General features: G+C 68.2%; 52 protein-coding genes (2 of these 52 cut by a window edge). 16 read left to right on the top strand and 36 right to left on the bottom strand.

Annotated features, from left to right (window positions below):
• Positions 1-860: the beginning of a long-chain-acyl-CoA synthetase FadD6 gene (fadD6, locus tag AC5Y7E_RS20870; protein ID WP_499950596.1), read on the bottom strand. 919 nt of this gene lie to the left of the window's left edge; only the first 860 of its 1,779 coding nucleotides appear in the window; its start codon is at positions 858-860; its stop codon lies off the left edge, out of view.
• A 74-nt stretch (positions 861-934) separates the two neighbouring features.
• Complete coding sequence (gene log, locus AC5Y7E_RS20865; protein WP_499921536.1) at positions 935-1,498, bottom strand: cytokinin riboside 5'-monophosphate phosphoribohydrolase; 564 nt, start codon at positions 1,496-1,498, stop codon at positions 935-937.
• Between the two features lie 88 nt (positions 1,499-1,586).
• Between log and AC5Y7E_RS20860 the strand changes: the two genes are divergently transcribed.
• Positions 1,587-3,713, top strand: coding sequence for an AAA family ATPase (locus tag AC5Y7E_RS20860; RefSeq protein ID WP_499950595.1), 2,127 nt, complete (start codon positions 1,587-1,589; stop codon positions 3,711-3,713).
• Here AC5Y7E_RS20860 and dapE read toward each other — a convergent pair.
• Genes dapE through AC5Y7E_RS20845 form a run of 3 tightly spaced genes read right to left on the bottom strand, consistent with a single transcriptional unit; the run spans position 3,710 to position 6,793 of the window.
• Entirely contained in the window at positions 3,710-4,774 is a 1,065-nt protein-coding gene (dapE, locus tag AC5Y7E_RS20855) for a succinyl-diaminopimelate desuccinylase (RefSeq protein ID WP_499950594.1), read from the bottom strand. The two genes, AC5Y7E_RS20860 and dapE, sit on opposite strands and share 4 nt — an antisense overlap.
• Positions 4,775-4,805: 31 nt before the next feature.
• Positions 4,806-5,948, bottom strand: coding sequence for a PPE family protein (locus AC5Y7E_RS20850; RefSeq protein WP_499921540.1), 1,143 nt, complete (start codon positions 5,946-5,948; stop codon positions 4,806-4,808).
• A gap of 35 nt (positions 5,949-5,983) precedes the next feature.
• Positions 5,984-6,793 carry a PPE family protein, SVP subgroup gene (locus AC5Y7E_RS20845; protein ID WP_499950593.1) on the bottom strand — a complete coding sequence of 270 codons (810 nt, stop codon included), beginning with the start codon at positions 6,791-6,793 and terminating at the stop codon, positions 5,984-5,986.
• Positions 6,794-7,088: 295 nt separating this feature from the next.
• On the opposite strand from AC5Y7E_RS20845, the gene dapD reads away from it, so the two are divergent.
• Positions 7,089-8,042 (top strand): 2,3,4,5-tetrahydropyridine-2,6-dicarboxylate N-succinyltransferase, encoded by a 954-nt coding sequence (dapD, locus tag AC5Y7E_RS20840; RefSeq protein WP_499950592.1) that lies wholly within the window; start codon positions 7,089-7,091, stop codon positions 8,040-8,042.
• An 8-nt stretch (positions 8,043-8,050) separates the two neighbouring features.
• On the opposite strand, the gene AC5Y7E_RS20835 is transcribed toward dapD, so the two are convergent.
• The 4 genes from AC5Y7E_RS20835 to AC5Y7E_RS20820 all read right to left on the bottom strand — a co-directional run bounded on the left by AC5Y7E_RS20835 (position 8,051) and on the right by AC5Y7E_RS20820 (position 13,412).
• Positions 8,051-9,391, bottom strand: coding sequence for an MFS transporter (locus AC5Y7E_RS20835; protein WP_499921544.1), 1,341 nt, complete (start codon positions 9,389-9,391; stop codon positions 8,051-8,053).
• 142 nt (positions 9,392-9,533) lie between these two features.
• On the bottom strand, positions 9,534-10,949 hold the full coding sequence (locus AC5Y7E_RS20830) for an acyl-CoA synthetase (RefSeq protein ID WP_499950591.1): 1,416 nt from the start codon (positions 10,947-10,949) through the stop codon (positions 9,534-9,536).
• Positions 10,950-10,978: 29 nt separating this feature from the next.
• Complete coding sequence (locus tag AC5Y7E_RS20825; protein WP_499950590.1) at positions 10,979-11,884, bottom strand: alpha/beta fold hydrolase; 906 nt, start codon at positions 11,882-11,884, stop codon at positions 10,979-10,981.
• Between the two features lie 67 nt (positions 11,885-11,951).
• Positions 11,952-13,412 (bottom strand): aldehyde dehydrogenase family protein, encoded by a 1,461-nt coding sequence (locus AC5Y7E_RS20820; protein ID WP_499950589.1) that lies wholly within the window; start codon positions 13,410-13,412, stop codon positions 11,952-11,954.
• Between the two features lie 198 nt (positions 13,413-13,610).
• Between AC5Y7E_RS20820 and AC5Y7E_RS20815 the strand changes: the two genes are divergently transcribed.
• The 4 genes from AC5Y7E_RS20815 to AC5Y7E_RS20800 all read left to right on the top strand — a co-directional run bounded on the left by AC5Y7E_RS20815 (position 13,611) and on the right by AC5Y7E_RS20800 (position 16,267).
• Complete coding sequence (locus tag AC5Y7E_RS20815; protein WP_499921549.1) at positions 13,611-14,156, top strand: FAS1-like dehydratase domain-containing protein; 546 nt, start codon at positions 13,611-13,613, stop codon at positions 14,154-14,156.
• The gene (locus tag AC5Y7E_RS20810; RefSeq protein WP_499950588.1) at positions 14,156-14,566 is read left to right on the top strand and encodes a Zn-ribbon domain-containing OB-fold protein; all 411 of its coding nucleotides are present in this window, start codon (positions 14,156-14,158) and stop codon (positions 14,564-14,566) included. The genes AC5Y7E_RS20815 and AC5Y7E_RS20810 overlap by 1 nt, the downstream gene beginning before the upstream one ends.
• Positions 14,567-14,639: 73 nt before the next feature.
• Entirely contained in the window at positions 14,640-15,089 is a 450-nt protein-coding gene (locus AC5Y7E_RS20805) for a MaoC family dehydratase (protein ID WP_499950587.1), read from the top strand.
• Positions 15,086-16,267: a lipid-transfer protein gene (locus tag AC5Y7E_RS20800; RefSeq protein ID WP_499950586.1), complete on the top strand. Its 1,182-nt coding sequence runs from the start codon at positions 15,086-15,088 to the stop codon at positions 16,265-16,267. Before AC5Y7E_RS20805 ends, AC5Y7E_RS20800 begins: the two co-directional genes overlap by 4 nt.
• A 141-nt stretch (positions 16,268-16,408) precedes the next feature.
• Here the strand turns inward: AC5Y7E_RS20800 and AC5Y7E_RS20795 are convergent, their stop codons facing one another.
• Together AC5Y7E_RS20795 and pruA are read right to left on the bottom strand one after the other, a co-directional pair.
• Complete coding sequence (locus AC5Y7E_RS20795; RefSeq protein ID WP_499950585.1) at positions 16,409-17,371, bottom strand: proline dehydrogenase family protein; 963 nt, start codon at positions 17,369-17,371, stop codon at positions 16,409-16,411.
• A complete protein-coding gene (gene pruA, locus AC5Y7E_RS20790) occupies positions 17,371-19,002 on the bottom strand; it encodes an L-glutamate gamma-semialdehyde dehydrogenase (protein ID WP_499950584.1) in 1,632 nt (543 codons plus the stop codon). Before pruA ends, AC5Y7E_RS20795 begins: the two co-directional genes overlap by 1 nt.
• Positions 19,003-19,085: 83 nt before the next feature.
• Here pruA and AC5Y7E_RS20785 point away from each other — a divergent pair, with 83 nt between their 5' ends.
• Positions 19,086-20,681: a PucR family transcriptional regulator gene (locus AC5Y7E_RS20785; RefSeq protein ID WP_499950583.1), complete on the top strand. Its 1,596-nt coding sequence runs from the start codon at positions 19,086-19,088 to the stop codon at positions 20,679-20,681.
• Positions 20,682-20,699: 18 nt separating this feature from the next.
• Here AC5Y7E_RS20785 and AC5Y7E_RS20780 read toward each other — a convergent pair whose 3' ends face one another.
• From AC5Y7E_RS20780 to fdxA, 6 genes are all read right to left on the bottom strand, one after another.
• Positions 20,700-21,029 (bottom strand): DUF6955 family protein, encoded by a 330-nt coding sequence (locus AC5Y7E_RS20780; RefSeq protein ID WP_499921561.1) that lies wholly within the window; start codon positions 21,027-21,029, stop codon positions 20,700-20,702.
• The gene (sat, locus tag AC5Y7E_RS20775; RefSeq protein WP_499950582.1) at positions 21,026-22,285 is read right to left on the bottom strand and encodes a sulfate adenylyltransferase; all 1,260 of its coding nucleotides are present in this window, start codon (positions 22,283-22,285) and stop codon (positions 21,026-21,028) included. The genes AC5Y7E_RS20780 and sat overlap by 4 nt, the downstream gene beginning before the upstream one ends.
• A gap of 60 nt (positions 22,286-22,345) precedes the next feature.
• The gene (gene cysC, locus AC5Y7E_RS20770; RefSeq protein ID WP_499921563.1) at positions 22,346-23,014 is read right to left on the bottom strand and encodes an adenylyl-sulfate kinase; all 669 of its coding nucleotides are present in this window, start codon (positions 23,012-23,014) and stop codon (positions 22,346-22,348) included.
• Positions 23,015-23,269: 255 nt separating this feature from the next.
• Positions 23,270-25,633: an amino acid permease gene (locus AC5Y7E_RS20765; RefSeq protein WP_499950581.1), complete on the bottom strand. Its 2,364-nt coding sequence runs from the start codon at positions 25,631-25,633 to the stop codon at positions 23,270-23,272.
• A gap of 89 nt (positions 25,634-25,722) precedes the next feature.
• The gene (dapC, locus tag AC5Y7E_RS20760; protein WP_499950580.1) at positions 25,723-26,808 is read right to left on the bottom strand and encodes a succinyldiaminopimelate transaminase; all 1,086 of its coding nucleotides are present in this window, start codon (positions 26,806-26,808) and stop codon (positions 25,723-25,725) included.
• 41 nt (positions 26,809-26,849) lie between these two features.
• Complete coding sequence (fdxA, locus tag AC5Y7E_RS20755) at positions 26,850-27,176, bottom strand: ferredoxin (RefSeq protein WP_007773662.1); 327 nt, start codon at positions 27,174-27,176, stop codon at positions 26,850-26,852.
• Positions 27,177-27,551: 375 nt separating this feature from the next.
• Here fdxA and AC5Y7E_RS20750 point away from each other — a divergent pair, with 375 nt between their 5' ends.
• Positions 27,552-27,875: a hemophore-related protein gene (locus tag AC5Y7E_RS20750; protein ID WP_499921566.1), complete on the top strand. Its 324-nt coding sequence runs from the start codon at positions 27,552-27,554 to the stop codon at positions 27,873-27,875.
• Between the two features lie 20 nt (positions 27,876-27,895).
• On the opposite strand, the gene AC5Y7E_RS20745 is transcribed toward AC5Y7E_RS20750, so the two are convergent.
• From AC5Y7E_RS20745 to mshB, 4 genes are all read right to left on the bottom strand, one after another.
• On the bottom strand, positions 27,896-28,660 hold the full coding sequence (locus AC5Y7E_RS20745) for a maleylpyruvate isomerase N-terminal domain-containing protein (RefSeq protein WP_499950579.1): 765 nt from the start codon (positions 28,658-28,660) through the stop codon (positions 27,896-27,898).
• A 39-nt stretch (positions 28,661-28,699) separates the two neighbouring features.
• A complete protein-coding gene (locus tag AC5Y7E_RS20740; protein WP_499950578.1) occupies positions 28,700-31,339 on the bottom strand; it encodes a bifunctional FO biosynthesis protein CofGH in 2,640 nt (879 codons plus the stop codon).
• Positions 31,340-31,435: 96 nt separating this feature from the next.
• Complete coding sequence (locus AC5Y7E_RS20735; RefSeq protein ID WP_499950577.1) at positions 31,436-31,897, bottom strand: hypothetical protein; 462 nt, start codon at positions 31,895-31,897, stop codon at positions 31,436-31,438.
• 92 nt (positions 31,898-31,989) lie between these two features.
• Complete coding sequence (mshB, locus tag AC5Y7E_RS20730) at positions 31,990-32,904, bottom strand: N-acetyl-1-D-myo-inositol-2-amino-2-deoxy-alpha-D-glucopyranoside deacetylase (protein WP_499950576.1); 915 nt, start codon at positions 32,902-32,904, stop codon at positions 31,990-31,992.
• 96 nt (positions 32,905-33,000) lie between these two features.
• Between mshB and AC5Y7E_RS20725 the strand changes: the two genes are divergently transcribed.
• A complete protein-coding gene (locus tag AC5Y7E_RS20725) occupies positions 33,001-33,612 on the top strand; it encodes a TetR/AcrR family transcriptional regulator (RefSeq protein ID WP_499921572.1) in 612 nt (203 codons plus the stop codon).
• A gap of 8 nt (positions 33,613-33,620) precedes the next feature.
• Here the strand turns inward: AC5Y7E_RS20725 and AC5Y7E_RS20720 are convergent, their stop codons facing one another.
• The 7 genes from AC5Y7E_RS20720 to AC5Y7E_RS20690 all read right to left on the bottom strand — a co-directional run bounded on the left by AC5Y7E_RS20720 (position 33,621) and on the right by AC5Y7E_RS20690 (position 45,185).
• Positions 33,621-35,483, bottom strand: coding sequence for an ABC transporter family substrate-binding protein (locus AC5Y7E_RS20720; RefSeq protein WP_499950618.1), 1,863 nt, complete (start codon positions 35,481-35,483; stop codon positions 33,621-33,623).
• Between the two features lie 78 nt (positions 35,484-35,561).
• The gene (gene typA, locus AC5Y7E_RS20715; RefSeq protein ID WP_499950575.1) at positions 35,562-37,451 is read right to left on the bottom strand and encodes a translational GTPase TypA; all 1,890 of its coding nucleotides are present in this window, start codon (positions 37,449-37,451) and stop codon (positions 35,562-35,564) included.
• 152 nt (positions 37,452-37,603) lie between these two features.
• The gene (narI, locus tag AC5Y7E_RS20710) at positions 37,604-38,335 is read right to left on the bottom strand and encodes a respiratory nitrate reductase subunit gamma (protein WP_499921575.1); all 732 of its coding nucleotides are present in this window, start codon (positions 38,333-38,335) and stop codon (positions 37,604-37,606) included.
• On the bottom strand, positions 38,328-38,996 hold the full coding sequence (narJ, locus tag AC5Y7E_RS20705) for a nitrate reductase molybdenum cofactor assembly chaperone (protein ID WP_499921576.1): 669 nt from the start codon (positions 38,994-38,996) through the stop codon (positions 38,328-38,330). Before narJ ends, narI begins: the two co-directional genes overlap by 8 nt.
• Positions 38,993-40,606: a nitrate reductase subunit beta gene (gene narH, locus AC5Y7E_RS20700; RefSeq protein ID WP_499921578.1), complete on the bottom strand. Its 1,614-nt coding sequence runs from the start codon at positions 40,604-40,606 to the stop codon at positions 38,993-38,995. Before narH ends, narJ begins: the two co-directional genes overlap by 4 nt.
• 34 nt (positions 40,607-40,640) lie before the next feature.
• Positions 40,641-44,348: a nitrate reductase subunit alpha gene (locus tag AC5Y7E_RS20695; protein WP_499921579.1), complete on the bottom strand. Its 3,708-nt coding sequence runs from the start codon at positions 44,346-44,348 to the stop codon at positions 40,641-40,643.
• Positions 44,349-44,792: 444 nt separating this feature from the next.
• Positions 44,793-45,185: a (deoxy)nucleoside triphosphate pyrophosphohydrolase gene (locus AC5Y7E_RS20690; protein ID WP_499921580.1), complete on the bottom strand. Its 393-nt coding sequence runs from the start codon at positions 45,183-45,185 to the stop codon at positions 44,793-44,795.
• Between the two features lie 214 nt (positions 45,186-45,399).
• Between AC5Y7E_RS20690 and AC5Y7E_RS20685 the strand changes: the two genes are divergently transcribed.
• On the top strand, positions 45,400-46,173 hold the full coding sequence (locus AC5Y7E_RS20685; protein WP_499921582.1) for a DivIVA domain-containing protein: 774 nt from the start codon (positions 45,400-45,402) through the stop codon (positions 46,171-46,173).
• Between the two features lie 111 nt (positions 46,174-46,284).
• Positions 46,285-46,569, top strand: a complete 285-nt coding sequence (locus AC5Y7E_RS20680) for a 4a-hydroxytetrahydrobiopterin dehydratase (protein WP_499921583.1) — start codon at positions 46,285-46,287, stop codon at positions 46,567-46,569.
• A gap of 121 nt (positions 46,570-46,690) precedes the next feature.
• Here the strand turns inward: AC5Y7E_RS20680 and AC5Y7E_RS20675 are convergent, their stop codons facing one another.
• The gene (locus AC5Y7E_RS20675) at positions 46,691-47,989 is read right to left on the bottom strand and encodes a mannosyltransferase (RefSeq protein WP_499950574.1); all 1,299 of its coding nucleotides are present in this window, start codon (positions 47,987-47,989) and stop codon (positions 46,691-46,693) included.
• Positions 47,990-48,145: 156 nt separating this feature from the next.
• Between AC5Y7E_RS20675 and AC5Y7E_RS20670 the strand changes: the two genes are divergently transcribed.
• Complete coding sequence (locus tag AC5Y7E_RS20670; protein WP_499921587.1) at positions 48,146-48,895, top strand: hypothetical protein; 750 nt, start codon at positions 48,146-48,148, stop codon at positions 48,893-48,895.
• A gap of 26 nt (positions 48,896-48,921) precedes the next feature.
• A complete protein-coding gene (locus tag AC5Y7E_RS20665) occupies positions 48,922-50,031 on the top strand; it encodes an Rv1157c family protein (RefSeq protein WP_499950617.1) in 1,110 nt (369 codons plus the stop codon).
• 82 nt (positions 50,032-50,113) lie between these two features.
• Here AC5Y7E_RS20665 and AC5Y7E_RS20660 read toward each other — a convergent pair whose 3' ends face one another.
• Together AC5Y7E_RS20660 and AC5Y7E_RS20655 are read right to left on the bottom strand one after the other, a co-directional pair.
• The gene (locus AC5Y7E_RS20660) at positions 50,114-50,260 is read right to left on the bottom strand and encodes a hypothetical protein (protein ID WP_003875447.1); all 147 of its coding nucleotides are present in this window, start codon (positions 50,258-50,260) and stop codon (positions 50,114-50,116) included.
• A gap of 29 nt (positions 50,261-50,289) precedes the next feature.
• Positions 50,290-50,862: an HhH-GPD-type base excision DNA repair protein gene (locus AC5Y7E_RS20655; RefSeq protein WP_499950616.1), complete on the bottom strand. Its 573-nt coding sequence runs from the start codon at positions 50,860-50,862 to the stop codon at positions 50,290-50,292.
• Positions 50,863-50,951: 89 nt separating this feature from the next.
• On the opposite strand from AC5Y7E_RS20655, the gene AC5Y7E_RS20650 reads away from it, so the two are divergent.
• Complete coding sequence (locus AC5Y7E_RS20650) at positions 50,952-51,485, top strand: nuclear transport factor 2 family protein (RefSeq protein WP_499950573.1); 534 nt, start codon at positions 50,952-50,954, stop codon at positions 51,483-51,485.
• 61 nt (positions 51,486-51,546) lie between these two features.
• Here the strand turns inward: AC5Y7E_RS20650 and AC5Y7E_RS20645 are convergent, their stop codons facing one another.
• A complete protein-coding gene (locus AC5Y7E_RS20645; protein WP_499918273.1) occupies positions 51,547-51,762 on the bottom strand; it encodes a DUF5302 domain-containing protein in 216 nt (71 codons plus the stop codon).
• A 51-nt stretch (positions 51,763-51,813) separates the two neighbouring features.
• Complete coding sequence (locus AC5Y7E_RS20640; protein WP_499918274.1) at positions 51,814-52,257, bottom strand: PPOX class F420-dependent oxidoreductase; 444 nt, start codon at positions 52,255-52,257, stop codon at positions 51,814-51,816.
• A 65-nt stretch (positions 52,258-52,322) separates the two neighbouring features.
• Here AC5Y7E_RS20640 and AC5Y7E_RS20635 point away from each other — a divergent pair, with 65 nt between their 5' ends.
• Positions 52,323-52,844, top strand: coding sequence for a DUF1697 domain-containing protein (locus AC5Y7E_RS20635; RefSeq protein WP_499950572.1), 522 nt, complete (start codon positions 52,323-52,325; stop codon positions 52,842-52,844).
• Positions 52,845-52,888: 44 nt separating this feature from the next.
• On the opposite strand, the gene AC5Y7E_RS20630 is transcribed toward AC5Y7E_RS20635, so the two are convergent.
• Complete coding sequence (locus tag AC5Y7E_RS20630) at positions 52,889-53,254, bottom strand: Rv1152 family transcriptional regulator (protein ID WP_067352016.1); 366 nt, start codon at positions 53,252-53,254, stop codon at positions 52,889-52,891.
• 37 nt (positions 53,255-53,291) lie between these two features.
• On the opposite strand from AC5Y7E_RS20630, the gene AC5Y7E_RS20625 reads away from it, so the two are divergent.
• Positions 53,292-54,005, top strand: a complete 714-nt coding sequence (locus AC5Y7E_RS20625; protein WP_499950571.1) for an NAD-dependent deacylase — start codon at positions 53,292-53,294, stop codon at positions 54,003-54,005.
• Between the two features lie 12 nt (positions 54,006-54,017).
• Here AC5Y7E_RS20625 and AC5Y7E_RS20620 read toward each other — a convergent pair whose 3' ends face one another.
• Together AC5Y7E_RS20620 and AC5Y7E_RS20615 are read right to left on the bottom strand one after the other, a co-directional pair.
• Positions 54,018-54,647, bottom strand: coding sequence for a class I SAM-dependent methyltransferase (locus AC5Y7E_RS20620; protein ID WP_499918277.1), 630 nt, complete (start codon positions 54,645-54,647; stop codon positions 54,018-54,020).
• Between the two features lie 56 nt (positions 54,648-54,703).
• A protein-coding gene (locus tag AC5Y7E_RS20615; protein ID WP_499950570.1) for an MMPL family transporter crosses the window boundary here: on the bottom strand, positions 54,704-56,886 show its 3' portion. Its footprint extends 139 nt past the window's final position; the window shows 2,183 of its 2,322 coding nt (coding positions 140-2,322); its start codon lies off the right edge, out of view — the gene reads right to left on this strand; its stop codon occupies positions 54,704-54,706.

Below are 56,886 nucleotides of genomic sequence, written 5' to 3'. Positions count from 1 at the left end.
GCCTCGTTGGCGATCACGTCGTCCCAGAACTTCGACGCCGAGAACGACTTGCCCAGCGCCAGCGTCGCCCCCGAATTGATCACCGACGACAACGCCACCGTCAGCGCGTTGTTGTGGTAGAGCGGCAGGCAGCAGTAGAGGGTGTCGGAACTCTTGAGCCGCAACCCGATACCGCCGAAAGCCGCGAGCGCCTTGAGCCACCGCAGGTGCGTCATGACGCTGGCCTTGGGGAATCCCGTTGTGCCCGAAGTGAAGATGTAGAACGCGGTGTCCCTGGCGTGCACGGCCGACGCCGAGGCGGGGTTGGTGGCGGGCGCGCTCAGCGCGAACCGCTCCAAGTCCTCGACGGTCAGCGTCTCGGTGCTGCCCGAGCCGCCGCACTCGGCCACGGCGCTGACCAGATCCGTCTCGGCGATGAGCACCTTGGCGTCCAGCAGGCCGAGGCTGTGCGCGAGCACCTCGCCGCGTTGGTGGTAGTTGAGCATGCCGGCGACCGCGCCGCACTTGACCGCGGCCAGCATGGCCAACACGGTGTTGGGCGAGTTGCGCAGCATGATGGCGACGACATCGCCCTGACCGACGCCGCGCGCGGCCAGCACGGCGGCGTATCGGTTGGCGGCGGCGTTGGCGTCGCGGTAGGTCAGTTGCTGATCGCCCATCCGCAGGAAGATCCGGTCGCCGTAGCGGGCGGCCCGGTCGGCGAACACCGTGCCGATCGACTTCTTGGAGCCCGGCTGGGCCAGCAGCCCGGTCATCGCGCCACGCGCGATCACCGGCAGGTCGGCCAGCACGGCCGGCGCCCGGAATGCGATGTCGGTCAGTTTGACCGCCGTGCGCGCTCCACCGTCACGATCGGACACGTGATCCCCTCGATTCGTTTCCAAAGGCAAGCTCGGCGGACAGCCTAGTAGGGGTGGCAAACCCGTCGGCGGCCTCAGCCCGGTGCGCAGGCTTGCAGCGCCGCACTCACCTTGTCGACCAGCACCAACCGGTCCATCGCCGCCTGGGAGACGTAGCCGCTGTCCAGCAAACCGCACAACCAGGTCCACAGCCCTTCGTAGTGGCCGAAGGGATCCAGCAGCACGATGGGTTTGTCGTGCAGACCGAGGAAGGCCGTCGTCCATGCGTCGAGCAACTCGTCGAGGGTGCCGATGCCACCGGGCAGCGCGATGAACGCGTCGGCGCGGTCTTCCATGGCCTGCTTGCGTTCGTGCATGGTGTCGCTGACGATCAGCTCGTCGGATTCCACGTCGGCGATCTCGCGGCGCATCAAGACCTTCGGGATGACGCCGACGGTTCGGCCGCCCCGGGCGCGCGCCGCGCTCGCCACCGCGCCCATCGCCGACACCCGGCCCCCGCCCCACACCAGCGTCCAGCCGCGCTCGGCGATCGCCTCACCGAGTTCCGCTGCGACTGAGAGCAATTCGGGATGTTCGGGGCCTGATGCGCAGTACACGCACACCGACCACTCGGCTGATGCATCGCGTTGGCCGGGCATATCCGCCAAAGGTAGACCAACCGCATCCGGGCCGTCATATCTGGGGCTTTCGCCTTGCCGCCCGGCTCTCGCACCATAAAATTCGGCGGTGCCGATTCGATGGAACGTCCCCCGACATGCGACGGCCTCAGAGCGGCTGGATGCGGCTCTGGCCGACGGGGCCCGGGGGGCGGTGGTGCTGGGGCCCGACGGCGTCGGCAAATCCACCATGGCCCGGGTGGCCGCCGAGCGTTTCGCGGATCGGCACCCGAACACGCTCGTCCGTTGGGTCACCGGCACCCCGACCGAACGCGCGGTCCCGTTCGGGGCGTTCAGCCATCTGGTGCAGATCTCCGACATCGGCAAGCCGGCCGCACTGCTGCGGGCCGCCCGGGCGTCGCTGGGCGGTGACGACCTGTTGCTCGTCGTCGACGACGCCCACCACCTCGACGTGCTGTCGGCCACGCTGGTCTACCAGCTGGCGCGCGACGGCGCGGGACGGCTCATCGTCACCGCCCGCGCCGATCCCGCTCCCGAAGCGATCGCGGCGCTGTGGAACGACGGGCTGCTGACCCGGATCGACATCGAGCCGCCCGCCGGGGCGACCGCGCCGGCAGAGATCGAGACCTTCCTCGACGAGCTTCCCGCCGCGGCGCGCTCGGTCCTGGAGTATCTGGCCGTCGCGGAGCCGCTGACGGCCGCCGACTTGACCGCACTCGCCGGCGACGGCGCGGTGCACGACGCGGTGACGTGGGGTGCCGCGGAGACCCGGGCGCGGGGCGGATCCTCCGACGACCCGGTCGTCTACACGGCCCACCCGCTGTTCGCCGAGCGGACGCGGGCCGCGCTCGACCCCGACGAGGCCCGGCAACGACGCACCGACCTCGTCCGGCTGCTGTCGCAGCGACCGTCCGAGCACCTCAGCGACCGGTTGCGGCTGGTGTCGCTGGCGCTGGACAGCGAAACTCCCCCGCGCGTGACCGACGTCGTCGCCGCCGCCCAGCAGGCGCTGCGGCTGGGCGACCTGACGCTGGGCGAACGACTGGCCCGTTGGGCGCTGCTGCGGTCGGGCGGGTTATCGGCGCGGCTCGCGCTGGCGCATGCCCTGGGCTGGCAGGGCCGTGGCCGCGAAGCCGATTCGGTGCTGGCCGAGGTCGACTCCACCGCGCTGACCGAAGCGGCGCTGATGGACTGGGCCCTGCTGCGCGCGGCCAACCAGTTCTGGATGCTAAGCGAACCGGAGCGCGCCACCGCGTTCCTGCGGACGGTGCGCAACCGAGTCACCGACATCGGCCCGCGGACCACGCTCGACGCGCTCAGCGCGACCTTCGCGATGAACGCCGGCAATGTCGGGCATGCCGTAAAAGTCGCCGCCGAGGTCCTCGCGTCGCCGGCGGCCGATGACCAGGCGGTGGCCTGGGCGGCCAGCGCGGCCGCGTTGTGCGCGGCACGCGAGGGTCGATTCGACGACGTCGAGCCGCTGGCGCAGCGCGCCTTGACCGCCGAACACCCTGGGCTGCTGCGCTTCACGATCGGACTGGGCCAGACCACCGCTCTGTTGATGGCCGGGCGGCCCGAGCAAGCCCGCCACGTCGCGCAGCAGTTCACCGACTTCGCCGAACTGCAACAGCCGGGCCGCGCCATCGGCGAGGTGCTGTTGGCGCATGCGCTCATCGCCGGTGGCGATTTCGCCGCTGCGGCAGCATTATTGGTCCCGGCAGCCGCCACCCTGGAGCGCACCGGTTACTCGTGGGGGCCGCTGTCGCTCACCCTGCTTGCCACCGCGCTGGCCCAGCAGGGCGACACCGCGGCCGCGGCAAAGGCATTGAGCAGGGCCGAATCTCGGCACGGAACCAAGTCGGCCCTGTTCGCGCCAGAGCTCGGTGTGGCGCGGGCATGGCGGCTGGCCCTGGTACGGGACACGCACGGCGCGGTGACCGCCGCGCGTGACGCCGCCCGGATGGCCGAACGCGGCGGGCAGCGGGGTGCGGCGGTGCGGGTCTGGCACGAGGCCGTGCGGCTGGGCGACATCCGGGCCGCCGATCCCCTGGCTCGGCTCTGTGGTGAGATCGATTGTGTTGCAGGCAGACTCGCGTTGTCCCATGCCCGCGCGCTGGCCGCCGGCGACGACGCGGGGCTGCGGGCCGTGTCGGAAGAGCTGACATCGATCGGCATGCACGCGGCCGCGGCCGACGCTGCCGCGCAGGCGCAGCGATGCGGGGCCGGGAAGGCTTAGCCGCTCAGGTAGCCGCGCAGCACGTCCACCGCGGCGGTGATGTCGGCGACCGCGACCCGCTCGTCGCGCTTGTGCGCCAGGTTGGGATCACCGGGCCCGAAGTTGACCGCCGGTATGCCCAGTGCGGCGAACCGCGCCACGTCGGTCCAACCGTATTTGGCCCTGACGTTGCCACCCGCCGCGTCGATGAGGGCCTTGGCGGCGGGCTGGGATAGTCCGGGCAGTGCGCCCGCCGCCGCGTCGGTCTGTTCGATGCGCACGTCGAGCCCGGCGAGCACGTCGTGGACGTGTTGCAGCGCGTCGGGCAGCGACCGGTCGGGGGCGAAACGGAAGTTGACCGTCACCGCGGCCGCGTCGGGAATGACGTTGCCCGCCACGCCGCCGTCGATGCGCACCGCCGACAGGCCCTCACGGTAGACGCAGCCGTCGATGTCGACGCTGCGCGCCTGGTACGCGGCAAGCCGCTCGAGCACAGCGCCGAGCTTGTGAATGGCGTTGTCTCCCAACCAGGATCGCGCCGAATGGGCGCGGGTCCCGGTGGCGCTGACCACCACGCGCAGCGTGCCCTGGCAGCCGGCCTCGATGTAGCCGCCGGTCGGCTCACCCAGGATGGCCACGTCGGCGGACAGCCAGTCCGGCAGCTCGCGTTCGATGCGGCCCAATCCGTTTGCGGCGGCCTCGATTTCCTCGCAGTCGTACATCACCAGCGTCAGATCGTGCACCGGGTCGGCCACGGTGGCGGCGAGATGCAGAAAGACCGCGTCGCCGGATTTCATGTCCGCCGTGCCGCAGCCGTACAGGTCACCGCCCTCGCGCCGGCTGGGCAGGTTCGCGGCCACCGGCACGGTGTCCAGGTGCCCCGCGAGCAGCACCCGCGACGGCCGCTGGTAGTGCGTGCGCGCCAGGACGGCGTCGCCGTTGCGAATGATCTCGAACCCGGAGGTCTGGGCCCGCAGCGCGGCCTCGACCTCGTCGGCCAGCCGCGCTTCGTCCCGCGATTCGCTGGGGATGTCCACCAGCGCCGCGGTCAGCGCGATCGGATCGCCGCGTAAGTCCAGCACGGTCTTTAGGGTAGGCGATCGCAAGCGCGGGCTAGACGAGCAACTGCGTGGGCATCACCTTGGGCTTGACGCCGTAGCGCGGCCCCACGCCGTAGCCGCCCCGCCCCGCCGAGGCGACCGCCGGCATGCCGGACGCCCACGTGGTGTGCGCGTCTTCGGTGGGTGCGGTCCACCCCGTACCCGCGACGGTCGCGGCGGGGACCCGAGGCGTGGCCGCCGACCACGTGGCCGGCGTCGACAATCCGCCGACCGGGGACGCCGAGCCCATGCTCGCCAGCACCGGTGCGGCACCGACGCCCGCGGTGCTGACCGGCGCCGGGGCACTGACCAGGGCGCCGGAGCCGACCACGCCGCCCAGGTCGCCGGCCACGCTGGCGGAAGCCGCCGCGTCGAGGGTGTGGTTGTACAAGATGTTGGACACCATCGTGTTGAACACGTTCCACGACACCACGTCGAATCCGGCGTTGCCGATATTGGACACCAGCGGATCGCCCAGCACGCTGTCCAGGGCGCTCGCGCCCGGCGCGGCGGGTGCGGCCGGCGCCGCGAACGACTGCACGGCGTTGGGCACATTGGAGACGACCGAGCGCAGTCCACTGGTCTGCGCGGCCGTGGCCGCCGTCTGCGCGTCGAGCCCACCCGGGCTGTTGGTGGGCGCGGGCGATGTCAACGGGCTCAACTTGGCCGCGGCCGCCGACGCCGCGGCGTAGCCGTACATGGCGGCGGCGTCTTGGGACCACATCTCGCCGTACTGCGCCTCGGTGGCCGCGATGGCTGGGGTGTTCTGTCCCAGAACGTTGGTCGCGACGAGGGCCGCCAGCTGGGCCCGGTTGGCCGCGACCAGCGGTGGCGGCACCGTCATCGCAAAGGCCGCCTCGTATGCGGCCGCGGATGCCATGGCTTGGGCGGCCGCCTGTTGCAGCTGCGCGGCGGTGGTGTGCATCCACATCACGTACGGCGCGGCGGCGGTGGCCATCGCGGTCGACGACGGTCCGATCCACTCCTCGCCGGTCAGATTCGCAATCGCCGCCTGGCTGGCCGAGGCGGTCGTGCTCAGTTCGTCGGCCAGGCTGCTGAAAGCCGCGGCCGCGGCCATCATCGGACCGGCGCCCGCGCCGGTGTACATGCGCAGTGAATTGATTTCTGGGGGCAGTGCTCCGAAGTCGAAAGTCATTGTCGTGCTCCTGTTCTTGCTGACGTTGCGGGTTGTTAGACGGCCGGCGTGGGCATCACGGTGGGCTTGACGCCGTAGCGGGGCGCGCCGAGGCCGTAGCCGCCGCGTCCGGCGGTGGCCATCGACGGCACGCCACCCGGAATGGCGCTCACCGTCGTCGCCTGGGGCGCGGCGCTGGTGAACCCGGCGCCGGTCAGCGTCACCGGGGTGGAGCTGACCTCGGGGACGCCACTTGCCGCCCAGCTCGGTGGTACCGACAATGCGCCGATCGAGGGTCCGCGGCCCATGCTCGCCAGCAACGGCGCCCCACCCATGGCTGCCGGCGCCGCCGGGGCGGGCGCGCTTGCCGGGGTTGCTGACGTGAGCCCGCCGGTGAAGTTGGGGATACCGGCCGCGCCGGGGACGGGAGCGAATTGCCCCTCGCCCAAGGTGATGAAGTCCGAGGCGGCGGCACCGGTGTTCTGACCCCACTCGATGAGGGTGCCGGCCGCGGCGTCCCCGGGGGGTGGGTCGGCGGCAGCGGCCGGTGCGGCGGGCAGCGCCGCGGCGCTGGTGGTGACTTTGTTCGCGGCTTCCGTCGTTCCATACGAGCCGGCGTTGCTGTCCAGGTTGCTCACCAGCGTCTGGTGAACAACCTTCGCCTGGGCGCTGACCTGCTGGTACCACGCGCCGTAGGCGGAGAATTGCGCCGCCTGCAAAGCGGACACCTCGTCGGCGGCCGCGGGAGCAATGCTCGTGGTGGGAGCCGCGGCCGCGGCGTCCTGGGCGGCCATCGAAGAGCCGAGGCCTTCGAGGGTGCTCGCCGCGAACAACAGCGCCTCGGGCCGTGTGGTGACAAAGGACATGTTCTTCTCCTCGCGCAATCGGGCGGCCACGACGGGCCGGCGACAAAGGGGCCTGCGGCTAGGCCGGTAACGACCCCGGAAGCTGCGTACCCGATACGCCGAAATTCACGCCTTGACCTGCTGAGACCGGCCACTGCCGAGCGTCCCCGGCCGCGGGCGACGCATCCCGCGGTGACGAATTATCTTGCGCGCGTGGGTCTTTAGACGCAGGCCGGGGTGACTGCGCGGCCCCCGGCTTCGCCCTCGCGCAGGGCGGGCGGGGCCCGATGCCGGCCCACGAAGTAACCTTTGCGCCGTGACAAGAGCAGCAGGCGCCGAAGGAATAGGCCTGGCGACGCTGGCCGCCGACGGATCGATCCTCGACACGTGGTTTCCCGCACCGGAACTGGCCACCGCGGGCACCAGCGCGACGTCGCGGCTGGCGCTGTCCGATGTTCCCCCGGAGCTGACCGCGCTGATCGGCCGTGACGACGACCGCGGCACCGAGACCATCGCCGTGCGCACGGTCATCGGCTCGCTGGATGACGTGGCCGCCGACGCCTACGACGCCTACCTGCGATTGCATCTGCTCTCGCACCGATTGGTGGCGCCGCACGGGCTGAACGCCGGCGGCTTGTTCGGGGTATTGACGAATGTGGTCTGGACTAATCGCGGACCGTGCGCCGTCGAGGGTTTCGAGGCGGTCCGGGCCCGGCTGCGGCGCCACGGGCCGGTGACGGTCTACGGCGTCGACAAGTTCCCGCGCATGGTCGATTACGTCCTGCCGACCGGTGTGCGCATCGCCGACGCCGACCGGGTGCGCCTGGGCGCGCATCTGGCGCCGGGCACGACGGTGATGCACGAGGGCTTCGTCAACTACAACGCCGGCACCCTGGGGGCGTCCATGGTGGAGGGCCGGATCTCCGCCGGCGTGGTGGTGGACGACGGCTCCGACATCGGTGGTGGGGCCTCGATCATGGGGACGCTGTCCGGCGGTGGGACCGAGGTGATTTCGATCGGCAGGCGCTGCCTGCTCGGCGCCAACGCGGGCGTGGGCATCTCATTGGGCGACGACTGCGTCGTCGAGGCCGGCCTGTACGTCACCGCGGGCACCAAAGTCGTTACGCCCGAAGGCAAAACGATGAAGGCGCTCGAGCTGTCCGGCGGCAACAACCTGTTGTTCCGCCGCAATTCGGTGAGCGGGGCGGTGGAAGTCGTGGCCCGCGGCGGTCAGGGCATCGCCCTCAACGAGGACCTGCACACCAACTGAGGGTGCACCTATAGGTCGGCGGGCACCCGCTCCGCGGCCGGGGCGGCGCCGAGCGCGGTTCCTTTGGTCTCGGGCAGCAGAGCGACGCACACGAGGCTGGTCGTTACCAGGGTCGCCATCATGAGCCCGATCGCCCAGCCGCCGTAGGTCGCCAACAAGGTGCCCGCCAACAGTGGCGGCACCGCGGCGCCGAGGATGCCGGCCAGATTCATCGCCACCGCCACGCCGCTGTAGCGGTAGCGCGTGGCGAACAGCTCGGGGACGAAGGCCCCGGTGGGACCGTTGGCCATCGCCGCGCAGGCGAACATGCCGAGGACGGCCACCGCGTACGTGGCGGGGCTGCCGGTATCCATCAGCGGGATGACCACGAAGGACCACGGCAGACACGCCGCCAGCCCACACAGCATCACCCGGCGACGCCCGACGCGGTCGGACAGCCAGGCCCCGAACGAGACGAACACGATGCTGGTCAGCCCGGCCAGCGCGCCCACACCCCAGATGAAGCTGCGCGAATAGCCCAAGTGGGAGTGGGCGTACATGACGAGGAAGGTGTTGCCCAAATAGACGAAGCCCATGCCGCCCAGGAAGCAGCCCGCGACCAGCACGATCTCGCGGCGCTGCAGCCGCACCAGCTCGGCCAGTGGCGCTTTGGGCACCAGGTTGCGGGCCTTCTCCTCGACGAACAGCGGGGTCTCCTCGATGTTGAGCCGCACATAGAGGGCGATGCCGATCAGTCCGCTGCTGATCAAGAAGGGCACCCGCCAGCCCCATTCCAGGAACGCGGGGCTGCTCTCCCCCATGGTGAGGCTGACGGCGAGGAACGTCACGCTGGCCAGCACGCCGGCCGTGCCGCCGCCCAGCGAGGTGAACATGCCCCACCAGCCGCGTTTTCCGGGGGGCGCGTATTCGGCGCTCAGCAGCACCGACCCGGCCCATTCGCCGCCGACGGCGAAGCCCTGCAGCAACCGCAGCACGACAAGGATCAAGGGCGCCGCGACCCCGATTGACGCCGTGGTGGGGACCAGGCCCACGCTGACGGTCGACGCGCCCATGATGAGCAGGGTGGCGACCAGCGTCTTCTTGCGGCCCAGCCGGTCGCCGAAGTATCCGAAGACGGCCGCTCCCAACGGGCGGGACAGAAACGCCGTCGCGAACGTCGCCATCGAGGCGATGGTGGCCACCGTCGGCCCGAGGTGCGGGAAGAAGACCGCGGGAAACACCAGTGCGGCCGCGGTTCCGTAGATCAGGAAGTCGTAGAACTCGATGGCCGAGCCCACCAGGCAGGCCGCCGCGATCCGCCGCATAGGGGTCCGCCCGGCGGCGGCCGCGGACCGCGCCGGCTCACCCATGGTGGCGGCTCGCCGTCCGGTTACGTCGATACACGGATACGACGGTAGGTGAAGCTGCGCGGGCACGCTCGGCCCTGAAGCTGGCAAGTTGCTGCGTGTCTAGGCGTCAGGCTGACCGGGCGCTGCCCGGGTGAGCGGTCGGTCAGCCGTCGGTCAGCAGCTGCTTCTTGAGGACCTTGCCCATGGCGTTGCGCGGCAGCGCGTCGACGATGCGCACCTCGCGCGGCCGCTTGTGCACCGAAAGCTCTTGGGCGACATAGTCGATCAGCTCGTCGCCGTCGGCCGACCCGACGACGTAGGCGACGATGCGCTGGCCCAGGTCCGCGTCGGGCATCCCGATGACGGCGGCCTCCTGCACGCCGGGGTGGCCGAGCAGCGCCGTTTCGATCTCGCCCGCCCCGATGCGGTAACCGCCGGACTTGATCAAGTCGACCGACTCGCGTCCGACGATGCGGTGCATCCCGCCGGCGTCGATCACCGCGACGTCGCCGGTGCGGTACCAGCCGTCGGTGTCGAACGCCTCGGCGGTGGCTTCCGGCCGGTTCAGGTAGCCGTCGAACATCATCGGCCCGCGCACGTGCAGCTTCCCGACGGTCTCGCCGTCGTGCGACACCGGGCCGCCGTCGTCGTCCACCACCCGGGTCTGCACACCGGACAGCGGCAGGCCCACCCACCCCGGGCGTCGCTCGCCGTCGGCGCGCGTGGACACCGTGATCAGCGATTCCGACGCGCCGTAGCGTTCGATGGGTTGATGCCCGGTGAGCCCGGCCAGCCGGTCGAACACCGGCACCGGCAGCGGCGCGCTGCCGGAGACCAGTAGCCGCGCGGGGCGCAACGCCCGGGCGGCGGGCTCGTCGGCCCCCACCCGCGACCACACCGTGGGCACCCCGAAAAACAGCGTGCCCCGGTGCTCGGTCGCCGCCTGCGCGTAGCCCGCCGGCGTCGGCTTGCCGGTGTGGATGAAGCGATTGCCGATCCGCAGCGAGCCGAGCAGGCCAAGCACCAGGCCGTGCACGTGGAACAGCGGCAGGCCGTGCACCAAGACGTCGTCGGCCGTCCATTGCCAGGCTTCCGCCAGGGCATCGAGGTCGGCCGCGATCGCCCGTCGGCTCAGCACCACGCCTTTGGGTAGCCCGGTGGTGCCCGAGGTGTAGATGATCATCGCGGTGGCGTCCGGCGACGGCTCGGCATAGCGGTGCCAGGAGCGGGCGTGCAGCCGGACCGGGATGTGCGGCAGGCCTGCCGGCTCGTCCGGCACCGGGCCCAGCCACGCCTGCACAGCCGAGTCGGTGAGGATGTGCCGGCGTTCGGCGGCGCCGACGTCGGCGGGCACCGGCACGAACGGCACCCCGGCGATCAGGCACCCGGTGACGGCCAGCACGGTCGCGGCGCTCGGGGCGGCGAGGATGGCAACCCTGCCCGCACCGCCCGCCCGCTCGGCCACCGAGGTGGCGGCGCCGACGAGGTCGCTACGGCTGAACACGGTTCCGTCGATGCGCACCGCGTCGGCGATATCGGTGGCGGTGAGCGCCGCGGGATTCAGGGACGCCAGCAGCACGTGAGCAGGCTACCCCGCTGCCGAGAAGGTCAGCCTCGCTCGTCCCAGATCTTCGTCAGGGTGGACAGGATCTCCTCGCCGCGGCCCAGGCCGCCCAGGTGGCTTTCGCCGGGGAGCACGATGAGCTCGCAGTCGGGCAGCCGGTGCACGACGTGCTCGCCGTGCGCGAACGGCACGATGTGGTCGCTGTCGCCGTGCCACCACCGCACCGGGACCTTGACCTCCTCGAGCCGGAATCCCCAGTCCTGGGTGAACAGGATGATGTCGTTGAACGGGGCCGCCAGCTGCTTGCGGCTCCCGTTGAGCAGGTCGTCGAGGAACATGGCCGCGAACTCGGGCCGGGTCAGCAGGCGCCGGTCGCCCTCGGGCGATATCGCGGCATAGAGATAGAGCGCGGGGTTGGCGACCGGACGGATGGACCGGATCACCAGGCTCGCGCCGATGCGCAGCGGGTCACCGCCCAGCCGCAGCAGCGGGGCCACCCGCTTGCCCAGGTTCATCAGGCCGCTGGTGATCCCCTCGTCGCCCAGGAAAGGCGCGACGCCACCGAGCACGCCGAGGGCTATTACCCGGTCCGGCAGCACCGCGGCGGACGCGAGCGCGTACGGGCCGCCGCCGGACAGGCCGATGACCGCCATCTTGTCGATGCCGAGGATGTCCGCGATGGTGCGCAGGTCGTCGCCGAACGCGCGGATGTTCTCGTATCGGTGCGGCGTCGACGAGCCGATACCGGGCCGGTCCAGGCCGATCAGCCGGATCTTGTGCCGTTCGGCGTACAGGCGGGCCTCGACAGGGATCTGCCGACGGGCGCCGGGGGTGCCGTGCAGCCAGAAGAACGCGCGGCCCTGCGGGTCACCGAATTCCGCGAAGCCGATCTGGCGGTCCTCACCTACGGCGACGTTTCCTTCGAGCTTGGGGCGGGCGATCTCGATCATGTCGAGCAGCTTGACATGTCAGGTGTGGTTCACCCAAGCGGGCCCAATCGCTGGCGCGCGGGTCACCTTACGCGGGAACCCCGATGGCCATCGGTTCCATGTACTGATGCAACCCGCCGATGCCGCCGCCCTCGCGGCCCAGCCCGCTGAGCTTGAAGCCACCGAACGGCGCCCCACCGGGACTGACGCCGTTGACGGCGATCTGGCCGGTACGGATGCGGCGGGCCACGCCGACGGCGCGGTCCACGTCTTCGCCCCACACCGCACCGGAGAGCCCGTACTGCGAGTTGTTGGCGATGGCGACGGCGTCGTCATCGTCCCGGTAGCGCAGGACGGTCAACACCGGCCCGAACACTTCCTCTTGCGCGATAGTCGAATTCGGCTCCACATCGGACAGGATCGTCGGTTCGACGTAATAGCCGACGTCCAAGCCGGCGGGCCGGCCGCCGCCGGTCACCAGCTTCGCGCCGTCGCTGCGCGCTCCGGCGACGTGCGCCTCGACCCGGTCGCGTTGCGCCGCGCTGATCAGCGGACCCATCTGCACGTCGGGATCGGTGGGGTCGCCCACCTTGACCTCACGGGCCAACGCCGCAAGGCGATCGACGATGTCGTCGTGCAGCGAATCAGGCAACAGCAGCCGGCTGTGCAGAATGCAGGCCTGTCCGGCGTGCAGCGAACAGGATTCGAACAGCATCTGCTGCAGCATCTCGTCGCTGATGTGCGCGTCGTCGAGGACGATGCTGGCCGATTTGCCGCCCAGTTCCAACAGGATTCGCTTCATGGTGTCCCCGGCGGCGGACATGACCTGGCGTCCGACGACCGAGCTGCCGGTGAAGCTCACCATGTCGATGCGCGGATCGGTGGTCAGCAGCTTGGCCGCCTCGACACCCGAGGGCGTGACCACGTTGACCACCCCGGGCGGGATGTCGGTGTGCTCGTCGATGAGCCGTGCCAGCGCCAGCCCCGCCAGCGGTGTCAGCGGAGAGGGCTTGAGCACGACCGTATTACCCGCGGCCAGAGCGTGATTCAGCTTCATCACGTTCAGGCAGTGCGGAAAGTTCCACGGCGTCAGCACCGAAACGACACCCAGCGGCGCATGCCGGAGCAACGTGGTCCCGGCGCTGATGCCGCTGACCTCTTGGTCGACCAGCTGGGTGGCGAGCTGAGCGGCATGCATGGACATGAACCCGGCACCGTCGATCTGCATCATGCGCTCGTTCGAAACGCAGCCCCACTCCGCCTGGGCCAGCGCGAAGAAGTCGTCGGCGTGCTTGGTCAGCGCCTCGCCCAGCTGGTTCAGGCACGCGGCGCGCTGCTCGGCGGACGTGGTGCCCCACGGTCCGCTGTCGAAGGCGCGCCGCGCGGCCGCTATCGCGTCGCCAACCTGCGCGACGCTCGCGTTTGGTGCGGTGGCGATGACGGCCTCGGTGGACGGGGACACGTCGTCGTAGCGGCCGTCCTGCGGCTCCACCCAATTGCCGTCGATGTAGAGCTGGTAGGTCTGGACAAGAGCGGGCGAATCGGCCATGTGCTTCCTCCGGTCATCTGATCACTTGGTGTACTCGCCCCGGCAGCCGCCGTCAATCATCATTCGCGCGAATTCCCCGCTGTCGCCGTGCTTTGCTGTCGTATTGACAGCGCGCGACGGCGCAGAGTACACACATTTCGTCGAGACAGATCGCATCAATCTGTCGGATCACCTGTCCTGCGAGAGGGGCTTTGCCAAGTGGCCGACTCAGAAACCGTCAGCGCCAAGGTGCGGGCCCTCGTCGGGCAGCCGACCGGCGGTACCGAAAAACCCTCGCTGGCACCGGACCCGGTGAACCAGCCGATGATCCGGCACTGGGCGTACGCGATGGCCGACATGAACCCGGTATACCTCGACCCGGAGTTCGCGGCGTCGTCACGGTTCGGCGGCATCGTGTCGCCGCCGGTGATGCTGCAGACGTGGACGATGCCGTCGCCCAAGCTGGAGGGAATCGGCGAACGGGGTGGGGCTCCAGTTGAAATCCACAGCAATCCAACGGCGTTCCTCGATGAGGCCGGCTACACCAGCACCGTCGCGACCAATTCGGAGTTCGAGATCGAGCGGTACCCCCGACTGGGCGACGTGATCAGTGCGACGACGGTCTACGAGTCGGTCTCCGACGAGAAGAAGACGGCGCTGGGCACCGGCTTCTTCCTCACCTGGCTGACCACCTACACCGACCAGAACGGTGAAGTGTTGGGGCGGCAGCGGTTTCGGGTGCTGCGATTCAGGCCGGCGAACTGATGGCGGCTCGTCTCGCGCCGGCGATCACCCCGGACACCGAATTCTTCTGGAATGGGTTGCGGGAGAATAAACTTCTGATCCAGCGCTGCGGTGGCTGTGGGAAGCTGCGGCATCCGCCGCGCCCGATGTGCCCGCACTGCCGTTCGCTGGAGTGGACGACGATCGAATCCTCCGGCCGCGGAACGGTCTACAGCTACGTGATGCCGCACGAGCCCAAGTTTCCGTTCTTCGAGTACCCCTACGTCGTCGTGCTGGTGGAGCTCGAAGAGGGCGTCCGTCTGGTGTCCAACCTGACCGGGGTCGATCCTTCCGATGTGACGCCAGGGTTGCCGGTCGAGGTCTACTACCAGGCGTTCGACGACGGCCTCGTCCTGCACCAATTTCGGCGCGGCGGCCAGGCGTCGTCATGAATTTCGGCTCCACCCTCGGTCCGGCTTCGGCCCAGCCGGCCCACCCCGGCGCAACCTACTCGGAAGGACCCGCATGACGCCAACCGCCGGCCGCACTTTGCAATGGCAGGACATTTCGGTCGGTGACGAGGTCACGCCGCTCGAAATTCCGATCACCACAACGATGATTGTCGCCGGCGCGATCGCCACCCGCGACTTCATGCCGGTGCACCACGACCGCGACTACGCCAAGCAGCAGGGCTCGCCCAACCTGTTCATGAACATCCTGACCACCAACGGCTACTGCGTCCGCTTCCTCACCGACTGGGCCGGCCCCGAGGCGATGGTGAAGAACCTGTCGATTCGCCTTGGGGTGCCGTGCTTCCCCGACGACCCGCTGAAGTTCACGGGCGGCGTCACCGGCAAGACCGAAGGGTCGGACGGCGAAAACTTCGTGGAGGTGTCATTCGCCGGCGCCAACAGCCTGGGCGACCACGTGTCCGGCACCGCGGTGCTCAGCCTGCTCGACGGGACGGGCGCATGAGCCGGACGCGTCCGGGCAGCCTTCCCGGAAGTTGCGCCATCGTCGGGATCGGCCAGACGGAGTTCTCGAAGGAATCGGGGCGTAGCGAGCTGCAATTGGCATGCGAGGCGGTCAGCTCCGCACTCGACGATGCCGGCCTGGCCCCCGGCGACGTCGACGGCATGGTCACGTTCACCATGGATGCCAGCGACGAGATCGACATCGCCCGCAACGTGGGCATCGGCGACCTCAGCTTCTTCTCCCGCGTGCACCACGGCGGCGGTGCGGCCGCGGGCACCGTCGTACACGCGGCGATGGCCGTCGCCACCGGCGTCGCCGACGTCGTGGTCTGCTGGCGCGCGTTCAACGAGCGGTCGGGCTTCCGGTTCGGTGGCAGCGGTCGCAGCATGGCCGAAACACCCTTGTTCATGGCGCATTACGCGCCGTTCGGGCTGCTCACCCCCGCGGCCTGGGTCGCCGTGCACGCGCAGCGCTACATGTCGACGTACGGCGTCACCAACGAAGACTTCGGCAGGATCGCTGTCGTCGACCGCCAGCACGCGGCGACCAACCCCGACGCGTGGTTCTACCAGCGCCCGATCACCCTGGAAGACCACCAGAATTCGCGCTGGATCGTCGAACCCGTGCTCCGCCTGTTGGATTGCTGCCAGGAGAGCGACGGCGGCGTCGCGCTGGTCATCACCAGCGCCGAGCGCGCCCGCGACCTGCGGCAGCCGCCGGCCATCATCGCCGCCGCCGCCCAGGGTGCAGCCCATAACGGCGAGATGATGACGAGCTACTACCGCGATGACATCACCGGGCTGCCCGAGATGGGTGTGGTGGCCCGTCAGCTGTGGCGCGACTCGGGGTGCAAGCCGCAAGACATCCAAACCGCCTTCATCTACGACCATTTCACGCCGTTCGTGTTCGTCCAACTCGAGGAACTCGGATTCTGCGGGCGCGGCGAGGCCAAGGACTTCGCCACCATCGAGCGGCTGTCGCTGGGCGGAGAGTTCCCCATCAACACCAACGGCGGCCTGCTCGGCGAGGCCTACATCCACGGCATGAACGGCATCACCGAGGGGGTGCGCCAGGTGCGCGGCACCTCGCACAACCAGGTCGGCAACGTCGAACACGTGCTGGTCACCTCCGGAACCGGCGTGCCGACCAGCGGTCTGATTCTCACACCGGCCGGCTGAGGGAGAGTTGATTCCGTGGCTGGCGCTCCTGACCGCCCGCGACGGCGTTGAGCTTGAGCGCGAGCGTCGAGCGTGCATCCTCGGCGGGCTTCATCGGCGTGTCGCCTACCGGTGTGCACGCTCAACGCCAAGGATGCACGCTCAACGCCGCTGCGTCAGCGCCCGCAGGAAGAACGCCAGATTGGCCGGCCGCTCGGCCACCCGTCGCATGAAGTAGCCGTACCACTGGGTGCCGAACGGGACGTACACCCGCAGCTGGTTACCGGCCGCGACGAGACTCCGCTGCTCGTCGTCGCGGATGCCATAGAGCATTTGATATTCGAATTCGCCGCTGCGGCGGCCTGATTCGCGCGCCATCTCCGGCACCGCGCTGATGATCTCCGGATCGTGGGAGGCCACCATCGGGTAGCCGGACCCGGTCATCAGCACTCGCAGGCAGGCCAGGTAGGAGTCGTTGACCTCGGCGGGCGCGCGGTGAGCCAGCGAGGCGGGTTCGTCGTAGGCGCCCTTGCACAGCCTGACCCGGGCGCCGGAGTCGGCGAACTCTTCGCAGTCGTCCAGGGTGCGCCGCAGGTAGGCCTGCAGAACCACGCCCAGCCAAGGAAATTCGGTGCGCAGGTCGCGCACGATGCGCAGCGTCGAATCGGTGGTGGCGTGGTTCTCGGCATCGACGGTGACCCACACAGCCGCGCGCTGGGCGGCCGCGCAGATCGACCAGGCGTTCTCCCGCGCGATCTTGTGCCCGTCGCGTCCCAGCGACTGCCCCAGCGCCGACAGCTTGACCGAGACTTCCAAAGGCCGGACTGCGCCGCTCGTGGGACCGAGCCCATCCAGCGCCTCGATCAGGTCCAGGTAGACCCGCACCGCCGCGTCGGCGCCGTCGGGGTCGGCGACGTCCTCGCCCAGATAGTCGACGCTGACGAAGCGGCCCGAATCACGCAGGGCCGCCGTGCAATTCAGGGCCGAGTCAATCGTCTCCCCGGGGATGAACCGGTGCACCACTTTCCGGGTGACCGCCAGCCGTTCGGCGGTGCGGCGCAAGCCATCGCGGCGGCTCGCGGCCATGATCGCCGGGCGCAGCGTGGCGGCGAACAGCCCGGCCATCAGTCGGCGCCCATATGCGGATAGGTGTGGTCGGTTGCGGGGATGAAGGTCTCCTTGATGGTGCGAGCCGACGTCCAGCGCAACATGTTCAGCATCGATCCGGCTTTGTCATTGGTGCCCGAGCCACGCGACCCCCCGAACGGCTGGCGCCCGACGACCGCGCCGGATGGCTTGTCGTTGATGTAGAAGTTGCCGGCCGCGAACCGCAGCCGATGCTGGGCGGTGAGCACGGCGTCGCGGTCGTCGGCGATGACCGCGCCGGTCAACGCGTAGCGAGACCCGGTGTCGACGACGCCGAGGATCCGCTCGTAATCGTCGTCGGGGTACACGTGCACCGACAGCAGCGGGCCGAAGTATTCCGTCGCGAACGACTCGTCGCCCGGATCGTCGGACAGTAATACCGTGGGCCGGACGAAATAGCCTTCGCCGTCGTCGTATTCGCCACCGACGGCGATGGTGACGTGCGGCGCGCCCTTGGCCCGTTCGATGGCGTCGACGTTCTTGATGAAGGCGCGCCGGTCGATCAGCGCCCCCCCGAAGTTGGTCAGATCGGTGACGTCGCCGTAGCGCAACGCCGCGGTCTTGCCCAAAAAGTCGTCACCCATGCGGCGCCACACCGACTGCGGTATGAAGGCCCGCGACGCCGCCGAGCACTTCTGGCCCTGGTAGTCGAAAGCACCGCGGATCAGCGCCGTGCACAACACGTCCGAGCGCGCAGAGGCGTGTGCGACGACGAAGTCTTTGCCGCCGGTCTCGCCGACCAGCCGCGGATAGCTGTGATAGCGGCCGATATTGGCGCCCACCCGCTGCCATAGCTGCTGAAACGTCGCCGTCGACCCGGTGAAGTGGATTCCCGCCAGCCGCGAGTCGTCCAGCGCCACATCGGACACGGCGAAGCCGTCGCCGGTCACCAGGTTGATCACCCCGGGCGGCAATCCGGCCGCCTCGAGCAATCGCATGGTCAGGTAGGCCGACAACGTCTGGGTGATCGACGGCTTCCACACCACGGTGTTGCCCATCAGCGCCGGAGCGGTCGGCAGATTGCCCGCGATCGAGGTGAAGTTGAACGGCGTGATCGCGTAGACGAAGCCGTCCAGCGGCCGGTATTCGCTGCGATTCCATTCCCCCGGCCCGCTGATCGGCTGCTGCGCCAGGATCTGCCGCGCGAACGCCACGTTGAAGCGCCAGAAGTCGATCTGCTCGCAGGGCGCGTCGATCTCGGCCTGGTAGACCGACTTGGATTGGCCGAGCATGGTCGCGGCGGCGATCTTCTCCCGCCACGGCCCGGCCAGCAGGTCGGCGGCGCGCAGGAATATCGCGGCACGCTCGTCGAACGGCATTGCCGCCCAATCGGATTTCGCCGCCATCGCCGCTTCGATGGCGGCGGTCGCATCCGCGTGCCCGGCGTTGGTGAGGGTGCCCAGCGTCGCGGCGTGCCGGTGGGGCTGGACGACGTCGATGCGCTCGCCGTCGCCCATGCGGTGTTTGCCGCCGATGACATGCGGGAGGTCGATCGGGTGGTCGGCCAGAGCGGCCAGTTCGGCGTTGAGGCGGGTGCGCTCCGGGGAGTGCGGTGCGTATTCGTGGACCGGCTCGTTGGCCGGCATCGGGACCTGGGTTATCGCGTCCATGCCGCAAGGATCCCCGCGGCGGGCGCGCAGTGAATTAGCCGATCGGACAAGATGAGCCGCTAGCGGTAGTAAGATCGGACAACATGTCCGGCGTGGGGCTGGGACAGCTGCTACTTGCGTTGGACGCGACCCTGGTGAGCCTGGTTGACGCGCCCCGGGGCCTGGACCTGCCGGTGGCGTCGGTGGCGCTGATCGACTCCGACGACGTGCGGCTCGGGCTGGCGGCCGCGGCGGGTTCCGCCGACGTCTTTTTCCTGTTGGGCGTCGTCGGCGACGAGGCCCTGCGGTGGATGGACAGGCAGACGCGCGAACACGTGCCGGTGGCCATCTTCGTCAAGGAACCCTCGAATGCCTTGGTGGCCAAGGCGGTTGCGGCCGGCTCGGCTGTGGTGGCCGCCGACCCGCAGGCCCGCTGGGAGCGGCTCTATCAGCTGGTCAACCACGTCCTGGAGCATCACGGTGACCGCGCGGACGCGACCGACGACTCGGGTACCGACCTGTTCGGGTTGGCGCAGTCGCTCGCCGACCGCATCCACGGCATGGTCAGCATCGAAAACGCCCAATCGCACGTCCTGGCCTATTCGGCCTCCAACGACGAAGCCGACGAATTGCGCCGCCTCTCCATCCTGGGCCGGGCGGGTCCGCCCGAGCACCTCGAGTGGATCGCCCAGTGGGGCATTTTCGATGCGCTGCGGTCGGGAGGTGACGTGGTCCGCGTCGCCGAGCGGCCCGAGCTGGGACTGCGACCGCGACTGGCCGTAGGGGTCTACCAGCCCCCACCCGACGCGCGGCGATCCCCGGTGTTCGCCGGCACGATCTGGGTACAGCAGGGTTCGCAACCGCTCGCCGACGACGCCGAGGAGATGGTGCGCGGTGCCGCCGTGCTGGCTGCCCGCATCATGTCGCGGCTGACGGCCCGACCATCGACGCACGCCCGCCGGGTGCAGCAACTTCTCGGCCTCGCCGATGCGGATGCGGATGCGCATGTCGACGCGGCCGCCATAGGCCGTGAACTCGGTCTTGCCGCCGACGGCGATGCGGCCGTGATCGGTTGGGACGTGGCGGACGGCTCGCCCCGCCAGGCTCGGCTCGCTGACGTCATTGCGCTGAGCGCCAGCGCTTTTCGTCATGACGCCCAGGTCGCCTCGCACGGTGCGCGAACGTATGTGCTCCTTCCGCAGACGCACAACCGGGCCGTCACCTCATGGGTGCGCGGCACCATCGGCGCCATGCGCGCCGAACTCGGGGTGCAGCTGAGGGCGGCGATCGCCGCACCGATCGCCGGCCTTGCGCGGGCCGCCGCCGCGCGCATCGAAGTCGACCGCGTGTTGGACAGCGCAGAGCGGCATCCGATTTCGTTCGGACAGGTCACGTCGTTGGCCGAAGCGCGTACCGCCGTGCTACTCGACGAAATCGTGACCCTGGTCGGTAGCGACGAGCGGTTGATCGATCCTCGGATCGCGGCGTTGCGCGCTGACGATCCGGTGCTGGCCGAGACGCTGCGGATCTATCTGGATGCCTTCGGCGACATCACCGCGGCCGCGCAATCGTTGCGAGTGCACCCGAACACGGTTCGCTACCGGGTGCGCCGGATCGAGAAGTTGTTGTCGGCGTCGCTGGCCGATCCCGAGGTGCGGCTGCTCTTTTCGCTGAGTTTGCGGGTGCTGGAGAGCGACTAACGCGCTCGGCGACGGCCCCTATTGGCTGTTCGCCGTCTCGGATTCCTCGAGAAAGTGACCCACCACATCCGGGCCGGTGGAGTGCATCTTGATGGAAAGCTCCAGCAGCCTGTCCTTGGCCTGCTTCGGGAGCAGTTCGATCGAGCGGGTGGTCGCCGAGTCGTACTTCGCCCCGGGAAAGCGCTGCAGCAGAACGTCTTTCTGCTCCTCGGTGGCGTAGATCTCGAGCAGCTTCATGCCGGCGAACGCCTCGATCGCCCGGTCCGCCATTCCCGCATTGGCCAGCGCTTCCAGGCGTTCCTCGTTGATCCAGACGTTGACCTTGATCCTCTTGCCACCCGCGCTCATGAGTTCTCCAATTGGTTCAGCGTAAAGACCGGCAGTCTGTCTTTCAGATACTCCTCGGTGACGAACGGCGAACCCTGGCCGTACCTGGCGGCGCTGTCCATCACCACTTCGAACACCTCGTGCCGCATCACCTTTTGGGTCGGCTTGACCTCGTCGGTCAGGATGCTGCGAATCAGGCTGCCGCTGAAGCTTTGTGACTTTTCGTCGTGGCCGCACAGCGCCGAGTTGGTGACCTCCTGGCAGACCGGGCAGTACCAGTTCTCCCGCAAGAACACCGGTTTGATCCCCAGCTCGCCGCGGTGCTGCTTGAGGATGTTCTGGGAATCGTACGGGTGGTAGAAATCCCCGACGCCGGCGTGGTCGCGGCCGAACATGTGATGCGTGCAGCCGAGGTTCGTCCGCAAGATCGCATGGAAGATGGCCTCCCGGGGCCCCGCATAGCGCATGTCCCACAGCGTGAACGACACCAGGTGGACGTCCTCGCGGAAATACCCGCTGGTCCGCAATGCGTTCTGCGCCAACAGGATTGCCTCGTCGATGTAGTCTCCTACACGTTTCTGGCCGATGATGGCATTGACCAGCACACCGGTGTTCAGGTTGTCGACGGGCTGGTCCTCGTTGGCCGCCAGCCAGGCCTGCTTCATCAAGGCCTCGTGGCCGGTGTGCGGAACGTTTCGGGTCTGATGGGCGACCGCACGCTTCCAATCCTTTTTCGCCAGCGCATCCTTGTGCTGCCGCGGAGTCAACCAGAAGCTCTTGAACGGCTCGTTGAACACCGGCTCATTGATGAGCGTGACGTCACCGCCGATGAAGCGATTCGCGTAAGCCAGGGTCTTCTTGACTCCCGGGTGCCGCGGATCGGTGGTCCCGTAGGTCTTTTGGGCCATCCGCTCCAAGTCGTACACGTAGATCTCGGAGACCTCGAAGATCGCCATCGGGGCATCGAGATATTCGAGCACGACGCGTTCGCCCTCTTTCACCCCGAACTTTTCGACGTCTTGCGCGGACAGATCGAAGACGATCGGGATGCTCCACAGCGTGCCGTCGGGCAGTTGAAAGTCGTCCAGCGTGCCATCCACTTCGCGCCGGCCCATGAACCCCGACAGCGGGGTGAAGAACCCGTACGACAGGCTGATCACTTCGTGCGCGGTGGCTTTCGAGATCGGGATGCGCGCCAGCCCATCGATCTGACTCGCCGCATTCTCCGTGGACACCCGTTCCACGATCGGCTTCCCGTTATGACCCTGATAGCTCATGAAAATGACCTCGTTTCGGTAATCAGCGACCGGACGACGCCGTCACTGCCGGACTGTCCGCTACGCGTCTCGGCGGACCGGGCCCGAGATGACGCCGACCCGCTCGAGGTGGGCGATGACCTCCTCGGCCAGCGTGTCCGCGTCCTTGCTGCCGCCTTCGAGCCTCAGTTCCGGTCGCGCCGGTGCCTCATAGGGGTCGTCGATTCCGGTGAATCCCTTGATCTCGCCGGCCCGGGCTTTCTTGTAGAGCCCTTTCGGATCACGCTGCTCGCAGATCTCGATCGGGGTGTCGATGAAGATCTCCTGAAAATCACCGTCGTGCAAGGTGGCCCGAATGGCGTCACGATCGCGAACGTAAGGGCTGATGAAGGCCGTCAAAGCGATGACGCCCGATTCGCAGAACAGCTTCGCGACGGCGCCGATCCGGCGAATGTTCTCCTCGCGATCCTGGGCGGAGAATCCCAGACCGAACCGCTTCGCAAATTCGGGCCCGTGGCGCTCTTCGAGCAGTTCCGGGCCGGCATTGAGCCCGTAGCGGACGTTGTCTCCGTCCAGCAAGAAGCTGCGGATGCCGCGCTCGTAGAGCTTCTGCTCGACGACGTTGGCCACCGTGCTCTTGCCGCTGCCGCTCAAGCCGGTGAACCAGATGACGCAGCCCTTGTGCCCATTGAGGCCCTCGCGCTCGGCGCGGCTTATCTGATGTTCGTGCCAGGTGATGTTGTTGGCCATGTCCAGCTCCTGTTCACGACGTTTCGGCCGCGCGTGCACGCGTGCGCACGAAGCGGGAACCGACCGTCTCGACACACGATGACGAAACCCTTACGGCCACTTACCATCCTTCGCATCGCATCGATCCTGGCCACCCACTTACCCATATTGTTTATCAATCAATCCGGATCAGAACCAGTCCACAAGTAAAGATGGCCAAATTAAACCGGTTTTTCCTGGCGACCATCCTGCGGGAAACCGCCTAGGGCCGCGGAGCTACGTGTCGCTGGTTTGTCCGGAATCCTCGGACTCGGTGTCCTTCGCCGGATCCTCGATGACGTGATAAGTCGGATCGATCAACGACATAGGCCGGTTGCCGGATTGCTTGGGCTTGCCCGTGATCCGCAGAACCTGACCGGGCGCGATGTCGGCCCCACCGTGCCCGGAGCGGAAGGTGACGCCGATTTCGCCGCTGTTGTCGCCTACGACGACGTGGCGGCGAGTCCGCCTGCCTTCGTTGATGTCTTCGATTTGATTCACCCGTCCTTCAAACGTGGCGCGCTGCCCGGGTATCAAACCCGATACGGTGATCAGCGCGGGCCCGCGGTCGGGGTGTTCATACGCTTCCACAACCTGGTCTTCGTCCTGGCTGATCCAGGCCTCCATCTTGTCGAGCTCGCGTGCGACCCGTTGCTCGAAGTTGTGCGGGTAAGCCTGCTGGATCCGCGTTTGCACGTCGTAAGGCACGATCGTCGCCGCGGCGTCCGGAATCAGGCTGACCGCGCGGGAGACTTTGTCCGCGGTGCGGTCGTGCAGAAGGCGACCCAGCAACGGTGCGTACGTGCGGCGCGGTAGTAACACCGTGACGTTGGTGTTCCGATGCTCATCGCGAGCTTTGGCGACCAACACCTGCGCCGCCCGGGTGATCCGCCGGTCTGGGCAGTCCACCACTCGCAACGGGGTGTCGAGTTCGAAGTGGTCCCAGCGCTTTCGCAGCTGCGCCGCGTGGGCCGGGTCGACCATGAAATGCACCGCGATCAACTCGTCGGCCCGCAGTCCCCTGCCGTAGCGCAGCGCCTCGATCACCGCCAGGTCAACGGAGTTCACAAACACGAAGACCTTGTGCCGCGCGTATTTCACCAATTCCGGACGGTCGGTGCGGAACATCTCGAGAATCGCTGCCTCGGCACGGTATTCGCGATTGAGTCGCATCAGCACGAACACCAGCAAGGGGAACACGACGACCACCAGCCACGCACCCTCGGTGAATTTCGCGACCGCGAAGATGCCCACCACGATCGTCGACAGAATCGCCGCGGACAGGTTGATCGCCAGCCGGCGCCGCCAACCCCGCTCCCGATGCGTGAGATGGTGTTTGGTCATGCCGTAGCCGGCCATCGAAAAGCCGGTGAACACGCCGATCGCATAAAAAGGCACCAGCGCGTTCACCGAACCGCCCGTCACCAGCAACAGAAGCACCGACAGGCCGGTCAGCGCGATGATCCCGTTGGAGAACACCAGTCGGTGCCCACGTTTCATCAGCTGGCGTGGCAGGAACCGATCTTCCGCAACGAAACTGGCCAGAGCCGGAAATCCGTTGAAACTGGTATTCGCCCCGGTGAACAAGATGGCGGCGGTAGACGCCTGAACCAGCGTGAAGAAGACGTCGCCGAGCACGCCGTGCCCGAACACCGCTCGCCCGATCTGCGACAAGACCGACGGATATTCTTCCAGATATGGGGTGGCATGGGTGACGTACGCGAGGAAGGCGACACCACCGAGTAAGAAACCCAGAATGGCTGCCATCGCGGTAAGCACCCGACGTGCGTTGCGCCCCTGCGGCTTTCGGAACACGTCGACGGTATTCGAGATCGCCTCGACCCCCGTCAACGACGAACCCCCATTGGCGAACGAGCGCAACAGCGTCAACACCGTGGCGCCCATCACCAGGCCACCGCCCTGATGGACCGGCACCGTCCCGGCCAGGTGTGCCGGGTCGTATACCGGCAGATCGCCGAATAGCGCTCGCACCACCCCAACGATGATCGTCAAGCCGACCATGGCGGCGAAAAAGTAGGTCGCGAACGCGAACTGCCATCCCGCTTCCTTGAGCCCGCGCAGGTTCAAGTAGCAAATCATCACCACCACCCCGACGGTGATTTGCAGACTATGCGGGCCAAGCGCAGGGATTGCGGACACCACCGCAACCGTCCCGGCCGCCGACTGCACAGCCACGGTGACGACATAATCGATCAACAGTGCCGCGGCCGCGACCTGCGCGACCCGGGGCCCGAAATTCTCCCGTGCGACGATGTACGACCCACCCGCTCGGGTGTAGGCCATCACGACCTGACGATAAGACGCGGCGACCAAGACCAAGATCAGCAAGATGACGCCGGTGATGGGAAGCAACAACACGAATGCCGCAAGACCTGCATGCGGCAGCAATTCGATCAAGACCTGTTCGGGGCCATAGGCCGTCGACGAGATCGCGTCCGGCGACAGCGCCCCCAGCGCCACCGGATTCGAAAGCTTTTCCGATGCTAAGTCTTCGGTGATCAGCGGCTTCCCAAGGAACACCCGTTTCGCGATGTCCCCTACCGAGAGCGGGATGCGCAGCTTGCCGGTCGAACTGGTCACGACCACCGTCCTTACCCCGAGAACGTGAAATGCCTCCGATGCATTGTGCACGCAAGGGCGGGCTCTGGATGCCCAGGTGGTGGAGTCGGCTAGGAGAGCCGCTGCACGGCGGCGGCGATCCGCTCATCCGTGGCCGTCAGCGCAACCCGCACGTGCTGCGCACCGCGCGGCCCGTAGAAATCACCCGGCGCCGCCAAGATGCCGCGCTGCGCCAGCCAGGCAACGCTGGCATGGCATGGCTCGCCGCGCGTGGCCCACAGGTAGAGGCCGGCTTCAGAATGGTCGATGGCGAAGCCGGCCGAACGCAGGGCGGGCAGCAGGGCCGCGCGGCGCCGTTCGTAGCGCTCCCGCTGCGCCAGTTCGTGAGCGTCGTCGTCCAGTGCGGCAACCATGGCCGCCTGCACCGGCGTCGGCACCATCATCCCGGCGTGCTTGCGCACGGCCAGCAGTTCGGCGATCACCTCGGGGTCTCCGGCGACGAAGCCGGCCCGGTACCCGGCCAGCGACGAGCTCTTCGACAAAGAGTGGATCGCGATCAGGCCCGTGTGGTCGCCCTCGCACACCGAAGGGTGCAGGATCGACAGCGGCTGGTCGTCCCAGCCCAACCCCAGATAGCACTCGTCGGAGGCCACCAGGCAGCCCCTGTCGCGGGCCCATCCGACCACTTTGCGCAAGTGATCGACGCCCAGGACGCGTCCGGTCGGATTGCTCGGCGAGTTCAGGTAGTACAGCGACGGCGATTGCGGGCCCAGCTGGGTCAGGGAATCCGCGCGCAGCACCCGCGCCCCGGCCAGGCGGGCCCCGACGTCGTACGTGGGATATGCCAGCTCGGGCACCACGATCACGTCCGCGGGGCCCAGGCCGAGCAGCGTGGGCAGCCACGCGATCAGCTCCTTGCTGCCCACCACCGGAAGCACGGCCTCCTCGGTCAGCCCGGTGATGCCGAACCGGCGGTCCAGCGCGGCGACCGCCGATTCGCGCAGCCGGGCGGTGCCTGCGGTGGCGGGATACCCCGACGCCGATGCGGCGGTGGTCAGCGCCTCCTGGATCACGGGGGCAACGGGGTCGACCGGGGTGCCGACGGAAAGGTCGACGATCCCATCCGGATGCGCACTGGCCTGCGCTTTCGCGTCGGCCAGGGTGTCCCAGGGGAACTCGGGCAGAGACGCCGACACCGCCGGCCGGCCCCTTTTGAGCTGGTGGGGCACCGGGCCGCTCAGTCGCCTTCGCCCTGGGGTGGCAGATCCTTGACCACTTGCGGGTCGTTCTCGGTCATGCCCACCTTGGCCGCGCCGCCGGGCGACCCCAGCTCGGCGAAGAAGTCGGCGTTGATCTGCGTGTACTGGCTCCACTGGTCCGGCACATCGTCTTCGTAGTAGATCGCTTCGACGGGGCAGACCGGCTCGCACGCCCCGCAGTCGACGCACTCGTCGGGGTGGATGTAGAGCATCCGAGCGCCTTCATAGATGCAGTCGACCGGGCACTCCTCGATACAGGCTTTGTCCTTGATGTCGACACAGGGTTCGGCGATCGTGTAGGTCACAGACGTCTCCTCCAGGTACTCCGGCTGAAATGTGGGCTGCTGTTCAGCTCGCACCGGCGTGTACGACCGCCTCCGGTGAAGCTTTCGGTTACTGATACTAGACGTTGCAGATACAGGTCAACCATTCGGCGCGCCTGTCGGTTCACCGATTTAAGACCGTCAGTCTCGGACCCTGCGAGGCGACCCCGTTTCGCTGAGCGCGAACGCCGTGAACAAGCGCTGAGCTGCACAGAGTAACGGCCCAGCGGCGGCCTGCGATATCCGTTGCGTCACAAGCACCCTCGCGGGGCCTGGTAATCTCGGGCGAGAGCCGGCAACCGCTTGGCAGATGTCACCGCCGTAGCGCGGTGCATTAATTGGGGAAGGGTTCCACACATGAGGCTGTCGTTGAGCAAATTAGGCGTTGCGGTTGGCAGCGCAGCGGTGGCGTTGACCGCCGCGGCCGGGGTCGCATCGGCCGACCCGGTCACCGATACCACCTGCAACTACGGGCAGGTCATGGCCGCGCTGAACGCGACGGACCCGGCCACCGCCCAGCAGTTCAACCAATCGCCGGTCGCCCAGAGCTACCTGCGCAAGTTCCTCGCCGCGCCGCCGGCGAAGCGCGTGCAGATGGAGCAGGAGATCCAGGCAATGCCGCAGGCCGCGGCGTTCATGGGCACGATCCAGCAAGTCGCCACCGTCTGTAACAACTACTAGGCCGACCGGGCGCGGACTGCTCAGTAACCGCTGAGCAGTCCGCGCACCCGTCCTAGTTTTTCAGCGCCGGCGCGGCTGCGGATGCGTGACGGATCGGCCGGCCTGCGGCCCCACAGCAGCAGCACGCGCGCGGCGGCGTCGGTTTCCAGGGTGGCCGGGCCTTCCGGCTCGGCAAGGCCGATGCTGACCTGATCCGGCTCGGCGGCCAGGACCACATCGTCGGTGCCCTCGGCTCGCAGGCGAGCCTCGATGCGCTCACCCGGACCCAGCAGCTTGGCCCCTTTCACCAACAATGGCCTGCCGACGGCCACGACGCTGTGGGTGGTCATCCACGGCTCGGCCAGCCGGGCCTGGGCGGCCGGCTCGTCGCCGGTGATATCCCAGCTGTGCAGGACGAGTTCTTCGCGCATGTGCTCGGCGAACCAGGGCACTTTCATGGTGCGCCCCGTCCAGGCGACGTCGGTGTCGGCGGGCACGCCTTCGGCCGCCACCGCGACCTCGTTGAGCGTGGCCATCCTGTCGGTCAGCGCGTCCCACAGATCCGCGTCGTTCAAGGCGCGCAACGGGCCCTCGCGCTCCTCGAAGCTGCGGGTGGCCACGGGCTGACCGTCCAGGTGCGCGCCGAGCACCCGCGCGAGTTCTTCGGCGTTTCCGGCCTGATGGACCACGATGTCGCGCACGGTCCAGGCCTCGCACCACGTGCCGGCGTCGGGCCCGCGCCCGCGTACCGCATCCACGAACGGTGCCCACTCGGGAAATCGGTCGTCGTCGATTCGTCGCTTCACGGCCTCGGGTATACCCGCCGCCTGTGACAAGAAAGCGAACTACGCGGCCATGGGCGTGTAGTCGGTGGTGCGCTGCCGCGCCGGGCGGCCGATGCCCGCGGCGATCGCGGTCAGCTCCGCCACCGTCTTGGACGAGCCGTGTTCGGAACCGGCCATCCGCGAGATGGTCTCCTCCATCAACGTGCCGCCCAGGTCGTTGGCACCGCCGTTGAGCATCACCTGCGTGCGCTCGACGCCGAGCTTGACCCAGCTGGTCTGGATTTGAGAAATGCGGCCGTGCAACATGATTCGCGCCAGCGCATGCACCGCCCGGTTGTCACGATGGGTGGGCCCGGGGCGCGACGCGCCGGCCAGATACAGCGGTGAGCTCTGATGCACGAACGGCAGCGGCACGAACTCGGTGAAACCGCCGGTGCGGTCCTGGATGTCGCGCAACACGTTGAGGTGGCCCACCCAGTGCCGCGGGCTGTCGACGTGGCCGTACATCATGGTCGACGACGACCGCAACCCGACTTCGTGTGCGGTGCTGACGATTTCGATCCACAGCGACGTCGGCAACTTGCCCTTGGTGAGCACCCAGCGCACTTCGTCGTCCAAGATCTCGGCGGCGGTGCCGGGGATGGTGTCCAAGCCGGCTTCGCGCAGGCTGATCAGCCACTCACGAATGCTCATCCCGCTCTTGGTGACACCGTTGGCGATCTCCATCGGGGAGAACGCGTGCACGTGCATCGAGGGAACCCGCGCTTTGACGGCGCGGACCAGGTCGGCGTAGCCCGTCACCGGCAGCTCGGGGTCGATGCCGCCCTGCATGCACACCTCGGTGGCGCCTTGGACGTGGGCCTCCCACGCGCGATCGGCGACCTCGTCGGTGGACAGCGAGTAGGCGTCGGCGTCGCCCTTGCGCTGGGCGAACGCGCAGAACCTGCACCCGGTGTAGCAGATGTTGGTGAAGTTGATGTTGCGGTTCACCACGAAGGTCACGTCATCGCCGACGGTCTCGCGGCGCAGCGTATCGGCAAGGGCGGCAACCGCTTCCAGGGCCGGACCGTCGGCGGTCGCCAGCGACAGGTATTCGGCGTCGGAGCAGCCGGCCGGGTCGCGCTCGGCCGAGCGCAGCGCCGCGAGTACGTCGGTGTCCAGGCGTTCGGGCGCTTTCGCGCCTTGGGCGGCCAGTTCGTGAACGTGGGCACGGATCGATTCCCAGTCGCCGAAGGCGCTGTCGATGTCGCTGCGGGTTTCGGTGTTGCGGCCCTCGCTGTCGATCGCCGCGTTGAGGTCGACCCGGCCCGAGGAGCCGACGTCGTCGGGCTCCTGCCAGGGCATGCCTACCGGGTTGACGTCGCGGGCCAATCCGGTCGCCGGATCGGCCAGCGCGCTCACATGTCCCTGCACGCGCGGGTCGATCCAGGCCGAGCCCGCCTGCACGTATCGGGGCTGCGCGGTCAACCGCTGCACCAGCTCGTAGCCGGCCGCGGCGGTGACGGCGGCCAGGTCGTCCAGGGCCGGCCACGGCCGCTCCGGGTTGACGTGGTCGGGTGTCAGTGGTGAAACCCCGCCCCAGTCATCGACTCCGGCGCCGATCAGCGCCAGGCACTCGTCGCGCGACACCAGGTTCGGCGGGGCCTGGATGCGCATCGCCGGCCCGAGCACCAACCGCGCGACCGCCACCGTCGCCAGGTAATCCTCGATGCCGAGGTCGGGGACGGCGGCCATCGCGGTGTGTTCCTTGGCCCGGAAGTTCTGCACGATCACTTCCTGCACGTGGCCGAACTCCTTGTGCGACTTGCGGATCGCATGCAAGGTGTCGGCACGCTCGGCGAGGGTCTCGCCGATGCCGACCAGCAGGCCGGTGGTGAACGGAATCGACAACCGGCCCGCGTCGGTCAGCGCGCGCAGGCGCACGGCCGGGTCCTTGTCCGGGCTGCCGTAGTGCGCAAGCCCTTTCGTCTCGAACAGCCGGCGCGATGTCGTCTCGAGCATCATGCCCATCGACGGCGCCACCGGCTTGAGCCGCGCCATCTCCGACCAGCTCATCACGCCCGGATTCAGGTGCGGCAACAGCCCGGTCTCTTCGAGCACCCGGATCGCCATGGCCCGCACGTAGGACAGCGTGGAGTCGTAGCCACGCTCCTCCAACCACTCGCGCGCTTCCGGCCAGCGATCCTCGGGCCGATCGCCGAGGGTGAATAACGCTTCCTTGCAACCGAGTTCGCCGCCGCGCTTGGCGATGTCGAGGATTTCGTCGGGCTCGAGATAGATGCCGGCCCCTTGGGCGCGCAGCTTGCCCGGGACGGTGACGAAGGTGCAGTAATGACAGCTGTCCCGGCAGAGGTGGGTGACCGGGATAAAAACCTTGCGCGAGTAGGTGATCGGCAGGCCGCCGCCCGGCCCGCGCCGGCCGGCCGACTCCAGGCCCGCGTCGCGCACGCGGGCCGCGCTGGCACACAGATCCGCGAGATCCGCCCCGCGCGCGGTCATCGCGACCGCCGCCTCGTCGATGTTCAGCGCAACGCCATCCCGAGCCCGTCGCAATACCCGTCGCAGCGCCGAGGCGCTGACCTCAGCGGAGGCCTTACCCGGAACCACCGGGTTGGGCAGAGCAATAGGCTCCTCGCCCGGAGTCAACAGCACCTTCGTGTAACTTCCCCACGATCGAATTTCATCCGTGCGTCCCAACATGTGAAATCGTGGCACCCGCTGGCGGGTCCCGTCTGGGCAACAGTCAACAGTAGCGGCACGCCGGGGTTAGCACGCGGGCGACATCCCGGCCGAGCGTCAGCCGCCCTGGCCGCGCCGCCATAGCACCCATACGGGTGGTACGACGCCCAGGACCAGCAGCAATAAGGCCCCGTATGCCATCAAGCCGCGACCGCCCAGGATGACGTCATCGGCCGGGCCGCCCATGCTGATCACCGCCACCGTCAGCAGCCACGTCCACAACGGCAGGGCCGCCGCGCGGGGTGAGCCGGTCCAGCGACCGGCGGCCCACACCAGCGCCGCGTTGACCAGTCCGGAGACCAGTCCGCTGACGGGGAAGGGAACCGTACCGAGGTAGAGCGGCAGCAGCAGAGCTCCGGCGAGTGCGGAGAGCACCCCGTCGACCGCCAAGAGGGCCAACACGACGAAACGGATCGCGGGGTCGGTGGCACCGCTGTCGTCGACGGAGGCGACGCGTGGCTTGGTTTCGGTCAGGTCGGGACGCTGTCGATGTTGGACAAGATGGAGCCGATCACCCACTGAAAGTTGTCCAGCCGGTCCTGCCAGTGCTGCTGGTTAGGGTCCAGGTCGGGGTCCATGCGAATTCCTTCCGTGGCTGCCTGTTTGGCAGCTTACCGCGTCGAGGCCTCCGGGAGACCAAGCCCCGCGAGCAGGTCCGTTTCCCAACCGCGCTCGTCGCGCTCTCCCGCGGCACCGGCGGCGAGCACGTAATGCTCGCTCCCCGATATCGGTATCGCCACGTTGTTCGATAGCGCGCAGGCCCGACCGGTCGGCCCGACCACCACCTGGGTGGCGTGCGCGGCCAGCGCCGCCCGCTTGGCCGCCAGCGCCTTCGGTCCGGTCTCGACGACGGCGTCGATGTCGTCGTCGGCGTAGCCGAAGGTGAACTCCTCTTTGGGCGGGATCGACCACTCCGGCCGCAGATCCTCGGGCGTCAGCGCCGACATGGCCGCCTCGAATGCGCGGCTCGCGAAGACCGACCAGTACAACTTCGGTGCGGCCCAGGCCTCGCCGGGGAAGTCGGCGGCGCCGGGTCCCGGGCCGGCCGCCGCCACGGCGGCCACCGTGATCCGGTGCGCGTGCACGTGATCGGGATGGCCGTAGCCGCCGCCACGGTCGTACGTCACGACGACGTGCGGGCGCTGCTCGCGAATGACGGCCACCAGCGCGCCGACGGCCTCGCGCTCGTCGGCATCGATGAACCGTTGCCGGTGCCGCGCCGGCGTGCCCCGCATGCCCGAATCGCGCCATCGGCCGGCGCCGCCGAGATAGCGGGGTTCGTCGATGCCCAGCGCCCGCAGCGCGGCGGTCAATTCGCCGATCCGGTAGCCGCCGAGCTGGTCCGCGCGATCGACGGCGAGTCCGGCCCAACGATCGCCGATCACCTCGCCCTCCTCGCCCAGCGTGCAGGTGACGACGCGGACGTCGGCCCCGCGGGCGGCGTAGTGGGCGATGGTGGCGCCGGTGCCGAGGCTTTCGTCGTCGGGATGCGCGTGGACGAACAGCAGCCGCGGCGTCTCAGGCATGGACGGCACCCTACCGTCAGCGGCCACTATCGCGGCGGCCCGGCGGCTACCCGTCGGTAAGCGGCGGATAGGAACGCGCACGGCTACTATCAAGGCGTGCCCCAGCTCACGGACGAAGACCAGACCACGAACCGAAGCCGCCGGCGAGGTGAGGTCCTGGAACGCGCCCTGTACGAGGCCACCCTCGCCGAGCTGACCGAAGTCGGTTACGGGGGCCTGACCATGGAGGGAATCGCGGCGCGCGCCCACACCGGCAAGGCCGCGCTCTACCGGCGCTGGGACACCAAATGCGAGCTGGTGCATGCCGCTTTGGTTTTCGCGCTGCCGCCGCTGCCCGAACTGCGTTCCGGCCGGTCGGCCAGGGAGAACCTGCTGGCGATGTTTTCCGCCCAGCGTGACCTGCTGGCCGGGAAGACCGGCTTCCCGGGGCTGGACGTCATCCATCAGCTGTTGCATGAACCCGAGATGCGGGCCATCTTCGCCGATGCGGTGGTGCGGCCGCGGATGAAAATCGTGGAATCGATCCTGCAGGCCGCCATCGAAGACGGCGACCTCGATCCGAAGGTCGTCACTCCACTCACCGCACGCATCGGGTCGGCCCTGATCAACCAGCACTTCCTGCTGAACGGAGCACCACCGAACCGGCGTGAGCTGGCGCTGATCGTCGACACCGTGATCCCGCCGCGGGCCGCGGGCCCCGCAGGCTGACCCGCGAGTTACGGCCCGGTCTTGACCCATTGGCCGGCATCGCCGACGATGCCGACCGGAACCGCACCGGACAAGCTGACGTTCTGCACGCTGGGACCGGCCCCGACGATCGTGGTGTCCTGCAGGATCGGCAGCACGGTCGACATGTTCCACAAGCGCGGCTCGACCGCGGTGATCACGTCGTTGATGTTCTTGGTGCCGTTGAGGGCGGCGTCGATGTTGGACTGGATGCTGCGATCGCAGATCCCGGTCAGGTTCGACGGCGCCTGCACCAGGGCGCCGGGATCGGCCGGACGGCTGGGGGGCGGCGTCGTCGTCGGCGTGGTCGACGTGGCGGTCGGCCCGGTGGATGGCGTGGGACCGGCGGTGGGCGACGGCGAGGGCGCCGGCCCGTTGGAAACGGGCACCTGGGTCGATTCCAGTGCGCGACAGCCGTACCGGGACGCGAGCCGGGTCGCCAGGTTTCCGCCGGCCTGATGCCAGCCGACGATCGCGTCCACGCGGTTGTCGTTCAGCGCGTCGTGATACAGGGTGACCGGGTCCAGGGCCAGCACGGTCGCGGCGATGCCGACGTTGCGCAACCGGTCGGCGGCGGTGTTGGCCACCGCGACCGAGGTCGGGTCATTCGCCGCGACCCCGATGACCAGTGAGAGCTCTTGGCCGTCCTTGCTGATCCGGCCGCGGATGACCTCGGGCGGCCCGGTGTTGGGCGGGGCGGGCGCGGGTGACGCCGAGGAGTTGGGTTCCACCTTGTAGCCGGCCCCCTCGAGCAGCGCCAACGCGGCCGGCGTCGACATCGCCGGTGGGGCGGTGGGCTCATATCCCGGGTCGCTCGGCGCACGGATCTGGGCCTGGTCCAGGGTGACGGTGTTGTCGCTGCCCGCGCCGACCGCGGCGAGCAGGTCCACGTCCAGCAGCCCCAAGACCGCCTTACGGACTTGCGTGTCAGCCAATTTGGGCTCGTTGGCCCGCAGCGTGAGCTGCATGACGCGCGGCGTCACGATGCGGGCGGTCCGGACATCGGGAATGGCGGACAGCTGAGCGAAGGCCGCCGACCCGCCGTGCACCTGCGCCACCTGGGTGTCGCCGTTGCGCACGGAATCGGCCAGCGCGGCCGGCGCTCCGGCGCGCCGGAACAGGATGAGCGCGGGTTTGGCCGGTGGCCCCCAGTAGCGGTCGTTGCGCGCCACCAGGATCTCGTCGCGCTGCGGGTCGATGCTCTCCACGCGGAACTGCCCGCCGGTGACCGGAAGCGCCCGGGCCAGCCCGGCCGCGAAACCCCCGGGCACGTCCTTGACGATGTGCGCCGGAAGGATGTTGCTGAACAACTCCTTCCACGCCGGATATGGTTCGGCGAAGGTGACCACCGCCTGCTTGCCGCCCTCGAGGGACTGCACGCCGGTGATGAGGTCATAGCCGGCCGGGTCGACGACGCCCGGCTGGCTGACCATCTGGTGCCACAGGTACCAGAAGTCGTCGGCGGCGATCGGCGCGTTGTCGGTCCACTGCGCCTCGGGCCGGATCTTGTAGGTGACCGTGAACGGGTTCTGGCTGGTCACGTCGGCGGACACCAGTAGGGTCGGGTCCATCTCCCAGCGCGAGCCGGTCGGCATGTTGGTGTCGGGGACCGGCCGAAACGCGCTCGGCAGCACCAGCGCGCTGATCGCCGCGTTCACCGGGGACAGGTCGGACAGCAGATGTGGATTGAAGCCCGCCCCGATCGAGTCGATGCCCATGATGATCTCGCTGACCCGGGGCGGCGGCGGCACCGAGTTGTGCGGCGTATCGGTGCTCTGCGGCGCCGGCGGCGGGTTGACGGTGCAGGCCGAGAGGACGAGTCCGACCAGCAAGATCAGGCCGGCGAGCACCATCAACCAACGGCGGACTCGTCTCGGCACGCTGCTCAGGGTATCGAGCAGCCGCGCAGCGGGCCGTCCGGCCACGCGGTGTTAACCCCGTGCCTTGGCGCGCGATCGGGTGCGAGCCCGCGCCGTGGCGTCCAGCTCGACCTTGCGCACCCGCACGATCTCCGGGGTCACCTCGACGCATTCGTCTTGCGCGCAGAACTCCATGGCCTGCTCGAGATCGAGCTCGAGCGGCCTGGCCAACGTTTCGATGACATCGGCGGTCGACGACCGCATGTTCGTCAGCTTCTTCTCGCGGGTGACGTTGATGTCGAGATCCTCTGCGCGCGGGTTGATCCCGACGACCATCCCCTCGTAGGTGTCCTGGCCGGGTTCGACGAAGAACTGGCCGCGGTCGGCGAGCTGGATCATGGCGAACGGTGTGATGGTGCCCGTGCGGTCGGACACCAGCGACCCGGTGTGGCGGGCCCGGATCTCCCCCGCCCACGGCCGGTAGCCGTCGAACACGGCGTTGGCGATGCCGGTGCCGCGGGTCAGGGTGAGGAAATCGGTGCGGAAACCGATCAGGCCGCGGCTGGGCACGACGAAGTCCATCCGCACCCAGCCCGCCGCGTGGTTGGTCATCTCTTCCATGCGGCCCTTGCGGGCGGCCATCAGCTGGGTGATGGCGCCGACGAACTCCTCGGGGCAGTCGATGGTCATCGCCTCGAAGGGCTCGTGCAGCTTGCCGTCGATCGTCTGGGTGACGACCTGCGGCTTGCCGACCGTGAGCTCGAAACCCTCGCGGCGCATCTGCTCGACGAGCACCGCCAGCGCGAGCTCGCCGCGGCCCTGTACCTCCCAGGCGTCGGGCCGGTCGATATCGACGACCTTGATGGAGACGTTGCCGACGAGTTCGGCGTCGAGCCGCGACTTCACCATGCGAGCGGTCAACTTGTGGCCCTTCACCTTGCCCGCCAGCGGCGAGGTGTTGGTGCCGATGGTCACGGAGATGGCGGGCTCGTCGACGGTGATGCGCGGCAGCGCGTGCGCGTGGTCCGGGTCGGCCAGCGTGTCGCCGATCATGATCTCCGGAATGCCCGCGACCGCGACGATGTCGCCGGCGATCGCCTCGTCGGTGGGGGTACGTTCCACGCCCTCGGTCACCAGCAGTTCGGTGATCTTCGCGTTCGTGATGACGGGATGCCCGTCCACCTCGCGCATCCAGGCCACCTGCTGGCCCTTGCGGATCCGGCCCTTGTAGATGCGGATCAGCGCGAGCCGGCCGAGGAAGGCCGAGGCGTCGAGGTTGGTGACCAGCGCCTGCAACGGCGCCTCGGGATCGCCCTGCGGCGGCGGGATGTGCTCGAGCAGCACGTCGAACAGCGGATCGAGGTTGTCGCCCTCGGGGTTCTCACCGTTGGCCGGTTCCGTCGTACTGGCGATGCCCGCCCGTCCCGACGCGTACAGCGTCGGCAGGTCGAGGGCGGCCTCGGCGGCCTTCTGGGCGTCCTCGTCGAGGTCCGATGCGACGTCGAGCAGCAGGTCGTGGCTCTCCGAGACGACCTCGGAAATCCGGGCGTCCGGCCGGTCCGTCTTGTTGACCACCAGGATCACCGGGAGGTGGGCGGACAGGGCCTTGCGCAGCACGAAACGGGTCTGCGGCAGCGGGCCCTCGGAGGCGTCGACCAGCAGCAGCACCCCGTCGACCATGGAGAGTCCGCGCTCCACCTCGCCGCCGAAGTCGGCGTGGCCCGGGGTGTCGATGACGTTGATGACGGTCGTCGTTCCGTCCTCATGCTTGCGATGCACGGCCGTGTTCTTGGCCAGGATCGTGATGCCCTTTTCTTTCTCCAGGTCCCCGGAGTCCATGAGGCGTTCGACAGCGTCGTCGCCGCGGTGGTGCAGCGCGCCCGACTGCCGCAGCATCGCGTCGACCAGGGTGGTCTTTCCGTGGTCGACGTGGGCGACGATGGCGACGTTGCGAAATAGCACGTCGGTGATTGTGGCAGCGGGCGCCCGGGATAGCGAACCGGCTGGTGGCCGGGCGCCCTTAGCGGGCGGCTACGGCGTTCAGTGTGCGGTGGCGGCGGGCCGGGTCGGCGTGTCGTCGCCCTGGCCGCACAACCAAATCGCAGGCCGGACGCTTACCAGCCCCGCCGGCGCGGTGCGGTACCGACGAGTTCGCCCTTGGCCGCGGCCTCGCGGCTGCGATAGACGATGTAGGGCCGAAACAGGTAGACGACCGGGGCGCTGAAGACGTGCACCAGCCGGGTAAAGGGCCACAGCGTGAACAGCACCATGCCGATCAGGGCGTGCAGCTGGTAGTCCAGCGGCGCGTTGATCATCACCTCACCGTGCGGCTGGAATATCCAGATCCGGCGGAACCACATACCGACGGTGTAGCGGTAGTGGAATTCGCCGCCGTGCGGGCCGGTGCCGATCAGGTCGCAGTACAGGCCCACCACGATGGCCAGCAGCAGCACCACGTACATCACCTTGTCGCTGCGGCTGGTGGCCATGGTGACCGCCGGGCGGGTGAACCTGCGGTAGATCAGCAACCCGATGCCGATCAGCGTCGCGATGCCGGCGATCGACCCGGCGATGACCGCCTGCAGGTGGTAGAAGTGGTCGCTCATCTTCATCATCTGGGTGACCTTCGGCGGGACGAAGAGCCCCATCACGTGTCCGGCGAACACCGCCAGGATGCCGAAATGGAAGATGGGGCTGGCGATGCTCAGCAGTCGCGACTCATAGATCTGGGAGGACCGCGACGTCCAGCCGAACTTGTCATAGCGGTAGCGCCACCAGGTGCCCACGATCAGCACCGACAGCGTGACGTAGGGCGCGATGTCCCAGAACAGGACGTTGCTAAACACTCGGCGTTCCTTTCCGGGGTGGCACGGTCAGGGTAAACGGTTGCAGCCCAACGGCTTCCGCCGGAGGTCCGGCTTTCGCCAGCCGATCGGCGCGACGGGCTTCCTGATCTGTTGCGGCGGGCAGGGTCTCGCAGACCGCCGCCACGGTCGGCTCGTAGACCGACTTGGCGTCGGCCAGCGCGCCGCGCAGCACTTCGATGGGCACTCGGTGCTGGTTCAGCAGTCGCCGACCGGCCTCGGGATCCACGGTGGCGGCGAATTCGAGCACCACGGTCAGATGATCGGGCGCCTCGCCGCCCGGCGGCGCCACACCGGCCTCGCGGTAGGCGGTGGCGAACGCCAGCATCTCCCGTCCCCGGTTGCGGGTGTCCCCCGCGGTCCAGTAGGTCAGGTACATCGTGGCGCGCCGGCGCATGTCGAAGGTGGCGACGTAGTCCATCGCGGCGGCCATCGGCTCGCGGGTCCGCAGCGACGCCACCGTCTGCCCGAGCAGCGACGCCGCGGAACCCCCGATATGGCTGAGCAACTCGTCGACGACGTCCAGTCGCTCGCTCAATACGTCGTCCGGGTAGGCCAGCAGCAGCGACGCCGCCTGCCACACCAGACGATCCTGCATCGCCCGGCTGCTGGAGCGCTCACGGAGCGCCGAAAGCAATTTCATCGGTGCTGCTCTTCGGGAAACATTCCGGACGGCACCTGGCCACCGTCCCAGTTGAGCAGGTTCACCCGCGTCGATCGCCGGCTGTTGGCCGGATCGTCGCCGCGCTGCTTGAGGGTGTGGAAGGTCTCCACCGACACCACCGGATCCGACTCGTACATGCCGGGGCCACCCTCACCCGTCAACGAGCAGCCCATGTCCTCGAGCTCGCGCGCCTGCGGCGCAAACGCGGTCGGAATGACGTAGCGCTCTTCGTATTTCGCGATGGCGAGCAGCCGGTACATTTCGTAGATCTCCTCTTCGGTCAGCCCGACCGAATGGGGGATGTGCGGCTGGGTCTCGCGGCCGAGGTTGATGTCGCGCATGTAGGAACGCATTGCCGCCAGCCGCCGCAGCACGCCCTCGACCACAGCGGTGTCTCCGGCGGTGAACAGTTCGGCCAGGTACTGCATCGGGATGCGCAGCGCGTCCAGCGCGCCGAACAGGTTGCCGATATCTTCCCCGTCGTGCCCGTCGCGGCTGACCGCGTCGACCACCGGCGAGAGCGGCGGGATGTACCAAACCATCGGCATGGTGCGGTATTCCGGGTGCAGCGGCAGCGCCACCTGGTAGGTGTGGATCAGCGCGTACACCGGCGAACGCTGCGCGGCCTCGATCCACTCGTCCGGAATGCCCTCCGCCCGCGCGCCGGCGATGACCTCCGGATCGTTTGGGTCCAGCAGGATTTCGCACTGCGCCGGGTAGAGATCGGTCTCCTTTTCCACCGAGGCGGCTTGCAGCACCTTGTCGACGTCGTAGAGCACCACGCCCAGGTAGCGCAGCCGGCCCACACACGTCTCCGAGCAGATGGTCGGCAAGCCGACCTCCATGCGGGGATAGCACAGCGTGCACTTCTCGGCCTTGCCCGTCTTGTGGTTGAAATAGACCTTCTTGTAAGGACATCCGGATACGCACATCCGCCAGCCGCGGCAGCGGTCCTGGTCGACCAGGACGATGCCGTCCTCGCTGCGCTTGTACATCGCACCCGACGGGCACGACGCCACGCAGGATGGGTTGAGGCAGTGCTCACAGATGCGGGGCAGGTAGAACATGAAGGTTTCTTCGAGCGAGAGCTTGACCTCTTCGCTGACCTTCTTCAGGATCGGGTCTTCGGCCAGGATCTCCGGCGACCCGGCCAGGTTGTCGTCCCAGTTCGGTCCCCACGAAATCTTCGTCGGCTCACCGGTTATCAGGCTCTTGGGTGCGGCGGTGGGAAAGGTGTCGCCCGCGGGCGCCGTGGTCAGGTTCTCGTAGTCGTAGGTCCAGGGCTCGTAGTAGTCGCCGATCAGGGGCAATTTCGGATTGGCGAAGATCCGCAGCAGCTTGTGCAGGCGGCCACCGTCGCGCAGCCGCAGCCGGCCCTTCTTGTCGCGGATCCAGCCGCCGCCCCATCGCTCCTGGTCCTCGTAAGTGCGCGGATACCCTTGTCCGGGACGGGTTTCGACGTTGTTGAACCAGACGTATTCGGTGCCGGGCCGATTGGTCCACGCCTGCTTGCAGGTCACCGAACAGGTGTGACAACCGATGCACTTGTCGAGGTTCATCACCATCGCCAACTGCGCCATGACCTTCATCGCGCTCCCCCCTGCCGCGTCGCGTCGGTGCGCATCAGTACCGCACCTCCTGGCTGCGACGGCGCACGACGGTAACCTCGTCGCGCTGGTTACCGGTCGGCCCCAGGTAGTTGAACGCGAACGCGTGCTGGCCGTAGCCACCGGCCAAGTGGCTGGGCTTGATCCGCACCCGCGTCAGCGCGTTGTGGTTACCGCCGCGCTTGTTGTTGGTTTCGGAGCGCGGCGTGTCCACGGTGCGCTCCTGGACGTGGTAGACGAAGACCACGCCGTCGGGCATCCGGTGCGAGACGATCGCCCGACACACATAGATGCCGTTCACATTCACCGCCTCGACCCAATCATTGTCGCGCACTTGAATTTTGGCGGCGTCGCCTGGGCTCATCCACATCGTCGGGCCACCTCGCGACAACGAGAGCATGTACAGGTTGTCCTGGTAGGTGGAGTGGAACGACCACTTCGAGTGCGGGGTCAGATAACGCACGGTGAGCCCGATGCCGTCCTCGCATGGGCCGAGCGTGGGCTGGCCGAACAGGCGCGCCATGTCCAGCGGCGGCCGGAACACGGGCAGGTGCTCGCCGAGCTCTTCGACCCAGTCGTGCGCGAGATAGAAATGCATCCGTCCGGTGAGGGTGTGGAACGGCTTGAGGTTCTCGATGTTGATGGTGAACGGCGCGTAGCGACGGCCGCCCGTCTCGCTGCCCGACCATTCCGGGCTGGTGACCACCGGAACCGGCCGCGCCTGCGTATCGGCGTAGCTGATGCGCTTGTCTTCGCTGCCCTCGGCCAGATGCACCAGCCGTTGACCGGTGCGCTTCTCCAGTTCGTGGAAACCCTCGACCGCCAGCCTGCCGTTGGTCGTTCCGGACAGCAACAGCAGCACGTCGGCCATCCGCGAGGCGCTGGTGATGGCCGGACGTCCCGCGGCCACACCCGATTTCAGCACCCCGAACTTGGCGGCGAGCTCCTCGACCTCCCGGAAGGGGTGCACAGTGACGCCCTTGGTGGTCAAGCCGAATTTGTCGACGAGCGGGCCCAGGGTCCGCCACTTGTCGTAGACGGCGGTGTAGTCGCGTTCCACCACGGTGAGCTTGCCCATGGTGCGGCCGGGCACCGGCGTCGCGCCGGAGTGCAGCCAATCCTGTTCGGTGCCATCGGGATAGGCCATCGCATCCGGGGTGTCGTGCTGCAGCGCGCTGAGCACCACATCGGTGCGGGTGCCCAGGTGATCCTTGGCCATGGCGCTGAAGGCGCGGGCGATCGCACCGAAAGCATCGAAGTCCGAACGGGTTTCCCACGGCGGATCGGTAGCGGCGCTGAAGGCGTGCACATAGGGGTGCATGTCGGTGCTGGAAATGTCGGCCTTCTCGTACCAGGTCGCCGCCGGCAGCACGATGTCGGACACCAGCGTTGTCGAGGTCATCCGGAAGTCGATCGACATCATCAAGTCGAGCTTGCCCTCGGGGATGTCGCCCTCACACGTCACACCGGTGGGCCGCACGCCGTCCTCCGGCGGCAGCGCCGAAGCGTTGGAATCGGTGCCTAACAGGTGGCGCAGGAAGTATTCGCCGCCTTTGCCCGACGAGCCGATCAGGTTGGCGCGCCAAACGGTAAGCACCCGTGGCCAATTCACCGGGTTGTCGGGGTCCGTCACGGCAAGCTTCAGCTTGCGCTGGCCCAGTTGTTCGGCGACGTAGTCGGCGACGTCGCGATCGGCGGCGCGCGCCTCGTCGGCGACGTCCAGGCTGGACCGGTCGAACTGGGGGTAATACGGGCTCCATCCCATGGCCACCGCGGACGCCAGCAGGTCCATGGTGTGCTTGCCCGCGAACCTACCTCGCCCCACCGGGCTGGCCAGCTTGTCCGCCCCGTATCCGTCGTAGCGCCATTGGTCGGTGTGTGCGTACCAATACGAGGCGCCGGGCACCTGTCGCGGCGGGCGCACCCAGTCGGTGGCCATTGCCATCGTCTGGAAGCCGGTGAGCGGCCGGACCTTTTCCTGGCCTACGTAATGCGCCCAGCCGCCGCCGTTGCGGCCCATCGATCCGGTCAGCATCAGCAGCGCCAGCACCGCACGGTAGATCGCGTCGCTGTGGAACCAGTGGCAGATGCCGCCGCCCATGATGATCATCGAGCGGCCGCCGGATTCCTCGGCGCTGTGCGCGAATTCCCTTGCCACGCGGATGGCCTGGGCGGCCGACACGCCGGTGATCGCTTCCTGCCACGCCGGCGTGTTCTGCTGGGTGGCGTCGTCGTAGCCGGTGGGCCATTCGCCGGGCAGCCCGGGCCGCGCGACACCGTATTGGGCGAGCATCAGGTCGAAGACGGTGCACACCAGGTGTTTACCGATACGGCGTACCGGGACACCGCGCGCCACGGTTGTGCCCTCGCCGTCGACGGTGTCGAAGCTGGGCAGGTGCACCAGCGCGGTGCTGAGGTCCCCGTTGGCGCCGTGTGCGTCTCGCACACTGAGCGCCGGTACCAGGTCGCCGAGATCCAGGTTCCACTTCCCGACCCCGGATTCGCCGTACCGGAAACCCAGCGAACCGTGCGGCACCACAACCGAATCGGTCGTTTCGTCCAGCACCGCGGGTTTGAGCGCCGCGTTCTCCGAGCTCTTGAAGGCCTCGCCCAAATCCGCTGCCGTCAGGTTCTTCCCCGGCACCAGCATGTCGCCGCGTTCTTCCAACTTGATCAAAAACGGTAGGTCGGTGTAGCGGCGGGAGTAGTCGATGAAGAAAGGAACCTGCTTGCTCACATAGCATTCCGAGAGAATGACGTGACCCATCGCCATGGCCAGCGCCCCGTCGGTCCCGGCCGCACAGGGCATCCACTCATCGGCGAACTTGGTGTTGTCGGCGTAATCCGGGCTGACGGTCACCACCTTGGTGCCGCGGTAGCGCGCCTCGGCCATCCAGTGCGCGTCGGGCGTGCGGGTGATCGGGACGTTGGAGCCCCACATCATCAAATACGCCGCGTCCCACCAATCCCCGGATTCGGGCACATCGGTCTGGTCGCCGAACACCTGCGGCGAGGCCACCGGGAGGTCGGCATACCAGTCATAGAACGACGTCATGGGGGCGCCGATCAGCTCGAAGAACCGCGAGCCGGCGGTGTAGGACACCATCGACATCGCCGGGATCGGCGAGAATCCGGCGACGCGATCCGGTCCGTACGTCTTGATCGTGTGCACGTGGGCGGCGGCGATCAGTTCGGTGGCCTCGGCCCAGGTGACCCGAATCAGCCCGCCCTTCCCACGCGCCTGCTGATAGCGGCGACGACGTTCCGGATCGGCCTGGATGTCGGCCCATGCCAGCACCGGGTCGCCCAGCCGCGCCTTGGCCTCCCGATACATTTCGACCAGCACGCCCCGGGCGTACGGGTAGCGCACGCGGGTCGGCGAGTAGCTGTACCACGAGAACGACGCACCTCGCGGACAGCCGCGGGGCTCGTACTCCGGCCGGTCCGGACCCACCGATGGGTAGTCGGTCTGCTGGGTCTCCCAGGTGATGATCCCGTCTTTGACGTAGATCTTCCACGAGCACGACCCGGTGCAGTTCACCCCGTGCGTCGAGCGCACCACCTTGTCATGGCTCCACCGATCGCGGTAGAACACGTCGGCTTCGCGGCCGCCCTCGCGCGTGACCGTGCGCAGGTCGGCCGAGATCTCGCCCGGCGTGAAAAAGCGCCCACTGCGCTCCAAGAGCTCCTCGAGCGCTCCGCCGATGTGAGGTGTGACAGTCAAGAAGTACTCCTCCTAGTCGGTGTCGCGCCTCGCCGCCAGGCCGTTTGTTCGGCTCCGTACGCGTTGTGCTCGGCAACCGGCCTTGTGAACCACGCGCCCGCACCAGCCCGGATCGCCTCAACGCGGCTTCGCAGGCCCGCGGGCTGGAGGGCAATACAGCACCAGCATAGGTCTGGATCGGGGGCGAGATCAGGTCCGCCGCGCGACGAAAAAGGCATCGTGAGCATCGGTTTTTGCGCACCGGCGAGCGAACCGGCCCGGCCCGGTGGCCGCGTCGGCATGGTCTTAACCAGCATTCGGCTCGCTATCGGCACGCACATTCAGGGCAGCTTCGTGTGGCGTCGTTATTACAAGTCATATTGTTCTATTCAGTTCACCGCGAGGACCTGCAACGCGGCTGTACATAAGCTGCCGGAAGTCTGTGGACTTGTTATGAGGTAGCCGTCAAAGGGCCCGGGCCAGGTCTGCCAACCAGCGGCGATCGGCCGGCACCCAGTCGAGATCGTGCAGCTCAGCCGCCGTGATCCAGCGCAACGCCCGGTGGTCGCGGGCGTCGGGTTCGCCCCGGATCAGGCGCACGCGGTAGGCCCGCAGCGTGAACCGGCCGTCCACCGCGATGTCGTCGCCCAGCCTGTCGCCGACGGCGACGTCGACGGCCGCCAGGCCCAGCTCTTCGGCCAGCTCGCGGGCCAGCGCGTCGCGCTCCGTTTCACCCGGCGCCACCTTGCCTCCGGGCAGTTCCCAGCGACCGGCCAGCTCCGGCGGTCGGTCGCGTTGTGCCACCAAGACCTTGGCGTCGCAGATCAGGGCGGCGGCGACGACGATCTGGGTCGGCATGGCCAGTGACGGTATACCGTCGGGGCCCTCAGCCGGGCACGACGCCCGTGCCTCGCGAAGGCCGACATCAGCCTCAATGCCATCAAACCGGCGTGATGTGGATCGAAATCCCTTGCAGCACAGTGGCTCTCTTACAGTTTGAGCGCGACCGTGGGATACTCGGTCCTAGTCGTTCACCATCTCTAATGGGCACTTCCCGGAATGGGGGTTGGCAATGAGCACCGAATCCGCAACGACGTTCCCCCGCACCTTCAGGGGCTATGACCCGGCCGCGGTCGATGCCTACATCCAAGTGTTGCTCGCCAAGCAGCAGTTCCTCGTCGACGGACTTCAGAACTGTCGGGCCCAGCGGAACGAATTCAGCGATGAAGCGGCCGCGCTGCGGATTGAAGTCGCCTGCCTCACGGATGAGGTCGCCCTGCTCTCAGACACCTCGCCGTCGCCCTACGCGATGCAACATCGGATGGCGAAGTTGCTGCGGCGTGCGCTCGATGAGATCTCCCAGATGCAGAGCGAGTCGCGCGCCGAGGTAGACGCGCTGATCGCCCAGGCGGAGGCCGAGACCGAGGCCGCCCAGCGAGAGCACCGGGAGTTGCTGGCGGACATCACCGCGCAGCGAAAGGCGGTCGAGACGGAGTGCGCGGCAACCAGGAGAGAGTTCGACGCCGAACTCGCCCGGATGCGGGCTGACGCCCAATCGGCCATCGATGAGGCTTGGCAGCAAGCCCAGCATGAGCGCGAACAACTCCTCGCCGAGGCAAAACAGCGGGCTCGTCATTCCGATGAGCAGGCCAGGGCGGCGCTGGCCGAGTCGAATCAGCAACGGATCATGATCCTGGAAGAGTTGATGGGCGTCGCCCGCGACCTTCAGCGGGTTCCGGACATCCTCGAGTCGGCGTACCAGGAACGAAACAACCCGCCGGAGGAAAGCGTCGTGGTGCAGCTGGACCAGAAAAATCAGGCGCCGGGTCCCGCTGTCGCCTCGTAGCCGACCACTCGGTCGGGCGACGGGACGCAATCCGGGGGTCTGTGCCTAATCCTTGATCGGCAGCGAAATCATCTCCCCCGGCATGGCCGGTTGACGGTATACCGTCGAGGCATGGCTGTGTTAACGGATGAGCAAGTCGACGCCGCACTGCCGGATCTCACCGGATGGGAGCGCGCCGACGGCGCCCTGCGCCGCTCGATCAAATTTCCGAGTTTTCTCGCCGGCATCGACGCCGTGCGCCGGGTGGGCGAGCACGCGGAGAGCAAGGACCATCACCCCGACATCGATATTCGTTGGCGGACAGTGACTTTCGTTCTCGTCACGCACTCCGAGGGCGGCATCACCAAAAACGACATCGAAATGGCTCGCGACATCAACGGCATCGTCGACGGCTAGCGCTCCGAAGCCTGACGCTCGGCGTGGGTCGTCACGCTGGCGTGACGCTCGGCGTGGGTCGTCACGCTGGCGTGACGCTCGACGCGGGTCGTCACGCTGGCGTGACGCTCGGCGTAGGTCGTCACGCTGGCGTGACGCTCGGCGCGCTACCGGGCCCTCGGCTGCCGGTTGCCGCGATCCAGATCAACGTGGCCACCGCCGCCACGATGTAAACCAGCCCGGCCCAGGCCAGATACCACGGCCGGCTTATCTGCCAGATGGTCGGCTGGGCGAAGCTCAGCAGCCACGGCACACCGATCAGGGTGAGCGCCAGCCAGCCCCAGCCGACGATGCGCGCTCCCCTTCGCTCGCGCGCCGGGCCGTGGATCGCCCAGATCATCAGCGGTACCAGCCACACCCAGTGATGGGTCCAGGAGATCGGTGAGAGCAGCAACCCGAACAACTCCACGACAAGCAGCCTGCCCAACCGGTCCGAGGGGTCCAGGGCGCGCCAGGCCAGCACGGCCAGCACGGCTGTGACGGCGACGGCGACCAGCAGCGGTGGACCGAATCCGACGTCGTGGCCCAGGATTCGCGAAATTCCGCCGCGCCAGGACTGATTGAACGAGGTGGCGATGGGTCCCACCCGGTGGGCATCGCCCAGCAGCTCGGTGAAGTAGTACCGGGCCTGGTCACCCACGACCAAAGCCGAAATCCCAATCGTGGCAACGAAAACGACCGCTGAGAACACCGCGGCTGCCCACCGGCGGGCGCCGACCAGATAGACGCCGGTGATCGCGGGAGTCAACTTGATTCCCGCCGCCACACCGACCAGCAGCCCCGACAGCCACCATCGCGGGGTGCACACGGCCCACAGGACCGCGGCCATCAGCAACACGTTCACCTGGCCGTAATCGAATGTGCTGCGCAGCGGCTCGATCCAGATGGCGACCGCCGTCCACAACATAGCGACGCGCCGGCCGGCGGCGCCGGCCGCGACGCCCATCAACCGCTGACTGAGCCGGATCGCCCCGTACAGCGCGGCCATGGTCGCGACCTGCCACAGGAAGGCAACGAGGCCGAACGGCAGCAGGTGCAGTGGGTAGAACACGACCGCCGCGAACGGCGGGTAGGTGAACGGCAGCGGGAAGTCCGGCGTCTGGTCGGCGTAGACGTAGCTGTACAAGGTGCCCGGGTGGTCGATCGCGGCGGATCCGCCGAGGTACACGTGCAGGTCGACGAAGTTCGCGCCGTTGGGAGCCAGATACGTCCAGGCCAACCGCGCGGCGATGCTCGCGATGAGCAGCATCGGCGCGGCCACCTGAAGGGCGCCCGTCAACCGCTGGGGCTTGCATGCCGCCGGAGCGGCCGAGGTGGTGTCTATCCGCCCGACTTTAGCGAGCGGGCAACGCGTCGCAGCGCCATCGGGTCGCACGCCCACCGATAAAGGGCCGTTAGCCGCTTATTCGACGCGTTCGGTCACCGATCTCACTCGTATCCGTAACGAGTCTATAAATGCCACACGTGTCACTTGAGTCCCATCTGCATCAAAGTAGCTTCAGCGACGGGACCTGTAATCGATCAATCAGGGAGAGTCATGCCAACCATCTGGACTTACATGCGTGCAGCCGCCGTCGTGGTCGGCTCGTCCGCAGCGCTATTGACGGGCGGTATCGCCCACGCCGACCCCGTGCCCGCCCCGGCCGTGCCGAACATTCCGCAGCAGCTGATCAGTTCGGCGGCCAATGCACCGCAAATCCTGCAGAACCTCGCGACCGCACTCGGCGCCACGCCGCCGGCGGCTCCGGCCACCCCGGGCATCAGCTTCCCGGGTGTTCCGGCAGCCACCTCGCCGGCAACCGCGGCGGCTCCGGCGGCGGGTCTTCCGTCGATTCCCGGACTGACCGCGCCGACGAGTCCCACCGCCCCGGCGTCGTCTCCGGCGGCCAGCCCCCTCGTTCCGGGACTGGCGCAGTCGGCGGCCCCCGCCGCGCCATCGACGGCGACCGGCGGCATTCCGGGGATGCTCCAGGGCCTCACGGGTGCGCAGCCCGCAGCTGCGGGCCCCGCCGCCCCGGCCGCTCCGTCGATCCCGGGCCTGCCCGCGATCCCGGGGCTGTCGTCACCGGCGGCACCGGCCACTCCGCCGGCCCCGCAACTACCGCAGGCGCAGGTCAACATGCCGGCGATGCCGGCCGGCCTGCCGGTCAGTGTGCCTCCGAAAGTGACGCTCCCGCAGGATCTGCCGGCGCTCGCTTCGGGTCAGGCTCCTGCCGCGCCCGGGGCACCCGCGCCGGCGCCCAGCCCGGCAGGACCGGCAGCGCCGCTGCTTGCCGCCCTGCCCTGATCAGTTCGTAAACGGCTAAACCACTACTGAGAACCGAGGACACCGTGGCAACCACTTGGAATCTGTCCAAAGGTTTGGCCGCTGTCGTCACGGCATCGGCTGTCGCGTTCGGGCTCTGCCCGAACGCGGCAGCCGACCCGGCGGCGCCGCAGCCGATACCGCAACCGAACGCGGCGCAAGGGCTGCCGGGTCTGCCCGCCTTGTCACAGCTGGGCCCGCTCATCCAGCAAGCGGCCACCGACCCTCAGCAAGCGACGCAGCTGCTGATGGCCGCCGCGCAGGCTTTCGCCCACAACCCGAGCACACCCACTGAGTCCAAAAACGTTGCGGCGGCAGTCAATCAATTCGTGGCCGAGCCCGTCGCACCGGCGCAGCACGTGCCCGCGACAGGGGTGGAACCCGGTTTGCAGGCCCACCTGCCGGCCGGCATCGACCCGGCCCACGCCGCCGGCCCGGCCCCCGCTGCGGCACCCGAGGCCGCTCCCGCGCCAGCTGCTGCTCCGACGCCCGAGGCACACCTGCCGGCCGGCATCGACCCGGCCCACGCGGCAGGCCCCGCCCCCGCGGCGGCGCCCGCCGCACCGGGCCCGGCCGAATGGTCGAAGGTGCCCGCCGCGGCACCGGCGGCACCTCCCGCGGCACCGGCGGCACCTCCCGCACCGGAAGCCGCACCGGCGCCCGCACCGGCACCGGCTCCCGCGGCGGCTGCTCCGGGTTTCGGCCCTGACACGCCGCCCACGCAGGACTTCATGTACCCGTCGATCGGCACCAACTGCCTGGCGGACGGCACCAACGCCATCGCCACCGCGCTGTCGGTCGCGGGGCCGGCCAAGATTCCGCTCCCCGGCCCGGGGCCGGGCCAGACCGCTTACGTCTTCACCGCGGTCGGTACCCCCGGACCCGCCGAGGTGCAGAAGCTGCCGCTGAACGTCACCTGGGTGAACCTGACCACCGGCAAGTCCGGGACCGTCGCGCTCAAGCCGCGCCCGGACATCAATCCGGAGGGGCCGACGACACTGAGCGCTATCGCCGACACCGGCTCGGGCAGCGTGATGTCGACGATCTTCGGGCAGGTCACCACGAAGGAAAAGCAGTGCCAGTTCCTGCCCACCATCGGCTCGACGGTGGTGCCGTAGCGGACGGCGCCGCCATCGTCTCATCGCCTGCGAATGCGCGTGTCCCCGAGCGGGGCACGCGCATTCGCGTCGGGCAGTGCAGCTAGTACGCCATGAACAGGATGGCGTCGCGGTCGTACTCGAGGCCAGGATGAACGCTGGCGAGGTGAGCTTGGGTCAGCTCGACCAGTTCGTCCTCGTCCTTGCCGACGATGGCTTCGCCGCACGGACACGTTATGTGTGTCTTCACGTTGTCGCCCTTCCCTTCTCCTGGACCTGCTACTTCGCCGCTTTGGCTGCCGCTTTCATCTGCTTCTTGTAGGCGCGCACTTTCCCCATCGATTGGGCGTCGACGATGTCGGCGACCGAGATATGCGCACCGGCCCGGCCGAAGTCCCCCGCAGCCGCGCGCCAGCCTTTCGGCGTCACGCCGTACTGCTTGCCGAGCAGCGCCAAAAAGATCTGCGCCTTCACTTCCCCGAATCCGGGCAATCCCTTGATCCGCCGCAGCAGCTCGCGTCCGTCGGGGTCGCCGGCGGTCCACAATCCGGCCGCATCGCCGTCGTAGCGGTCCACGATGATCTGCGCCAGCGTTTGGATACGCTTGGCCATCGATCCCGGAAAGCGGTGTATCGCAGGCGTTTGCGAGCACAATGCCGCGAACTTGGCCGGGTCGTAGTCCGCGATCTCGGCGGCATCGAAGCTGCCCATCCGGTCCGCGATCTTCTTCGGGCCCGCGAACGCCGTCTCGAAGGGCACCTGCTGATCCAGAACCATCCCGATGAGCAACGCCAACGGACTCTCGTCCAGCAGCTTGTCGGCCTCAGGATCTTGAGCCAGGCAAAGTTTCACTGTCAACGATCTTCCTTCCGCGCAGCACCCTGGGACCGGGGACCCATTGTCGCAAGACTACTCAGCAGCAATGACCGGGTTATCGTGGCGTGGTGGTGGATGAGAGCAAGCTGGCACTGATGCTGGCTCGCGACGAGCTGCATCAGCTCGTCACCGCCTATTGCCGGGCGGTCGACCGCGCCGACTATGACACCCTGCGCAGCCTGTACCACCCCGAGGCGACCGATTCGCACGGCTCGTTTTCAACCGGGGGCGTCGAAGGGTTCATCGCGCAGCTGCAAGCCGCGGAACCGTATGTGCGTGTCTCCCAACACAACATCACCACGACGAACTTCGCCATCGACGGCGACAGCGCCCGCGGTGAGGTCTACTGCCTGGTGTTTCACACCTTCGCCGGCCCCGAACACGACATCGACGTCATCATCGGCGGGCGATACCTGGACACGTACACCAAACACGACGGCCGCTGGACGTTCAGCCAACGCACCATCGTGGCGGACTGGGCATATCAGAACGACCCGTCGCAGGTGAACTTCGAACATCCGAGCACCCGGGGAAGCCTGCGCGGCATGCCCGGCCAAGCGGACCCGTCGATCGGCCTATTCGCGGCACCGGAAGGCTGACGCCGTGAGCTGCCAAAAGCGTTGAGAAACAACAAGACTGCTAGCCGACGCCCAGCGGCCGTCAGCCGCTCTTGCGGCGGAATTCTCGGCGGTTTCCCACCGCGCCGTGCGCCCGAGATCGTTTGGCGGCACCGTCCTTGTGGTCGGATCCGCCCGATGACTTCGCCATCTTGCGGTCCAGGGCTTCGCGGAATTTGCGCTTGGTGTCGTCGTCCGACTCCGGTGATCCCGCGGCGCCCGACGACGTCGAACCTTGCCGGGCATTCGATTCAGCCATACGGGACAGCCTAGCCCGGGGCTGGCGGAACGGTTCGCCTACGCGCCGCGGCTACCGCTTCCCCGGCGGCATGCCGTACAGGTGGGAGATCGGCAGGCGCAGCAGCACCCGCCGGTCGGTGACCATGGCCTCGCGGTATTCGTCCCAGTCCGGATGTTCACCGGCGATGTTGCGATACAACGCAATCAGCGCCTCCACGGTGTCGTCGTCGGGCGCGGCCGCCGGGGGGGTCAGCTCGGCGGTACCCTCCGCGACGGCGTACGACCAGCCGTCGTCGGCGTCGACCAGGATCGAGGCCCGCGGGTCGCGGCGCAGGTTGCGGGTCTTGGCGCGCGGCTCGGTGATCGACACCTGGATCACCACGCTGCGCGGGTCGAAGTGGTAACTCACGTTCGAAAGCTGAGGCCGCCCGTCACGCTTGATGGTGGCCAGCACCCCAAGGGAGTGGCCGCTGATCAAGGCCAGCAGTTTGTCGTCGAAGACTTGGCGTCCCATGACGAAAGCCTACGTCGCGCGGGCCCGAGGTATTCGTCCCGCGGCCACCCTGGTGAAATCGGGGCATGACCAAGTACGCGGCCTTCCTGCGTGGCGTCAACGTCGGGGGCGTCAATCTCAAGATGGCCGACGTGGCGGCGGCACTCACCGAGGCGGGATTCACCGAGGTCCGGACCGTCCTGGCGACCGGCAACGTGCTGCTGGAATCTTCCGGTGGCGTGGCGTCGGTGCGCAAGAAGGCCGAAGCCGCGTTGCGCGACCGGTTCGGCTACGACGCGTGGGTGCTCGCCTACGACATCGACACGGTGCGCGGCGTGGTCGACGCCTACCCGTTCGAGCGTGAGCTCGACGGCTATCAGTCCTACGTCACGTTCGTCGCCGACGCCGCCGTGCTGGACGAGCTCGCCGCGCTGGGCAAGGACGCGGGTCCCACCGAGAAGATCCGACGCGGCGAAGGCGTGGTCTATTGGCAGGTGCCCAAGGGCAGCACCCTGGACAGCAGCATCGGCAAAACGATGGGCAAACCGCGGTACAAGTCGTCGACCACGACGCGCAATCTACGCACACTGAACAAGGTGTTGCGCTGAGTGGCTCCAGACAGCTTGCCCGTCAAGGCTTTTCGACGCCCGCCTTACTCGTCGGGCACCGCTTCGATGTAGCGCACCGCGTCGTCCTTATCCAAGCCGAGTCCGCGCGCGACCCGGACGTACTCGCGCGCCGCGGCCGCCATCGCGGCGTCGGTCGGGTCGTAACGGGCGATGAAAGTGCCGAAACGCCCGCGGGTTTCGATGATGGCGGAGGTCTCCAGCTCCCGGTAGGCCCGCGCTACGGTGTTGACGGCGACGCCGAGCTGGCCGGCCAGATCCCGAACGGTGGGCAGGCGGGTGCCGGGCGGCAGCGCGCCCTCCCGGACCCCGTCGATGACCTGCGTCCTGAGCTGGTCGAACAACGGCTTTCCCGCCTTCATGTCGACCTTCAACCAGTCACCCAGCTCCACCCGTCCAGTATCCCCCACTCCCGGCTATGTTGGGGGGATGCGAATTGCCGTGCTCAGCGGCGCGGGGATCTCCGCGGAAAGCGGCGTGCCGACCTTCCGCGACGACAAGAACGGGTTATGGGCTCGCTTCGACCCTTACGAGCTGTCCAGCACCCAGGGCTGGCGCGACAACCCGCAGCGGGTTTGGGGCTGGTATCTGTGGCGCCACTATCTGGTCGCCGATGTGCAACCGAATGCGGGCCATCGCGCCATCGCGGCCTGGCAGGACGACGCCCAGGTCAGCGTCATCACCCAGAACGTCGACGACCTGCACGAGCGCGCGGGCAGCCACTCGGTTCATCATCTGCACGGCAGTCTGTTCGAATTCCGTTGCGCGCGTTGCAATACGCGTTACTCCGGCGCGCTGCCCGCGATGCCCGAACCGGCGCTGGAGGTGGATCCCCCGGTATGTCATTGCGGGGGCCTCATCCGGCCCGACATCGTGTGGTTCGGTGAACAGCTGCCCGACGAGCCATGGCGGCGCGCCGTCGAGGCAACCGAGGCCGCCGACGTGATGGTGGTGGTCGGGACCTCGGCGATCGTCTATCCGGCGGCCGGGCTGGCCGAGCTGGCCCTGTCGCGCGGCACCGCCGTCATCGAGGTCAATCCCGAGGTGACTCCGTTGTCGAGCAGCGTGACCCTCAGCATGCGTGAGACGGCCAGCCAGGCTCTGCCCGGCCTGTTGCAGCGGCTACCGGCCCTGCTGAACTGACGGGACGGCCGGTCAGGGCCGGCGCGCGCGGCCGAGCAGGAGCTCGGAGACCGGCATGGGCGCCCAGGACGGCAACGTGAACTCCCGCCGCGACGTGTCTACTTCGAATCCCGCCTCGACGATCGAGCGCTCGGTATCGCGATGGGTATGGCAGTTGCCGAAGAGCCGTGGCCACAACGTCGCATCGGCCACGCGCTGAATCCGGCCCCGCGCACCGACACTGGCGATGTGCTCGAGATACCGCAGCTCCCCGCCCGGCCTGAGCAACGAGTACAGGCGCCGCAACACGTCGCCCGGGTCGTTCACCGAGCACAACACCAGCGAGCACACCACCGCGTCGAAGGGCTCCGCGCCGCTGAACGCTTCGACCGTCTCGCCCGTCACGACGACGCGGGCGGGCACCACGTCGGCGGCGGCACGGGCCAGGGTCGCCAGCCGCGGTTCGGGCTCCATCGCGATCACCTCGTCGACGGAGTCCGGGTAGAGAGCGAAGTTCGTGCCGATTCCGGCGCCTACCTCCAGCACCCGGCCGCGCAGGCCGGCCAGATTTTCCCGGCGCATGGCCCGGATCGCCTCGACTTCATGGGTGGCGACGATCGGCCAGATCCGCGCGAAGAGGGGGTGGTCAACCGCCGTTGTCATACCAATCCTTTCGGCTCGGATGAGCCCAACAATAAAGGTCTGCACGCACGGCGGCGTCAACCGATGTTGGCCGCCGGCTCGGGGAGTTCGGCCGGTCCTCGCGTCGGTTCGAGGCTTTCGACGGTCGCGTCTGCCGCTTTCTCGCTGATGCCGAACCGGTCGTGCAGCCACGCCAGGGGTCTGGGCGCCCACCAATTCCATCGGCCCATCACATGCATGAAGGCCGGGACGACCACCATCCGCACCAAGGTGGCGTCGGCGAACACGGCGAGCGTCAGGCCGAGGCCGAACATCCTCATGAACGAGACGTGGGCCGCGATCAGCGCGGCGAACGACATCGACATCACCAGGGCGGCCGCGGTGATCACCCGGCCGGTGCGGGCGACCCCGAGCGCCACGCTCTCGTCGTTGGCGGCGTGGGCCTGCCTCGCCGTCGGCTTCGCCGGTCGGGCGGCGCCGGACGCCAGCCAGTACTCGCGGATCCGGGAGAGCAGGAACACTTCGTAGTCCATGGACAAGCCGAAGGCGATGCAGAACAGCAGCACCGGCATGTTCGCCACCAGCGTTCCGCTCGGCGTCGTTCCGAGCGCACCCAGATGGCCGTCCTGGAAGATCCACACCAGCGCACCGAACGCCGCCGTCAGCGACAGGACGTTGCAGGCCAGCGCCTTGGCCGGCAGCAGTAGGCTGCCGGTGAGCAGGAACAGCAACACGAAGGTGATCGCCGCCATCAACCCAAGGACCAGCGGAAGCCGGTCGGTTACGGCATCGACGCTGTCGCGGTTGACCTGCGCCAGGCCGCCCATCTCGACGGCTCGGCCGACGGGCCCGGGCACCGCGTGCAACCGCTTCAGCTGGGTGTCGTTCGCCTGGGAAAACAGCGGCGCCGCGCTGCTGACGGTCAGGAACGCGCTGCCGCCGGCCAGCCCGGCGGGCCCGGCGGGCGGCCCCACGCGATTGCCGGCCGCGAAGGTGCCGCCGGGGCTTGACACCGCCGAGACGTCGGCCACCCGCGACAGATCGGCGGCGTAGGTGTCGAAGTCCGACGGGCCCAGGCCGGTGGCATCGGGGATGACGACGGACACCGACGTGGCCGAGTCGTGTGCGAAATCGTTGCGCAGCAGGTCGCCGACCTGATGCGACGACGCCGACCGCGGCAGCACCCGATCGTCCGGGAAGCCCCACGTCACCCGCAGAAACGGATACCCGAGCAGCAACAACAGGGCGACTACCGAGAGGCCGACCGGCGCCCAGCGGCGCATCACGAATCTGGTGGACCGATACCAGAACGATTGCTCGACCGGGCGATGCGCCGGCGCGGGGCGCCGCGATATCCGCCGCGCCAGGCGGCGCACGTCCAGGGCGTCCAGCCGGGGCCCCAGCAGGACGAGCGCGGCCGGGGTGATCACGATCGAGGCGGTTGCGACGAAGGCAACGGTGGCCACGCCGGCGTAGGCGAACGACTTGAGGAAGTACATCGGGAACGCCACCGTCGCCGACATCGACAACGCCACGGTGACCGCGGAGAACAGCACGGTGCGGCCGGAGGTGGCCATGGTCCGGATGAGCGCTTCGTCGCGGGTGTGGCCCTCGGCCAACTCGTCGCGATAGCGGCTGACGATCAACAGGGTGTAGTCGATCGCCAGGGCCAGGCCCAGCGCGGTGCTCAGGTTCAGGGCGAAGATCGAGACCTCGGTGGTGTAAGTGATCAGTCGCAACACCGACATCGAGCCGACGACGGCCAGCGCGCCCAGCGCCATCGGCAGCGCCGCCGCCAGCAGCCCGCCGAACACCCAGATCAACACCAAAAAGCTCAGCGGCAGGGCGATCATCTCCATCACCAGCAGGTCGGCCTGGTTCTGCGTGTTGATCTGCGCGTACTGCATCGCCGCACCGCCCGCCCGCACGGTGACGCCGTCACGGTCGTGGATGAACTGATCCGCCAACGTCTGGGCGTTGCGCTGGGCGTAGTCCTCGCCGCCTTTGAGGTTGACCACGATGAGTCCGGACTTGCCGTCGCGGCTGACGAGGTCCGCCGCAGCTGGTGGGGGCGCGGTCCACGGCGAGGAGACGTTGTAGACGAGTGGGGACTTTCGCAGCCCGTCAACGAGGTCGGTGCCCACCTTGCGGGCCGCTTCGCTGTTGGTGCCACCCGGCGCGGTCACCAGGATCAGCACCTGCTGGCCGCTCTGGCCGAACTTGTCGCTCAACACGCTGATGGCGCGGCCCGACTCGGAGT

The sequence above is a fragment of the Mycobacterium sp. NGS17 genome (assembly GCF_059813205.1).
Note: the sequence above shows the minus strand (reverse complement) of the source record. Positions and strands in the feature narration are given on the sequence as shown.

What these genes read in the sequence shown, in the direction of transcription:
- AC5Y7E_RS20795 (WP_499950585.1), bottom strand. Translation starts at nt 17,371, where the DNA reads ATGGCCGGGCTGTTCGCCGCCACGCTGCGCCCGGCGATCATGGCCGCG.
- AC5Y7E_RS20850 (WP_499921540.1), bottom strand. Translation starts at nt 5,948, where the DNA reads ATGACTTTCGACTTCGGAGCACTGCCCCCAGAAATCAATTCACTGCGC.
- AC5Y7E_RS20805 (WP_499950587.1), top strand. Translation starts at nt 14,640, where the DNA reads ATGACGCCAACCGCCGGCCGCACTTTGCAATGGCAGGACATTTCGGTC.
- AC5Y7E_RS20640 (WP_499918274.1), bottom strand. Translation starts at nt 52,257, where the DNA reads ATGGGACGCCAAGTCTTCGACGACAAACTGCTGGCCTTGATCAGCGGC.
- log (WP_499921536.1), bottom strand. Translation starts at nt 1,498, where the DNA reads ATGCCCGGCCAACGCGATGCATCAGCCGAGTGGTCGGTGTGCGTGTAC.
- AC5Y7E_RS20820 (WP_499950589.1), bottom strand. Translation starts at nt 13,412, where the DNA reads ATGGCCGATTCGCCCGCTCTTGTCCAGACCTACCAGCTCTACATCGAC.
- AC5Y7E_RS20645 (WP_499918273.1), bottom strand. Translation starts at nt 51,762, where the DNA reads ATGGCTGAATCGAATGCCCGGCAAGGTTCGACGTCGTCGGGCGCCGCG.
- AC5Y7E_RS20685 (WP_499921582.1), top strand. Translation starts at nt 45,400, where the DNA reads ATGAGCACCGAATCCGCAACGACGTTCCCCCGCACCTTCAGGGGCTAT.
- AC5Y7E_RS20810 (WP_499950588.1), top strand. Translation starts at nt 14,156, where the DNA reads ATGGCGGCTCGTCTCGCGCCGGCGATCACCCCGGACACCGAATTCTTC.
- AC5Y7E_RS20785 (WP_499950583.1), top strand. Translation starts at nt 19,086, where the DNA reads ATGTCCGGCGTGGGGCTGGGACAGCTGCTACTTGCGTTGGACGCGACC.
- narH (WP_499921578.1), bottom strand. Translation starts at nt 40,606, where the DNA reads ATGAAGGTCATGGCGCAGTTGGCGATGGTGATGAACCTCGACAAGTGC.
- mshB (WP_499950576.1), bottom strand. Translation starts at nt 32,904, where the DNA reads ATGCCTGAGACGCCGCGGCTGCTGTTCGTCCACGCGCATCCCGACGAC.
- narJ (WP_499921576.1), bottom strand. Translation starts at nt 38,996, where the DNA reads ATGAAATTGCTTTCGGCGCTCCGTGAGCGCTCCAGCAGCCGGGCGATG.
- AC5Y7E_RS20750 (WP_499921566.1), top strand. Translation starts at nt 27,552, where the DNA reads ATGAGGCTGTCGTTGAGCAAATTAGGCGTTGCGGTTGGCAGCGCAGCG.
- AC5Y7E_RS20845 (WP_499950593.1), bottom strand. Translation starts at nt 6,793, where the DNA reads ATGTCCTTTGTCACCACACGGCCCGAGGCGCTGTTGTTCGCGGCGAGC.
- sat (WP_499950582.1), bottom strand. Translation starts at nt 22,285, where the DNA reads ATGAGCTATCAGGGTCATAACGGGAAGCCGATCGTGGAACGGGTGTCC.
- AC5Y7E_RS20835 (WP_499921544.1), bottom strand. Translation starts at nt 9,391, where the DNA reads ATGGGTGAGCCGGCGCGGTCCGCGGCCGCCGCCGGGCGGACCCCTATG.
- AC5Y7E_RS20635 (WP_499950572.1), top strand. Translation starts at nt 52,323, where the DNA reads ATGACCAAGTACGCGGCCTTCCTGCGTGGCGTCAACGTCGGGGGCGTC.
- AC5Y7E_RS20620 (WP_499918277.1), bottom strand. Translation starts at nt 54,647, where the DNA reads ATGACAACGGCGGTTGACCACCCCCTCTTCGCGCGGATCTGGCCGATC.
- AC5Y7E_RS20780 (WP_499921561.1), bottom strand. Translation starts at nt 21,029, where the DNA reads ATGAGCGCGGGTGGCAAGAGGATCAAGGTCAACGTCTGGATCAACGAG.
- AC5Y7E_RS20825 (WP_499950590.1), bottom strand. Translation starts at nt 11,884, where the DNA reads ATGATCGAGATCGCCCGCCCCAAGCTCGAAGGAAACGTCGCCGTAGGT.
- AC5Y7E_RS20800 (WP_499950586.1), top strand. Translation starts at nt 15,086, where the DNA reads ATGAGCCGGACGCGTCCGGGCAGCCTTCCCGGAAGTTGCGCCATCGTC.
- AC5Y7E_RS20720 (WP_499950618.1), bottom strand. Translation starts at nt 35,483, where the DNA reads ATGGTGCTCGCCGGCCTGATCTTGCTGGTCGGACTCGTCCTCTCGGCC.
- AC5Y7E_RS20680 (WP_499921583.1), top strand. Translation starts at nt 46,285, where the DNA reads ATGGCTGTGTTAACGGATGAGCAAGTCGACGCCGCACTGCCGGATCTC.
- AC5Y7E_RS20625 (WP_499950571.1), top strand. Translation starts at nt 53,292, where the DNA reads ATGCGAATTGCCGTGCTCAGCGGCGCGGGGATCTCCGCGGAAAGCGGC.
- AC5Y7E_RS20740 (WP_499950578.1), bottom strand. Translation starts at nt 31,339, where the DNA reads ATGTTGGGACGCACGGATGAAATTCGATCGTGGGGAAGTTACACGAAG.
- pruA (WP_499950584.1), bottom strand. Translation starts at nt 19,002, where the DNA reads ATGGACGCGATAACCCAGGTCCCGATGCCGGCCAACGAGCCGGTCCAC.
- cysC (WP_499921563.1), bottom strand. Translation starts at nt 23,014, where the DNA reads ATGGCCAACAACATCACCTGGCACGAACATCAGATAAGCCGCGCCGAG.
- AC5Y7E_RS20670 (WP_499921587.1), top strand. Translation starts at nt 48,146, where the DNA reads ATGCCAACCATCTGGACTTACATGCGTGCAGCCGCCGTCGTGGTCGGC.
- AC5Y7E_RS20690 (WP_499921580.1), bottom strand. Translation starts at nt 45,185, where the DNA reads ATGCCGACCCAGATCGTCGTCGCCGCCGCCCTGATCTGCGACGCCAAG.